Origin of the sequence: Intrasporangium sp., assembly GCF_039812505.1 — a bacterium.
In the GTDB taxonomy this organism is placed as follows: Bacteria; Actinomycetota; Actinomycetes; order Actinomycetales; family Dermatophilaceae; genus Intrasporangium_A.
Genome location: NZ_JBDIAQ010000009.1, coordinates 1 through 51,713 on the forward strand (window position 1 = coordinate 1; position 51,713 = coordinate 51,713).

At 71.4% G+C, this 51,713-nt stretch carries 45 protein-coding genes; 30 read left to right on the plus strand and 15 right to left on the minus strand.

Annotated elements, in window-relative coordinates:
* Positions 1-915 precede the first annotated feature (915 nt).
* The 4 genes from WMI84_RS02555 (at position 916) to WMI84_RS02570 (ending at position 5,046) form a co-directional block, all read left to right on the plus strand.
* Positions 916-1,971 (plus strand): MBL fold metallo-hydrolase, encoded by a 1,056-nt coding sequence (locus tag WMI84_RS02555; RefSeq protein WP_347350436.1) that lies wholly within the window; start codon positions 916-918, stop codon positions 1,969-1,971.
* 137 nt (positions 1,972-2,108) lie between these two features.
* On the plus strand, positions 2,109-3,224 hold the full coding sequence (locus WMI84_RS02560) for an oxidoreductase (protein WP_347350437.1): 1,116 nt from the start codon (positions 2,109-2,111) through the stop codon (positions 3,222-3,224).
* A 266-nt stretch (positions 3,225-3,490) separates the two neighbouring features.
* Positions 3,491-3,808 (plus strand): hypothetical protein, encoded by a 318-nt coding sequence (locus tag WMI84_RS02565; protein ID WP_347350438.1) that lies wholly within the window; start codon positions 3,491-3,493, stop codon positions 3,806-3,808.
* A 95-nt stretch (positions 3,809-3,903) separates the two neighbouring features.
* Complete coding sequence (locus WMI84_RS02570; protein WP_347350439.1) at positions 3,904-5,046, plus strand: hypothetical protein; 1,143 nt, start codon at positions 3,904-3,906, stop codon at positions 5,044-5,046.
* Between the two features lie 118 nt (positions 5,047-5,164).
* Here the strand turns inward: WMI84_RS02570 and WMI84_RS02575 are convergent, their stop codons facing one another.
* The gene (locus tag WMI84_RS02575; protein WP_347350440.1) at positions 5,165-7,066 is read right to left on the minus strand and encodes a CocE/NonD family hydrolase; all 1,902 of its coding nucleotides are present in this window, start codon (positions 7,064-7,066) and stop codon (positions 5,165-5,167) included.
* A gap of 195 nt (positions 7,067-7,261) precedes the next feature.
* Positions 7,262-7,876 (minus strand): FMN-binding negative transcriptional regulator, encoded by a 615-nt coding sequence (locus WMI84_RS02580; RefSeq protein ID WP_347350441.1) that lies wholly within the window; start codon positions 7,874-7,876, stop codon positions 7,262-7,264.
* Positions 7,877-8,085: 209 nt separating this feature from the next.
* On the opposite strand from WMI84_RS02580, the gene WMI84_RS02585 reads away from it, so the two are divergent.
* The gene (locus tag WMI84_RS02585) at positions 8,086-9,156 is read left to right on the plus strand and encodes a restriction endonuclease (protein ID WP_347350442.1); all 1,071 of its coding nucleotides are present in this window, start codon (positions 8,086-8,088) and stop codon (positions 9,154-9,156) included.
* A gap of 257 nt (positions 9,157-9,413) precedes the next feature.
* Here WMI84_RS02585 and fgd read toward each other — a convergent pair whose 3' ends face one another.
* Both fgd and WMI84_RS02595 read right to left on the minus strand, forming a co-directional pair.
* A complete protein-coding gene (gene fgd, locus WMI84_RS02590; protein WP_347350443.1) occupies positions 9,414-10,421 on the minus strand; it encodes a glucose-6-phosphate dehydrogenase (coenzyme-F420) in 1,008 nt (335 codons plus the stop codon).
* Between the two features lie 88 nt (positions 10,422-10,509).
* The gene (locus WMI84_RS02595) at positions 10,510-11,724 is read right to left on the minus strand and encodes an amidohydrolase family protein (RefSeq protein ID WP_347350444.1); all 1,215 of its coding nucleotides are present in this window, start codon (positions 11,722-11,724) and stop codon (positions 10,510-10,512) included.
* A gap of 37 nt (positions 11,725-11,761) precedes the next feature.
* On the opposite strand from WMI84_RS02595, the gene WMI84_RS02600 reads away from it, so the two are divergent.
* Together WMI84_RS02600 and WMI84_RS02605 are read left to right on the plus strand one after the other, a co-directional pair.
* Positions 11,762-12,442 (plus strand): GntR family transcriptional regulator, encoded by a 681-nt coding sequence (locus tag WMI84_RS02600; protein ID WP_347350445.1) that lies wholly within the window; start codon positions 11,762-11,764, stop codon positions 12,440-12,442.
* The gene (locus WMI84_RS02605) at positions 12,433-12,957 is read left to right on the plus strand and encodes a RidA family protein (protein ID WP_347350446.1); all 525 of its coding nucleotides are present in this window, start codon (positions 12,433-12,435) and stop codon (positions 12,955-12,957) included. Before WMI84_RS02600 ends, WMI84_RS02605 begins: the two co-directional genes overlap by 10 nt.
* 133 nt (positions 12,958-13,090) lie before the next feature.
* Here WMI84_RS02605 and WMI84_RS02610 read toward each other — a convergent pair whose 3' ends face one another.
* Complete coding sequence (locus WMI84_RS02610; protein ID WP_347350447.1) at positions 13,091-13,723, minus strand: SRPBCC family protein; 633 nt, start codon at positions 13,721-13,723, stop codon at positions 13,091-13,093.
* 171 nt (positions 13,724-13,894) lie between these two features.
* Between WMI84_RS02610 and WMI84_RS02615 the strand changes: the two genes are divergently transcribed.
* The 15 genes from WMI84_RS02615 (at position 13,895) to WMI84_RS02685 (ending at position 32,228) form a co-directional block, all read left to right on the plus strand.
* Positions 13,895-14,866, plus strand: a complete 972-nt coding sequence (locus tag WMI84_RS02615) for an LLM class flavin-dependent oxidoreductase (protein WP_347350448.1) — start codon at positions 13,895-13,897, stop codon at positions 14,864-14,866.
* A 376-nt stretch (positions 14,867-15,242) separates the two neighbouring features.
* Entirely contained in the window at positions 15,243-16,238 is a 996-nt protein-coding gene (locus tag WMI84_RS02620; RefSeq protein ID WP_347350449.1) for an ABC transporter substrate-binding protein, read from the plus strand.
* An 85-nt stretch (positions 16,239-16,323) separates the two neighbouring features.
* On the plus strand, positions 16,324-17,115 hold the full coding sequence (locus tag WMI84_RS02625; RefSeq protein WP_347350450.1) for an ABC transporter ATP-binding protein: 792 nt from the start codon (positions 16,324-16,326) through the stop codon (positions 17,113-17,115).
* A 62-nt stretch (positions 17,116-17,177) separates the two neighbouring features.
* Positions 17,178-17,990 (plus strand): ABC transporter permease, encoded by an 813-nt coding sequence (locus WMI84_RS02630; protein WP_347350451.1) that lies wholly within the window; start codon positions 17,178-17,180, stop codon positions 17,988-17,990.
* Entirely contained in the window at positions 17,987-18,754 is a 768-nt protein-coding gene (locus tag WMI84_RS02635; RefSeq protein WP_347350452.1) for an ABC transporter permease subunit, read from the plus strand. The genes WMI84_RS02630 and WMI84_RS02635 overlap by 4 nt, the downstream gene beginning before the upstream one ends.
* Entirely contained in the window at positions 18,751-21,114 is a 2,364-nt protein-coding gene (locus tag WMI84_RS02640) for a xanthine dehydrogenase family protein molybdopterin-binding subunit (protein ID WP_347350453.1), read from the plus strand. Before WMI84_RS02635 ends, WMI84_RS02640 begins: the two co-directional genes overlap by 4 nt.
* A complete protein-coding gene (locus WMI84_RS02645) occupies positions 21,111-21,995 on the plus strand; it encodes an FAD binding domain-containing protein (RefSeq protein ID WP_347350454.1) in 885 nt (294 codons plus the stop codon). The genes WMI84_RS02640 and WMI84_RS02645 overlap by 4 nt, the downstream gene beginning before the upstream one ends.
* Positions 21,992-22,531, plus strand: coding sequence for a (2Fe-2S)-binding protein (locus WMI84_RS02650; protein WP_347350455.1), 540 nt, complete (start codon positions 21,992-21,994; stop codon positions 22,529-22,531). The genes WMI84_RS02645 and WMI84_RS02650 overlap by 4 nt, the downstream gene beginning before the upstream one ends.
* Entirely contained in the window at positions 22,528-24,777 is a 2,250-nt protein-coding gene (locus WMI84_RS02655) for a thiamine pyrophosphate-dependent enzyme (protein WP_347350456.1), read from the plus strand. The genes WMI84_RS02650 and WMI84_RS02655 overlap by 4 nt, the downstream gene beginning before the upstream one ends.
* Before the next feature lie 937 nt (positions 24,778-25,714).
* Positions 25,715-26,224 carry a CBS domain-containing protein gene (locus tag WMI84_RS02660; protein WP_347350457.1) on the plus strand — a complete coding sequence of 170 codons (510 nt, stop codon included), beginning with the start codon at positions 25,715-25,717 and terminating at the stop codon, positions 26,222-26,224.
* An 81-nt stretch (positions 26,225-26,305) separates the two neighbouring features.
* On the plus strand, positions 26,306-27,421 hold the full coding sequence (gene pdhA, locus WMI84_RS02665) for a pyruvate dehydrogenase (acetyl-transferring) E1 component subunit alpha (RefSeq protein WP_347350458.1): 1,116 nt from the start codon (positions 26,306-26,308) through the stop codon (positions 27,419-27,421).
* Positions 27,421-28,413, plus strand: a complete 993-nt coding sequence (locus tag WMI84_RS02670) for an alpha-ketoacid dehydrogenase subunit beta (protein ID WP_347350459.1) — start codon at positions 27,421-27,423, stop codon at positions 28,411-28,413. Before pdhA ends, WMI84_RS02670 begins: the two co-directional genes overlap by 1 nt.
* 20 nt (positions 28,414-28,433) lie before the next feature.
* Positions 28,434-29,687 carry a dihydrolipoamide acetyltransferase family protein gene (locus WMI84_RS02675; protein WP_347350460.1) on the plus strand — a complete coding sequence of 418 codons (1,254 nt, stop codon included), beginning with the start codon at positions 28,434-28,436 and terminating at the stop codon, positions 29,685-29,687.
* A gap of 194 nt (positions 29,688-29,881) precedes the next feature.
* Positions 29,882-31,558, plus strand: a complete 1,677-nt coding sequence (locus WMI84_RS02680; protein ID WP_347350461.1) for an alpha/beta hydrolase — start codon at positions 29,882-29,884, stop codon at positions 31,556-31,558.
* Positions 31,559-31,565: 7 nt separating this feature from the next.
* The gene (locus WMI84_RS02685) at positions 31,566-32,228 is read left to right on the plus strand and encodes a hypothetical protein (protein WP_347350462.1); all 663 of its coding nucleotides are present in this window, start codon (positions 31,566-31,568) and stop codon (positions 32,226-32,228) included.
* Positions 32,229-32,291: 63 nt separating this feature from the next.
* Here WMI84_RS02685 and WMI84_RS02690 read toward each other — a convergent pair whose 3' ends face one another.
* Positions 32,292-33,239, minus strand: coding sequence for a DMT family transporter (locus WMI84_RS02690; protein WP_347350463.1), 948 nt, complete (start codon positions 33,237-33,239; stop codon positions 32,292-32,294).
* A gap of 174 nt (positions 33,240-33,413) precedes the next feature.
* On the opposite strand from WMI84_RS02690, the gene WMI84_RS02695 reads away from it, so the two are divergent.
* Positions 33,414-34,703, plus strand: coding sequence for an amidohydrolase (locus WMI84_RS02695; RefSeq protein WP_347350464.1), 1,290 nt, complete (start codon positions 33,414-33,416; stop codon positions 34,701-34,703).
* 1 nt (position 34,704) lies between these two features.
* Complete coding sequence (locus WMI84_RS02700; RefSeq protein ID WP_347350465.1) at positions 34,705-35,334, plus strand: trimeric intracellular cation channel family protein; 630 nt, start codon at positions 34,705-34,707, stop codon at positions 35,332-35,334.
* 61 nt (positions 35,335-35,395) lie between these two features.
* Here the strand turns inward: WMI84_RS02700 and WMI84_RS02705 are convergent, their stop codons facing one another.
* Positions 35,396-36,082, minus strand: coding sequence for a hypothetical protein (locus WMI84_RS02705; RefSeq protein WP_347350466.1), 687 nt, complete (start codon positions 36,080-36,082; stop codon positions 35,396-35,398).
* 850 nt (positions 36,083-36,932) lie between these two features.
* Here WMI84_RS02705 and WMI84_RS02710 point away from each other — a divergent pair.
* Complete coding sequence (locus WMI84_RS02710) at positions 36,933-37,835, plus strand: hypothetical protein (protein ID WP_347350467.1); 903 nt, start codon at positions 36,933-36,935, stop codon at positions 37,833-37,835.
* A gap of 171 nt (positions 37,836-38,006) precedes the next feature.
* On the opposite strand, the gene WMI84_RS02715 is transcribed toward WMI84_RS02710, so the two are convergent.
* The 5 genes from WMI84_RS02715 to fabG all read right to left on the minus strand — a co-directional run bounded on the left by WMI84_RS02715 (position 38,007) and on the right by fabG (position 42,980).
* On the minus strand, positions 38,007-39,353 hold the full coding sequence (locus WMI84_RS02715) for an MFS transporter (RefSeq protein WP_347350468.1): 1,347 nt from the start codon (positions 39,351-39,353) through the stop codon (positions 38,007-38,009).
* Between the two features lie 123 nt (positions 39,354-39,476).
* Positions 39,477-39,941 carry a MaoC/PaaZ C-terminal domain-containing protein gene (locus WMI84_RS02720; RefSeq protein ID WP_347350469.1) on the minus strand — a complete coding sequence of 155 codons (465 nt, stop codon included), beginning with the start codon at positions 39,939-39,941 and terminating at the stop codon, positions 39,477-39,479.
* Positions 39,942-39,950: 9 nt separating this feature from the next.
* On the minus strand, positions 39,951-41,180 hold the full coding sequence (locus tag WMI84_RS02725; protein ID WP_347350470.1) for an acyl-CoA dehydrogenase family protein: 1,230 nt from the start codon (positions 41,178-41,180) through the stop codon (positions 39,951-39,953).
* Entirely contained in the window at positions 41,180-42,211 is a 1,032-nt protein-coding gene (locus WMI84_RS02730; RefSeq protein WP_347350471.1) for a phosphotransferase family protein, read from the minus strand. The genes WMI84_RS02725 and WMI84_RS02730 overlap by 1 nt, the downstream gene beginning before the upstream one ends.
* A gap of 7 nt (positions 42,212-42,218) precedes the next feature.
* Positions 42,219-42,980, minus strand: coding sequence for a 3-oxoacyl-ACP reductase FabG (gene fabG / locus WMI84_RS02735; RefSeq protein WP_347350472.1), 762 nt, complete (start codon positions 42,978-42,980; stop codon positions 42,219-42,221).
* Between the two features lie 231 nt (positions 42,981-43,211).
* On the opposite strand from fabG, the gene WMI84_RS02740 reads away from it, so the two are divergent.
* The 3 genes from WMI84_RS02740 to WMI84_RS02750 all read left to right on the plus strand — a co-directional run bounded on the left by WMI84_RS02740 (position 43,212) and on the right by WMI84_RS02750 (position 46,377).
* On the plus strand, positions 43,212-43,841 hold the full coding sequence (locus WMI84_RS02740) for a TetR/AcrR family transcriptional regulator (RefSeq protein ID WP_347350473.1): 630 nt from the start codon (positions 43,212-43,214) through the stop codon (positions 43,839-43,841).
* A gap of 40 nt (positions 43,842-43,881) precedes the next feature.
* Positions 43,882-44,694 carry a hypothetical protein gene (locus WMI84_RS02745; protein ID WP_347350474.1) on the plus strand — a complete coding sequence of 271 codons (813 nt, stop codon included), beginning with the start codon at positions 43,882-43,884 and terminating at the stop codon, positions 44,692-44,694.
* A gap of 144 nt (positions 44,695-44,838) precedes the next feature.
* Positions 44,839-46,377, plus strand: coding sequence for an ATP-dependent DNA ligase (locus WMI84_RS02750; RefSeq protein WP_347350475.1), 1,539 nt, complete (start codon positions 44,839-44,841; stop codon positions 46,375-46,377).
* 204 nt (positions 46,378-46,581) lie between these two features.
* Here WMI84_RS02750 and WMI84_RS02755 read toward each other — a convergent pair whose 3' ends face one another.
* Positions 46,582-47,847 carry an FAD-dependent oxidoreductase gene (locus WMI84_RS02755; RefSeq protein ID WP_347350476.1) on the minus strand — a complete coding sequence of 422 codons (1,266 nt, stop codon included), beginning with the start codon at positions 47,845-47,847 and terminating at the stop codon, positions 46,582-46,584.
* 140 nt (positions 47,848-47,987) lie between these two features.
* Here WMI84_RS02755 and WMI84_RS02760 point away from each other — a divergent pair, with 140 nt between their 5' ends.
* The gene (locus WMI84_RS02760) at positions 47,988-49,580 is read left to right on the plus strand and encodes a helix-turn-helix domain-containing protein (protein ID WP_347350477.1); all 1,593 of its coding nucleotides are present in this window, start codon (positions 47,988-47,990) and stop codon (positions 49,578-49,580) included.
* 69 nt (positions 49,581-49,649) lie between these two features.
* Here WMI84_RS02760 and WMI84_RS02765 read toward each other — a convergent pair whose 3' ends face one another.
* Positions 49,650-49,838 (minus strand): BldC family transcriptional regulator, encoded by a 189-nt coding sequence (locus WMI84_RS02765; RefSeq protein ID WP_347350478.1) that lies wholly within the window; start codon positions 49,836-49,838, stop codon positions 49,650-49,652.
* 331 nt (positions 49,839-50,169) lie between these two features.
* On the opposite strand from WMI84_RS02765, the gene WMI84_RS02770 reads away from it, so the two are divergent.
* The gene (locus WMI84_RS02770) at positions 50,170-50,361 is read left to right on the plus strand and encodes a DUF3073 domain-containing protein (RefSeq protein ID WP_347350479.1); all 192 of its coding nucleotides are present in this window, start codon (positions 50,170-50,172) and stop codon (positions 50,359-50,361) included.
* Positions 50,362-50,433: 72 nt separating this feature from the next.
* Here WMI84_RS02770 and purM read toward each other — a convergent pair whose 3' ends face one another.
* Positions 50,434-51,558: a phosphoribosylformylglycinamidine cyclo-ligase gene (purM, locus tag WMI84_RS02775; RefSeq protein WP_347350480.1), complete on the minus strand. Its 1,125-nt coding sequence runs from the start codon at positions 51,556-51,558 to the stop codon at positions 50,434-50,436.
* Between the last annotated feature and the right edge of the window lie 155 nt (positions 51,559-51,713).

Genomic DNA, 51,713 nt, shown 5'->3' on the forward strand with positions numbered 1-51,713 from the left:
GGCCCGCCTTCAACAGCCGCATCGTCAGTCACAGGCCCACCAACGGCACAGAAGCCCTGAAACTGCGAAACTCAAGGTCCCGTGAAGACTCAGCAGATCAACTTCCGCGCCACGGATCGCCAGGCTTACGTTCTGCGACGTGTTGCCGCCGCAACAGACACGACTCTGACCGACTTCGTCCTGGACACGGCAAGACGACGTCGCGCACTTCATCAGTGGCGCCCCAGAGCTCGATGACTGGCTGCGCCGATACGCCTGGGAGAACCTACCGGCGAACAACGCGATCGCCTACGTCCCGATCATGGACGATCGTGTGGTTGGCTACTATGCGATCGCATCCAGGAGTGTTGGGCTGACTGCGGTTCCCTCAACGCTCAGGAAGGGAGCCCGACCCGGTCCCAGACAGTCATAGTTCTTGCTCGGGCTGGCTGTCGATCGCTCGATGGCATCGCGCGGCATCGGCGCTGGTCTGCTCCTCGATGCGCTAGAGCGCACAGCTCTTCTCAACGAATCGATTGGGGCCGCCGCGCTCCTCGTGCACGCGCCTGACCCGGTCGCTCGTGACTTCTACCTGCACAACGGAGACTTCCTGCCCTCGCCCCTGGACGAACTTCAGCTGCTCGAAACGGCTTCGGTCCATCTTCCTGGCCTGATCACCCTGAGCGAACCGTCCTGCGACTCACCTGCGTCTCCGAATCGCACACCCGGTGGGGGGCGGCACAACCCACCCCCACCCACGCCGTCAAGGACCATCCCGACCGGGTACAGACCGGGCACAGACCGGCTCTCCGCGTCGAGAACCCCGCACCACCCGTGGTACCTTGCCGCCACCTCGAACCCCACGACCGGCCTACCGAGGCCGGTCGCACGGATCACCCCGCCACCACCTCGACGCAGCAGCGCACAAGGAAGCTCGTGAGCACCACGAACGAGACGAACGCAACCGGCTCGAGCGGCACTGCCCCCGTTCGCGTGATCACGCTCGGCACGGCCGGCGGGCCGGCCTGGTGGCGGGAGCACGGCGGCGCACGGGTCCCTGCGGGCATCAGCACCGCTCTCGTCGTCGGCGAGGACGTCTACCTCGTCGACGCCGGCTACGGCGCGGGCGCGCAGCTGACCCGCGCGGGGCTGGACATGTCGCAGCTGCGGGCGGTGTTCATCACGCACCTGCACTCCGACCACGTGGTGGACCTACCCGGCCTGGTGCTGTTCGGCACCTACGAGATCAGGGACCGCAGGCACACCCCCGTCCCGGTCATCGGACCAGGGGACCGCGGGATGCTGCCGCCGGTCTCGCCGCAGGCGACGGTGCCACCGCGGCCGCTGCACCCGGAGGCACCGACCCCCGGGGTCGCCGGGCTGCTCGAGCACATCGGCCGCGCCTTCGCGACGGACTTCAACGACCGGATCCTGGACGCGCTGCACCCGCCACCCACGGCCAACTTCCAGGCGCGCGAGATCACCCTGCCCGACGGGACCGGCTTCCACCCCAACGAGAACGTCGCGCCGGACATGGAGCCGTTCGAGGTGTACCGGGACGAGGCGGTTCGCGTGACGGCCACGCTCGTCCCCCATCCGCCGCTCGCACCCGCGTTCGCCTTCCGCCTCGACACCGCAGCCGGGTCGGTGACGATCTCCGGTGACACCGCCCCCAGCGACAACCTGGTCCGTCTGGCGCGCGAGACCGACCTGTTGCTGCACGAGGCCATCGACGCGCAGTGGCTCATGGACGTCTACGGCACGACGGACCTCGACGACTCGAGCCGGGCCAACCTCGCCCACCACCGTCGGGCGCACACCACCACGGAGGAAGCGGGCGTGATCGCTCGACGAGCGGGCGCGCGCCGACTCGGGTTGCACCACCTGGTTCCCGGGGACCTGCCCCGAGAGCGCTGGCTCACCCCGGCGCGCCGGTCGTTCCCCGGCGAGGTCCTGGTGCCCGGCGACCTCGACGAGATCACCCTGCCCTGACCCGCCGTCCTGCCCGGGGCCGGCTCGCCGACCCGGGTATCCAGCGACCAGGAGGTGCGGTATGCCGCTGAGCCGGCTCAGCGGCATACCGTCCCGTAGCCCCCGCTGGCGGGCGGGCGGTGGCAGGCTGGAGCGTCATGACAACGATGTCCCGCCTGGCCGGCGTGCTCGCCGCCACGGCCGCCCTCGTCACCGCTGCCGCCCTCGCCGCCGCCCCGGCCACGGCCCGGCCGCTCGCCGCCGCGACCCGCCCGGCTCCGGCGACACGACCGGCCCCCGGTCTGTCGTGGGACCTGCTGGCCACCCCGACCTCGACGGCCAGCCTGCGCGGCCTGTCCGTCGTCAACCCGAGGGTCGTCTGGGCGGGCGGCAGCGAGGGCACCATCCTGCGCTCGGTCGACGGCGGCCGGACCGTCACCTCGGTGGGCCCGCCCGGCACGAGCGACCTGCAGTTCCGCAGCGTCCACGCCACCAGCGCCTGGCACGCCGTCGCCGCCTCGATCGGCGACACCCCGGACGCGATGCGGGTCTACGTGACCGACAACGGCGGCCGTACCTGGCGGATGAGCCAGCAGAACACCCTGCCCACCGCGTTCTACGACTGCATGGCCTTCACCAGCGGGCGGACCGGCTACATCCTGTCCGACCCGGTCGACGGTAAGTTCCTGGTCCTCAAGACCACCAACGGCGGTCACTCGTGGCGGCAGCTGCCCAGCCGCGGGATGCCGCCGGCGCTGGCCGGTGAGGCCGGGTTCGCCGCGAGCGGCACCTGCATCACCGCCAACCGGCGCGGCGACCTGCTCTTCGGCACCGGCGGGGTGGACCCGGGCCGGATCTTCCGCAGCACCGACCGGGGCCGGACCTGGAGCGTGACCGACTCCCCGATCGCCGGGAGCGCCACCGCCGGGGTGTTCTCGCTCTCGTTCGGGCCGGGCCGGCGCGGCGTGGCCGTGGGCGGGGACTTCGCGGCGCCGGACGCCGCGGTGGCCAACGCCGCGTGGACCAGCGACTTGGGCCGCACCTGGCATGCGGCCACCGGCCTGGGCGGCTACCGCTCCGGGTCGGCCTGGCTGGACGGCTGGCCCGGCGGCGTGCTCGCGGTCGGCACCAGCGGGTCGGACGTCAGCTGGGACGGCGGACGGACCTACGCCACCTTCGACACCGGCACCTTCAACGCCGTCGACTGCGTCCCGTGGGCCTGTTATGCGGCCGGCGCCGAGGGTCGTATGGCGCGGCTCGTCGTCGGCCGCTGATCGCGGGCAGCAGCATCTCCCGGTCCGGCAGTGGTCACCGGCGTCGGCCGCGTCCTGGGCTGGCAACGGGTTGGCACCATCCGGGGAGCCCGCGACGCTCCATACGTGACCCATTCGTGTCCACCCGAGGGGCGGTGCTGCTCCCATCCCGTTCGGTGCCGGTTGTACCCGAACCGCGGGTACGCTGCGCGTGTGCGGTCTCCGGGTCGGAAGCGTCCGCAGAGGCGCGAGGTAGCGGTAGGCATCGACCCCGATGTCCTTTCGGCGTGCGCCGCAAGGGCCCGTTACGTCGGCTCCCCCGAGCACAAGACCTTCCCATCCTTCGCCGGGAGGATGCAGGCTCGTTCGGATGCGACGAAGTGCCCGCCCATTTGTCGGATCAGGCTGCGATCAACGACTGGCTCAACGAAGCGATCCGCCGAGGGCAGGTCAGCGCAGCGTTCGACGGCCAGTTCCCCCGCTACGTCTGGACACGACCGAACGGCGAGGACGTCTGGTATGAGGCGCGCCTCACGAACCAGGAGCTGGGGCAGTACAAGGGCTATCCCCTCGACGCCGGCCAGACACCGAAGGGAGTGACCTAGTGCTCCGTTTCGAGTGGGACTGGGATTCCGCACCAGACGTCCGGGCCCCTGAGACCCGGGCTACCTGGGCGAGCCTGCGAATCGACGTCGGCGGCGTGACCGCGACCCTGGTGGAGGACCGATCAGGCCGAAGCCCCGTTCGCCGCCGGATCAACGTGCCGACCTACCCCTTGGCGGAGTCGATCGCCTACGGGTGGTGGCGCCTCACGTCGCCCTCGTCAACCGAGCATGGCGGGTTTCGGCTGGCGGATGCTGCCGACGGGTACCCGTGGCCAGACCTCACGCTGGTCACCGGCCGTGGATACGTCTTGGCCCAACTGCGTCCGGTCGAAAGAGCGGTCGAAAGCATTCGCTTCCTGGCCGGGACCGAGCTGCTCCTGGCTCCCGCACCCGTCGAGCGTGAGCTCCGGCTCTTCGTCGAGAACACGATCCAACAGCTGGAGGACGCAGGCGTCACAGGGACACCCCTACAGGAAGAATGGGCTGCAATAGCGTCGGCAGACGCAGAGGTCGAGGCGTTCTGCAGAACCGCATCGGCACTAGGACTCGACCCCTATGCGCTGGACGAGTCGGAGACCAGCCTGGTGGTCAGCCTCGGATCAGCGAAAGCCGATCCCGACCTGATCGCGGAGCTGGCCGCAAGTACGACATTGCCGGAGGTCGAGGCTGCTCGGGAATGGCTACAAGAGGCCGTCGAGCGGACCGAGTCGGTCGCAGACCCACCAGCGCTGACCCTGCCGTTCGAGCCCCTTCCGGTCGGCCGCTGGGAACGTCCGTGGCGCGTGGGCTATGAGCGCGCCCGCAAGGTGCGCGAGTCACTGCAGCTGAGCCCAGCCGACCGGCTGCCGGTCGAGGAACTCGTCGACATCGACTCGACCAAGTCACCGGCGCCCTCCGGTGTCGCGGGTCTCGCCCAGTCTCGGGGGAATGGGATCGCAGTCGCGACTCCTGGGCGGTTCCTCCCTCAAGCCCAACGGTTCGCCGGTGCCAGGGCGATCGGGCGCCGAACCTTCGACGACAGTCGACACGGCGTGATCCTCACCGCGCGATACGACTACGCCGCAAAGGTGGAGCGCGCGTTCGCCGCGGAGCTGCTCGCGCCAGCAACCGGCATCGACCAGTTCCTGGGCGAGTCGACCAGCGACGAGTCTCTGTTCGCGGCCGCCAAGACGTTCGATGTCTCGATCCAGGTGATCCAACACCAGCTGGACAACCAGCTCGGTCGCCGCGGCCTCTGACGAGGCTCCGAAGCCTCGGACACGCCTCGGAGCTCGAGGCCCGCGCCCGAGCTCGCGGGGTGCCCGCCTTGTCACGGCCCCACTCCATACCCCGGCTGCACTCGGCCGAGGGTCCAGCTCAGTTGCCGGGCCACCTCGTGGCGTCGAGGTCGGCCAACGTGCCGGGCCGCAGGTTCTGCGTGTCTTTGACGGTGATCCGGCCCGGACCGAACCCGGTCAGCACGCCCGCCACCGGCAGGTTGAGCCGTGACCCACTCAGGTGCAGCGTGTAGGTCGTGGCGGCCGTGTCGACCGCGACGACGCCGTTGCGGCTGCCGCTGACCACGACCCCGAGCTGGTGCCCGGCCGGGACGAGCACGTCGTTCGCGGCCAGCTCGACGGTGACCTGCTGCCGGCCGGCGCCGTCGAGACGGGCCCAGCCACGCGCGAGCACCTGCAGGTTGGTGCTGCCGATGCGCCGGGCGACGTCCAGGTAGCAGGCGTCGTCGTCCGGCGACGCAGGCCCCCAGCAGCTCTGTGTGCTCAGCGTCTGCGCCCCGTCGCCGGTGGCGCTGACCCGGTCCATCTGTCCGTAGTCGACCAGCATCACCGACACCTGCCCGACCGGCGAGTCGTGGGTGACGTCCAGGTCGACCGTCGGCGTGCCGGAGACCCGCACCTCCCGCTTGGTCGAGCCGGTCAGGAACAGCAGCCGGTTCGGGTTGTCCCCGAGCTGGACCGCGGCGTTCTCGCCGAGCCGCCAGTCGTTGACGTAGCTGGCCGTCGACCGGTCCTTCAGCCCGAGCGTCATCGTGCCGTCGGCGCGGAAGTTCAGCGGCGCCGTCCATGCCGCCGGCGCGGGCCAGAGGCGGGAGGTCACCCAGTGTTCCGGGGCGGTCTCGACCCGCACGGCCGGCTCGAGCATGATGCCGTTTCGGATGCCCATCAGCTCGTGGTCGAACCACCGGTGCAGGGTGTCGACCCACGCCGCGCGGTCCGAGTCGAACGGGTCGACGTGACCCAAGCGCGTCAGCCACATCTTGCGGGCCACGCCCTGCCGGCCCAGTTCGCGCCACCACTTCGAGGCGTTCATCGTCTTGACGTTGTTGTCCTGCAGGCCGTGCACGATGAACACGCTCGCCTTCACCTTGGAGGCGTCGTAGTAGGTGCCGTCGCGATAGTCGCGCTCGGCCCAGAAGTCCGTGTAGGCGCCGGTCTCGTCGCCGTCGTTGGCGTCCATCCAGCTCAGCCGGGCCGAGCAGTCGGTCGGGACGGTCCGGTTGCGGGCGATGGTCCGGGACAGGCTGCTCGGGTAGTTGAACGACTTCACGGCGCCCTGCCACCGGTTGTAGTCGTACCACGAGCTGATCGCGCTGATCGGCACGATCGTGCGCAGCCCGTCCACCCCGGTCGCGGCCACGCCGTTGGCGAGGGTCCCGTCGTACGACTTGCCGATCATCCCGGTGCGGCCGTTGCTCCAGGTGGCCTGAACGACCCGGCCGGCGGCGTCGTGGGCTATCCCCTTGCCGTCCAGCCACTCGATGACGGCCTTGACCGACTCGACGTCGGAGCGCCCGCCCTCGTCCGAACACCCCGTCGAGCGGCCCGTGCCGGCCATGTCGACCGCCACGAAGGCGTAGCCACGCGGCACGAAGTAGTTGTCGTAGTAGAGCGGGAACTTGACCGGGTTGCCCTGTGCGTCGTACTGCTTGAACTCCGACTCGTTGCCGCGTCCGAGGCTCAGGTAGTACGGGCTGGCGTCCATGATGACCGGGACCCGCGCGGTGCCGTCGAGCTCCCGAGGCCGGATGATGTCCACGGCGACCCGCTCCGGGGCGCCGTCGCCGTCCAGGTCGGGCGTGCTCACCCAGACCGTCTCGCGGATCGCGGAAGCGTAGTCGTAGACCGGCGAAGTCACCCCGCCCACGAGCCGGACGGGCGGGTTCTGGGCCGGCGCCGCGCTGGCGGTACCGACCGTGCCGAGGGCCACCGGCGCGACCAGTGCCGCGCAGCCGGCGAGTGCGACAAGCCTTGTTCTCATGGGTGTCCTTCCTCCCTGTCCGGGACGACGATCTCCCCGGTCCGGAGCGACGGGCGCGCCCAGCCTGACACGGAAGCCGCTCCGGCGCCTGTCGAGAGTGGGTCGGCCACGCAACCACGACCGCCACTGCGCAGATCGCGGTCCGGGGACTGGTCCGTAGCGGTGCTGACCGCCCCGGGCAGACCCCGTGGGGGGTCAGAGCGAGCCGGTGCGCACGCGCTCGGCCAGCGCACCCTCCCCCGCACGCTCGTATGCCGCCGCGACCCCGGCCCGGTCGGCAGCCGGCCGGTTCTGGCTCCACTTCGCCTTCGCATCGACCTGTTCGACCTGCAGCGCCACCCCGACGATCGCCCGCAGCTGTCCGGCGACGTACGTCTCCGGTGCGTCGGTGACCGCCCACGGCTCGGGCCGGGCCTCCTCGTGCCGGTCGGTCAGCTGCGTAACCGCCTCACGCAGCCACGCCACGTCGTCGTGGACGGTGAGCGGGCCACGCAGCTGCACCGCCGAGTAGTTCCACGTCGGCACCACCTTGCCGTGCTCGGCCTTCGACGGGTACCAGGCGGGAGACACGTACGCGTCGAGCCCCTGCACCACGACCAGCCCGGGTGCGCCGGCGGAGATGCGCCTCCAGTGCGGGTTGGCCCGCGCGAAGTGGGCGACGATCCGGTCGCCCAGCCACAGCACCGGCAGCAACGTCGCGTCCGGTGCCCCGTCCGGGCCGACGCTGACCAGGGTGCCGACCGCGACCTCGCGCACGAACGCCCGCGCGGCGTCCTCGTCCGCGACCCGGTTGAAGTGCGGCACGTACATGTTCCCTGACGCTACGCCCGCCACGGCCCAAGGGGTCGGCCACCGCCACACCCCGAACACACGCCCGGGGGATGCCGCTGACCGCCGTCGCGCTGGCATGCCGCCCCGATACGGTGCGTTCGAGTCATCGGTGCCGGTCCGTGTTGCGCTGGCGGAACGGCACCGGTAAGCCGTACCTATAGACACGCGACGACTCCCGAGGAGTAGACGTGACGGCTTGGGTGGTGCGAGCTGGACGGAACGGCGAGGACGAGCATTGGAACCTCGAACAAGGACGGGCCACCATCGGGTGGGCGGAGATCGGAGACCTCACCAACTGCCACAGCCGCGAGGACGTCCGGGCCCTTGTCGAGGCCGCGTTCCCTGGTGACGCGCCGATGCGCCGCGCCAACCACACCGGTCAGCTTTGGGCGTTCCGTGACTCGATCAAGACCGACGACCTGGTCGTGATGCCGCTGAAGACGAGGCCCGGCTATCTGTCCTTCGGCAGATGCGCCGGAACGTATGCCTACGACACGACGGAGCCAAACAAGGCTCGACGGCACCACCTTCCGGTCACTTGGCAGACTGAGCCGATCGCCAAGAGTGGCCTCCATGATGACTTGCTCTACATGTTGAACGCGAGCATGACCGTCTTCAGCCCGTCCCGGAACAACGCTACCGAGAGGCTGAACCAGGTCGCGCAGACCGGCGCCGATCCCGGCGACGCACACGACACTGCCACCGCCAGTGCTCCGCTATCGCCGCAACCATCACCTTCCCTGTCACTGCCCGCTGATGACGTGACCGACCCCGCTACCGTGCCGACGTTGGAGGCCGTCAGGGACCGGATCAGGACCCACCTGGTGCAGCACTTCCGCGAACACGACCTGACCCATCTTGTCGCCCAGGTCCTCGAAGCACTCGGGTTCGTCTGTGAGGTGTCACCGGCCGGACCGGACGGTGGTGTCGACATTCTCGCCGGGCGGGGACCCTTCGGGCTGGACTCCCCCACATTGATCGTGGAGGTCAAGTCCGAGCCAGGCGCGGTCGGCGCCTCAGTCCTACGCGGACTGCACAGCGCGATGACGCAGCACAAGGCGGATCAGGGGCTGCTCGTCGCCTACGGCGGGGTTACCTCGCCGGCGAAAAAGGAGTTCCGGCAGCTACGGACCCAGCTACGCATCTGGGATGCCGAGGAGCTCCTGAACCAGCTGCTCGGGGTCTACGACAGGCTGCCACCCGCCACACGCGCGGCCATCCCCCTCAAGCAGGCGTGGGTGCTCGATGACGATGAATGAGCGACGCGACGGCCGATCTCACTGTGCGGCACGACCTTGGGGGCGGCCTGCGGTCCGTAGTCCTTGAGATGCCCCGGCGGCTCGGTTTCAGCCGGCCCCTGGGATCTCGAGGAATCGCCCGCATGCAGCCGTCGCCTCGGTCTCCAGCCTGTCCTGGTTCTGGGTTCCCGCATGTCGTGACTGCCCAGGCGACGAGACCGGCCTTCGTCGTGTCGAGCCCGTGAAGTGCCGCATGTGGCCGGAGGACCAGCGCAGGCTCAGCCGAGCTCGCGCAGGCCGGGCAGCACGTCCGTGCAGAACTGGTTCAGGAACCTGGCTTGGTCATCGCCGGGGGCGTGGATGACCAGGTGGTTGAAGCCCCAGTCGACGTACTGCTTGATCTGCTCGACGGCCTGGTCGGGGTCGGCGGCGACGATCCACCGCCGAGCGACCTGCTCGTCGGTCAACTGGTCGGCCAGCCGCTCCATCTCAACCGGGTCATGCACACCATGCTTCTGCTCGGCGGTCAGCGACAGTGGCGCCCAGAACCGGCAGTTACGCACCGCCGCCTGCGGGTCCCGGTCGTAGGACAGCTTGATCTCGATCATCCGGTCGATGTCATCGCGGACGCGCCCGGACTTGGCCAGACCCTCGTCGACCGCAGGGAGCAGCCGGTCCTCGTAGAGCTCGCGCCCCTTGCCCGACGTACAAATGAACCCGTCCCCGGCCCGCCCGGCATACCGGGCCACGAGTGGGCCGCCCGCGGCGACGTAGATCGGCACCGCCTGCTCGGGTCGGTCGTAGACCGTCGCGTCATGGGTGCGGTAGTAGTCGCCCTCGAAACTGACCCGCTCCCCGGCCCAGAGCTCGCGCATCAGCCGCACCGCCTCGCGCAGCCGGGCGAACCGCTCCTTGAACTCCGGCCACGGGGATCCGGCCGCACCGACCGCGACCTCGTTGAGTGCCTCTCCGGTGCCGATCCCGAGCACCACTCGCCCTGGGTACAGCGACCCGAGCGTGCCGAACGCCTGGGCGACCACCGCTGGGTTGTAGCGGAACGTCGGGGTCATCACCGACGTGCCGAGCATCACCCGCTCGGTGCGCTCACCGGCGGCAGCCAGCCACGACATCCCGAAGGGAGCGTGCCCGCCCCGGTGGCGCCACGGCTGGAAATGGTCGGAGATGAACACCGAGTCCAACCCCACGGACTCGGCCTGGACGGCATACTCGACCAGCTCTCGCGGCCTGAACTGCTCCGCCGATGCCTTCCAACCGATCTTGATCATCTGAAACCTCCAGTGGGTGAGGGCCGGTCCGGGCGGGCGCCGCTCGGACGAGGGTGTGCGTGGGGGGACGACGCCCCCCGAGACGACGTCAGGACCGGACGAGGCGGTGCTCGAGGCGCTGCCGGGGCGGCGGCGTCTGCTCGCTGCGTCCGAGCACCACCGGCTCGCCGTCGACGAAGACGGCAGCGATCCCGGGCAGGTCACCAAGCCGGAAGCACTCCAGCACGTCGGTCGCCCGCGAGCCGGTGATCGGCCCGAGGACGAGCAGGTCGGCCGGCCAGCCGGGAGCCAGCACCCCGGTCCGCAGCCCGTGGGCCGCCGCTGTGCTGCTCGTGGCCGCCGCGACCGCCAGCACCGGGTCTACCCCGCACACCGACGCCAGGTACAGCACGTTGCGCAGCATCCCGCGCGGGATGACGCCGGTGCCGCCCGGGGTGTCGGTGCCCAGGGTCAGCCGGTGCAGCTCGCTGCGCTCGGTCAACCGGTCCACCGCGACCTGCGTCGCCCGGTAGTTCATCGAGCTGCACACCTCGATGGCGCCCGGCAGGTCGTCGATGGTCTGGCGAATCTCCTCGTCGGGCATGGGGATCGGGCCACCCGAGATGTGGGCGACCACGTCCGGGCGCACCGCCGAGACCAGCTCGTGTCCGGCCACCCGGCTCGAGCCGGAACGGGACACCCCGCCGGAGTGCATCTTGACGGTGATGCCCCGCTCGTGGGCCCAGTCCAGATAGGTCATCGGCTCGCCGCTGTCCAGGTGGCTCCAGTCGTAGAAGATGAACTTCGCCTGGCTCGCACCGGCCGCAGCGAGCCGGTCGAAGTGCGCCTCGCTCATGCCGGACGTGAGCAGGACGGTGCCCGCCGTCATCTTCACACCCGACTGCCTGACCCGCGCCGTCGTGTGCAGCGAGGTCACCGCCAAGCTGGTGACCAGCTCCGGGCTCAGCGCGTCCATCGGCAGCCCCGGCAGGTGCAGCTCGCCTGCGGAGACCATGCTCGTCGTGCCGCCATGCAGGTAGTTGTGCAGCCAGCCGATCGAGTTCTGGGCCGGCGTCCACTCGCCGAACGTCGGGTGGACGTGCCCGTCGACCAGGCCCGGCATGACACTCATCCCTCCGGCGGAGAGCACTCGGTCCGGAGCCGTGGCGTCCTCCCCCACCGCAGCGACGACCCCGTCCTCGATGACGAGCTGGGTGTCGTGCCGTAGGGGCGCTGCCGGGTCACCCGTGACGAGCAGGCCGATGTCGGTGATGAGTGTCGTGACCATGTGGTGTGCTCCGTCGTCGTTGAGGTGTCCTGCCATCGTGGAGGTTTTATACCGTATCCAATACGATGGCGTTGTGACAGTCCAGCGTGCCGAGACCCATCGCTTCCTGCGCCCACAGACCGCGCAGCAGGCCGTCCTTGCCGAGCTGCGTGGCCTCCTCATCCGGGGCGAGCTGCTCCCGGGCGCAGCCATCGCCCAGGAGAGCCTGGCCGAGATGTTCGGCGTCAGCCGGGTCCCCGTCCGGGAGGCGCTGAAGATCCTCGAGGGCGAGGGCCTGGTCGTCTATGCGGCCCACCGCGGATACAGCGTCGCCAAGCTCGAGGTCGCCGACCTGCTCGAGATCTTCGACCTGCGCGAGGTCCTCGAGTCGCACGTCATCCGCGTGGCCGTCCCTCGGCTCGAGGATGCCGACCAGGCCGGGATGCGAGCCGCGATCGTCGCGATGGACCGGGCCGCCGACGCCGCGGACATGGTGGCCGTCGGCGTGCAGAACCGCGCCTTCCACTTCACCCTCTTCGAGGCGAGCGGCCTGGCTCGAGCTGTCGAGATGATTCGCCGGCTCTGGGACACGACCGACCCCTACCGGTCGCTGTACTTCCAGAAGCCGCTGACCCGCCAGTCGGCCAATGCCGAGCACGAGCTGATCCTCGAGGCCTGCGCGGCCCGCGACGTCGAGCGCGTCGTGGCGCTGCACGAGCTGCACCGCAGCCACACCGTCGAGGACCTGCGGGCGATGAACGGCGTGTGGCCGTGACCGCCGGCGGTCGAGACGGTGCCGCCGCCACCCGACGCGAGCAGGCGCGAGCACGGCTGGCCGGCCTCGGCTTCAGCCTGCCGGCACCGCTGGACAGCAAGGGGGCCTACGCGTCGACGCGTGCCGACGGGCACGGCCAGCTCTGGGTGTCGGGCCACACCGGCCGCGGCCCCGAGGGGCTGCGGCTGACCGGCGTGGTCGGCCAGGACGTCACGCTCGAACAGGCGCAGCAGGACGCCCGTCACGCCGCGGTCAACCTGCTCGCGGCGGTCGACGGTTCCCCGCATCTGCGCCACGGGTTGGGCAGCGTCGAGGCAGTGCTGTACCTGCGCGTCTACGTCCGCGCCACGGCCGGGTTCGGGCAGCAGCCGGCAGTCGCCGACGGTGCCAGCACGCTGATCGCCGAGGTCCTCGGCGCGGATCGCGGCGTGCACGCCCGCACCGCGGTCGGGGTCGCCTCCCTGCCGGGTGGCGCGCCGGTGGAGCTCGAGGCGGTGCTCGCACACGCCCCCTGAGGGACGCCGACCTCCGAGGTGCACGCGCCGAGGTGCACAGCACAGCCCGTATGCCGCTCAGCCGGGACCGCGGCGGATAGCACAGCCCAGCCGGGCTGGTCACCATGCCCAGCCGAGCGCTGGGGCACGGTGCTCAGCCGGGCTGAGGCAGGGTGCCGCGTCGCAACGCGCGCACGATGACCGCCCCCAGGACCAAGCCCGCGGCCATCGTGGCGCTCATGGGACCCGCCCAGCGGGCGAGCCGGGGTGCCCACCGGCCCGGCTCGGCGGCATACGGGCTGGGGCGAGACGGCGCAAGCCGAGCGGGAGCCACCTCTCGCTCCCCGCTCATCAGGACGTCCAGCTCCCGGACGAACTGGCCCACGATGCGGCGGTTGACCTGCTTGATCGCGGCCCCACCGAACTGGGCCACCCGGCCCGAGAGGTCCAGATCGGTCACCACGCGCACGTCGCAACCGCCCGGGACCGCGTCACCGACCGTCATCGTGACCAGGGCGTTGGCGCCCCCGGAGCCACTGCGGTCGCGCGCCGCTCCGCGCACGACGAGCCGGCGCGCGGCGTCGTCGCGCTCCACCACCGTCGCGGTGCTGGAAAGACTCAGCCCGACCGGCCCGATCCGCAGCGCCACGCGACCGAGGTAGTCGGCACCGTCGCGGCCCTCGAACGTGGCACCGGGGATGCAGGTGACCACGCGCTCGAGGTCGGACAGGGCCGCGAAGGCGCCGTCGGGGTCGGCCCGTACGGTGAACTCGTTGACCAGCTGCATGCAGACCTCCACGGGCTTGAGTCAGGGGCCGGCCGCTGACCGGGTGATGAGAATTCTTCCCTCAGGGACTTGATTGTATACCTGATCCAAGAGACAGTATGCAGCAACGATGATGTTCAGCCGACCGGCTGGAGACCCTCAGGAGGCCACGTGCTGAGCAAAGGAATCGGTTTGTTCCCCACCGAGCCCGTCGGTGCCATGCGGGACTACGTGCAGCTGTGCGAGTCCCTCGGCTACGACAACGTCTGGTTCGGCGACTCGCAGAACATCTGGCGCGAGTCGGGCGTCGTCATGGGCGCCGCGGCGGTCGGCACCGAGCGCATCGTGTTCGGCACGGGAGTGACCAACGCGGTGACCCGGCACCGGTCGCTGCTCGCTTCGTCGTGGGCGACGCTGTCCGAGTTCACGGGTGGGCGAGCCATCCTCGGGATCGGCACCGGGGACTCGTCCCTGCGCACCATGGGCCTGAAGCCGCTCAAGCTCGCCGAGCTCGAGCAGGCGATCGCCGAGCTGCGGGCCTTGTTCCGAGGTGAGGAGGTGGCCGAGCCGACCAGCGGCGCGCACTACCACCTCAACTACCTGACCGAGCCGGTCGACGTGCCGATCTACATCGCGGCCTCGGCCCCCAAGATCCTGCAGCTGTCCGGGCGCATCGCGGACGGCGTCATCGTCCTGGTCGGGACCGCGCCACACTTCATCGAGGGCGCCCTCGAGCGGATCGAGGCCGGCGCCAAGCAGAGCGGCCGGACCCTCGATGACGTGAAGATCGTGCTGTGGACCCCGACCGCGATCGACGCCGACCCGACCGAGGCTCGCGATCTTGTGCGTGCGCACGTCAGCCGTGTCGTCATCCGCCCCCTGCCGGCCCCGATCGACCCTGAGCTGCAGCAGGTCGTCGACCGCATCCGCGAGTCCTACGACTACTACCACCACATGGACACCGAGGCCTCCCACGCCGACCTCGTCCCGGACGAGCTGGTCGACCTGTTCGCACTGGCCGGCACTGCCGAGGAGTGCACCGAACGGCTGGCCCAGATCCAGGGCCTGGGCATCGACCAAGTCTCGATCGTGCCGTTCGTCCGGCCGGGGCAGAGCAGGGAGGCGACCATTCGCACGTTCGCCGAGATCGCCGACCGGGTCTAGCCGAGGCACCAGGCATGGACCTGCTCCCACCCGCACCGGGCAGCGACCTTCCCGGTGCGCCGCCTGCGCTGCACCGCGCCCTCACTCCCCGTGACGGCAGGGAATCGAACGCCACGACACCCGAGCCGGCGCCGAACGCCGGCTCCCCTGAGCGAGACACCCAGTCCACCCGCGGCACCGGCGACCCAGCCACCTCGGGACGCCCGCGGCGCACCGACGATGTGGGCGGCAGATCGCCCCTTCATTCCTACCTCCCGGCCCTGGGGCTGCTCTGCGCCGCCGCAGCGGTCTGGGTCGGCACCCGGCGCCGGCCCGCAACACCATCGCAGTGACCCCCCATACACCCCAGTCCCTTTCCACGAGAGGCCCCCTCGCGATGAACCTTCGCTCGACACGGATCCCTGTACTGGCCGCCGCGGCTGCCGTTGCCATCACCCTGACCGCCTGTGGCAGTGGGACCGAAGCCACTGACAGCAGCAACGCCGGCGGCACCACCACCAAGAAGCTGACCATCTCGGCCACCGGTGTCGACAGCCTGCCGTTCATGGCAATCCTGCAGGTGGCGATCGACAAGGGCTGGTTCAAGGACAAGGGGCTCGATGTCTCGATGTACTCGGGCGGTGGCGGCGGCAACACGCTGCGGGTCGTCACCAGTGGCGATGCCGACATGGCCATCGCGGGCAACAGCTCGGTGATCCTCGCATCCCAACAGCCCTCCTCCAACCTGCAGATCATCGCCCCGTGGTTCCAGGTCAACGACTTCTCCTGGATCGCGCCCAAGGGCCGGTCGATGACCAATGCCACCCTCGGCTTCTCCTCGGCCGGCTCGTCGACCGAGCTGATCGTCAAGGGCCTCGAGAAGAAACTCGGCGTCAAGAGCCAGGCCGTGGGCGGCATGGGCGACAACTGGACCGCCGCCAAGGCCGGCAAGATTACCGCCGGCTGGGCGATGCACCCCTTCATCACAAGCAAGGAGGCCGAGGGCGCCGAAGTCCTGGTCGACTCGCGTGACGTGCTGGGCGACCTGCCCGCGGACCTCGTCGCCGTCAACGCCGACTACGCGAAGCAGAACCCGCAGAACATCACCGACTTCTTCCTGGTGGCCCAGCAGGCGATGGACTACGTCGTCGACGACACCGATGCGGCAGCCAAGGACATCGCCACGATCATCAAGATGGACCCCGCCACCGTGGCCAAGGGGCTGCGCGACACCCCCGACCTGCGGAAGGCCTACTCCCTCAAGGTCGAGCCGGCCGCCCTCAACAACCTGTCCGAGCTGATGGTCCAGGCGGGGCAGATCAAGCAGAACGTCGACTGGGCGAAGGTCCTCGACCAGCAGTTCCTGCCTGAGTCCGACCGAGCCAGCCTCTGAGGCCGACGTCCCGCCGCGTCACCACCTCATCATCTAGCCCTTCACCCACCAAGCGATCTCCCGCGGGATCCACCGGAGGTACGTCATGACCGAGATCACCCTCGACGACGTCGAGGTCTCCTTCCAAACACCCACCGGCACCGTCCAAGCCGTGAGCGGTGTGACACAACGCGTGCCCACACAGGGATTCGTCTCCCTCGTCGGGCCCAGCGGTTGTGGCAAGTCCACTCTGCTCAACATCATTGCCGGCCTCACCAAGGCAACTGGTGGTCAGGTGCACGTGGGAGGCAAGCTGGTCACCGGACCGGACCGGGGGATCGGCGTGGTCTTCCAAGAGGACTCCACGCTGCCTTGGCGGACCGTGCTCGACAACGTGCGGTTCGCCCTACAGGTCGCCGGAATCCCCAAGTCGGATCAGCTCGAGCGAGCCCGCTGGGCGATCGAACTGGTCGGCCTGAGGGGTTTCGCCGACGTGTATCCGTCGATGCTGTCCGGAGGGATGCGTCAGCGCGTCGCCCTTGCCCGGACCCTCGCGCTCGAGCCCGGAGTCGTGCTCATGGACGAGCCCTTCGCAGCCCTCGACCAGCAGACCCGCATCTTCCTGGGCGCCGAAGTGCGGAGCATCTGGCAGCGCAGCGCCCAGACCGTACTCTTCGTCACGCACGACATCTCCGAGGCCATCCTGCTCTCCGAACAGGTCTGGGTGATGTCTTACCGCCCCGGGCGGATCATCGATGTGATCGACGTCGACCTACCCAAGGAGCGCGACCCGTCGGTGGTGTCCAGTCACGCTTTCAACGAGCTGCACAACCGCATCTGGGGCGCATTGCAGGAAGAGTCGATGCGTGGCTTCCGACAGCAGGAAGGCGCGGCGTGACCACCGCCGTCGCCACGACTGAACGATCTGAGGTACCCGTGACTGTCCAGGAACCCACGACCATGGCCGACCCTCCGAGCAACACCGTCGTGGCACCGAAGGCCTCCCGTCGAAGACTTGGTGACGCAACGTTCAGCGCCATCGCGACGACGGTCCTGATCGTGCTGCTGGCGGCTATCTGCGAGATCGGCCCGCGGCTGGGCTGGTGGCAGGAGGAGATCCTTCCCACAACCTCCTCTATCGTTGCCTCGGCCGCAGACCTGCTGACCCAGCCTCAGTTCTGGGCGGACGCGGCGCGTACCAGCCTCGAGATCGGCCTGTCCATCGTCTTCGGCTCTGCCATCGGCCTGCTGCTCGGTCTCGCCTTCTGGAAGCTTCCGACCGTGGGCCGCATCTTCGAACCTTACCTGGTGTCGTTCTACGCCGTGCCGATGGTGCTGTTCTATCCCCTCGCCATCGTCGTCGTCGGGATCAATGCGAGCTCGGTCGTCATCCTCGCCACGATCATGACGTTGATACCGGTGGCCCTGAACACCACGGTAGGCCTCAACGGGATCCGACCGGTCTACCTCAAGCTCGCCCGATCGCTGCAGTGCAGCCCACGCCAGATGCTCACCTCGATCGCCCTGCCAGCGGCGGCGCCGTTCATCGTCGCCGGGCTGCGCCTCGGGGTCGTCTACGCGCTTATCGGCAGCATAGCAATGGAGTTCGTCACCGCTCAGGCCGGGCTCGGCTATCGGGTCAGGTACCTGTACGAGATCTTCGACAGCCAGACGATGTTCGCCTACATCTTCATCATCCTGGTCGTCTCGATGATCCTGACCGCGCTGCTGGTCGTCGTCGAGAAGCTGCTCGTGAAAGGACGGACCACATGACCGCCCCGACCATCGGTGCTACCCGATCCTTCGGCATACCCGACCGGCACCGCCAGCTCGTCGGATCGGTCGGGGTTGCCATTGCTGCGGTGCTGGTGTGGCAGGTCGTCAGCGGGTTCATCTTTGTAGTACCACCGCCTGCCCGGACCATCGCTGCCCTGTTCACCAACCTCACGGACCCTGAGTATCTCGTGGATGTCAGGGCCACCGCTGTCGCCGTGTCGCTCGCCTTCGTCATCGGCACCGCCCTGGGCGGCATCCTCGGCCTCGTGCTGGGTCTGTGGAAGCCGTTCCGCCTGGCGACCGAGCCGCTGATCATCGCGCTGAACGGCGTGCCGAAGATCGTGCTCTATCCGATCCTGCTGCCGATCTTCCAGCTGAGCGGCTCCAAGGTGGTCATGGGTGTGCTGTTCTGCCTGTTCCCCGTGCTGATCAACGTGACGGCTGGCGTGCGCCACATCCCAGCGGTCTACTGGAAGCTCGGTCGTTCGCTGCGGGCATCAGGGTTGCAGCTGCTCGTGCACATCATCCTTCCTGCCATTCGCAAGCCGCTGCTGACCGGTGTGCGGTTGGCCGTGAGCCTTGCCGTCGTCGGCGTGGTCCTGTCCGAGTTCTTCGCCACCCGCCACGGTCTCGGGCGAGCCGTGCTGCAGAGCTACAGCCACGGTGACTACCCGGAGATGGTCGCCACGATCCTGCTGCTCATCGTCGTCTCGTTCGCGATCTCCATGCTGCTGTGGCGCTGGGAGAAGAAGGTCCAGTGAGCATCTCCGCGATTCCCGGCGAGCAGGTGGGCGGCGACCGTCCCTACGTCGGCACCCCCGTGTCCAGGGTGGAGGACGAGCGCCTGCTGGCCGGGCGCGGTCGGTTCCTCGCAGACCTAGCCGCAGGAGCGCTGGCGGTCGCCTTTCTCCGCTCCACCGAAGCACATGCCGTCATCGAGTCGATCGACACCACGCCTGCCATGAGGATGCCCGGCGTGCTGGGGGTGTTCACCGGCGACGACCTCCAGCTGGCCAACGACCACATCGGCTCGCTGCACACGCCGCACCCCGCTTTCGTGGCCGCCACCGGCTTCCGGATGGTGCAGCAGCGCCTCGCCATCATGCCCGTGGACCGGGTCCACTACGTGGGCCAGCCCGTCGTCGCCGTCCTCGCCTCGGACCGCTACCTCGCCGAGGACGCCCTCGAGACCGTCGAGGTCACCTATCGGCCGCGCCCCCCGCTCCTGGACCCCGAGAGCGCCCTGGCTCCCGACGCCGCCCCCATGCACCCCGGCCTGCCCGACAACGAGGCGGCCGCGATCGAGGTGGACTTCGGCGACGACCTCGACCCGGCCACGGTCGCCGTCGTCACCGAGGGCACCTACCGGATCGGCCGCCACGGGGCGGTGCCCCTCGAGGGTCGGGGAGTCCTCGCGCGCATCGACGGCGACCGGGTCTCCGTCTGGACCTCCACCCAGATCCCGCACCTGGTCCGGCAGGGGATCTGTGACGCGACCGGATGGTCGGTCGACGACGTACGGGTCAGCGTCCCCGACGTGGGCGGCGGGTTCGGCACCAAGGCCAACGTCTATGCCGAGGAGATCATCGTCCCGGTGCTGGCCCGCCGGACCGGGCACGACCTCGTGTGGGTCGAGGACCGACAGGAGCACCTGACCGGCTCGGCCCAAGGGCGTGACCAAGTACACCGGACCCGCCTCAGCGTGGCTGCCGACGGTCGCATCCTACGCTGGGAGGACGACTTCCTGATGGACATCGGCGCCGGCGGACTGTGGGTTGCCGGCGTGGTGGCCAACACGGCCATCCACCTGCTCGGCCCCTACCGCATCCCGCGCGCCCGACTGCACGGACGAGCCGCCTTCACCAACAAGACGATCACCGCCCAGTACCGGGGCGCCGGTCGCCCCGAGGCCTGCTTCGCCCTCGAGCGCAGCCTCGACGAGGCGGCCAGACAGCTGGGCCTGACCCCGATCCAGATCCGCGAGCGCAACCTGCTCACCCGGGCCGACCTGCCCTACTCCCAGCCACTCCCGCAACGGGACGGGGTGCCCATCGTCTACGACGGCGGCGACTACCTGGCCTGTCTGCAGGCTGCCGTCGAGCTGCTCCCACCGGAGAGCACCGCGGCGCACGCGGCCCGCCACCCGGAGCTGAGCATCGGCCACGGCGTCGGGTGCTACATCGAGGCGACCGGCCGTGGGAGCTACGAGTCGGCCCGGGTCCGGCTGACCCCCTCCGGTGGGTTCGAGGTCGCCACCGGCGCCGCATCGGCCGGTCAGGCGCACGAGACGGTCTTTGCGCAGGTGACCGCCGACGTGCTCGGCGCGCCGCTCGACCGGATCACCGTGCGTCGCACCGACACCGACCTGGTCCGGCACGGCTTCGGCAGCTTCGCCAGCCGGTCCGCGGTCCTGGCCGGGTCGGCAGTGCGGCGCGCTGCCGACGAGTTCATGTCCCAGGCGACCGACCGGGCCGCCCGACTGCTCGGGGTACCGGCCGAGCTGGTCAAGAGCACCGTCACCGGGTTCGCCACGGCCGTCGGCGCCTCGCTGCGGGACGTCACCTGGACCGACCTCGCTGCTGCCTGCCGGCCCGGTGGCGCCCAGGAGCAGCTCGGCCCGCTCGATGTCGTCGAGTACTTCCACCCCCGGACGGTGACGTGGACCATGGGCGCGCACGCCGCTGTCGTCGGCGTGCACCGCGGCACGGGAGCCGTCTCGGTGCTCGACTACGCCGTGGCCCACGAGGGCGGCGTGGAGATCAACCCCCTCGTCGTCGAGGGCCAGATAATCGGCGGTGTCGCCCAGGGCATCGGCGGCGCGCTGCTCGAGGAGTACCGCTTCTCGCCGGAGGGCCAGCCGACCTGCACGACCCTGGCCGAGTACCTGCTGCCGGGCACGTGCGACGTGCCGGACGTGAGGATCAGGCATCTGGCCGTGCCGACCACGAACAACCCGCTCGGGGTACGGGGCGCCGGGGAGAGCGGCACCATCGCCGTGTCCGCAGCGGTGGCCGGGGCCGTCGACGACGCCCTGGCGGGACGGGTCCACGTGAGCCGGACCCCGATCAGCACGGCACTGCTGCGTGCCGCCCTCGACACCGAAGGGGGGACGGACCAGTGAAGCCGGCGCCGTTCGCCTACCTGCGCGCCCGTTCCGTGGCGCACGCCCTGGGCCTGCTCGCCCCCACATCCGAGGAGGGTGACAGCAAGGTGCTGGCCGGCGGCCAGAGCCTGGTCACCCTGATGAACCTGCGGTTGGCCCGACCGGACCGACTGGTCGACATCGGTGGCCTCACCGAGCTGGAGCGCACCTTCGAGGACACCGATGCGGTCGTGCTAGGGGCCCTCGTGCGCCACCGGATGCTGGAGACCGACCCGACCCTTCGGCGCCGGATCCCGCTCGTGGCGGCGGCCGTCGGCCACATCGGGCACGTCGCGATCCGCAACCGCGGGACGCTGGGCGGCTCGCTGTCGCACGCCGACCCGGCTGCCGAGCTCCCCCTGGTCATGACCGTGCACGACGCCGTCATCCACGTCGAGTCCGCCCGGGCCGGGCGCCGGGCCATCCGGGCCGAGGAGTTCTTCGAGTCCGTCTTCACCACGACGATGGAGCCGGACGAGCTGCTGACCTGGGTCACCGTGCCCAGTGCCCGACCGGGGCAGGGTTGGGGCTTTGTCGAGTTCGCCCCGCGGATCGGCGACTACGCCCAGGCCGGCGCGGCCTGCCTCGTCACCGTCCGGCCCGACGGGACGGTGACAACCGTGCGCGCCGGCCTCATGGCGGCAGCCGACCGCCCCCTCATGGTCAGTCGACCCGACGACGTGGTGAGCGGCATACCGACCGAGCAGACGTGGACGCGGCTGGCGGCCCAGTGGACGAGCGGGCTGGAGCCGATGACCGACGACCCGGAGCACACGCGCGCCCTGTGCCGGGTCGCCCTGGCCCAGGCCCTCGGCGCCGCCTACCGACGGGGCCGCACCAACGAGCAGGAGGCAGCATGACCCTCGAGGCCACCGACCGGGCCGTGCCCCAACGGGTCTCACTGTCCACCACGGTCAATGGACGCCCGGTCACCGTGGAGATCCCGCCGCGGCTGACGCTCGCCGACCTGCTGCGCGAGCGGCTACATCTGACCGGCACCCACCTGGGCTGCGAGCACGGGGTGTGCGGTGCCTGCACCGTGCTCGTCGACGGGCGCAGCGTCCGGTCCTGTCTGCTGTTCGCCGTCCAGGTCGAGGGGTGCGAGGTCGTGACGGTCGAGGGGCTCGGCGACAACCCGACGACCAGTCGCCTCAAGAGCGCGATGTCCCGGCACCACGGCCTGCAGTGCGGCTTCTGCACGCCCGGGATGCTCGTGACGGCAACCGAGCTGATCGAGGGACAGCCGCCGGGCGCGCTGCTCGACGAGGGGCACGTCCGGGAGACCCTCTCGGGCAACCTCTGCCGGTGCACCGGCTACCAGGGCATCGTCCGGGCGGTCCTCGACGCCGCAGCCGAGTCGTCGCCCGAATGCTGCACCCGAGGGGGGTGCCGGTGAGCGGGTCCACGCTCGAGCAGGTCGACACCCACTTTCTCGAGGCGATCGCCGCCCTGGGCGTCGACGCACACCCGCCGGAGGGTACCCGGCCCGGGCTGCTGGGCGATGGACTCGCCCCGGCACGGGCACTGGAGCTCTTCGACGCCCAGCTGGGCAGCCGCCACCTCGACCTGGTGGCCCGCACACTACGGGCCCGTGGGGAGGGCTTCTACACGATCGGATCGTCCGGCCACGAGGGCAATGCCGCCGTCGCCGCGGCGCTCCGGCCGACCGACCCGGCCCTGCTGCACTACCGCTCGGGCGGCTTCTACCTCGAGCGGGCCCGCCAGGTGCCCGGCAGCGACGGGATCCGGGACGTGCTGCTCGGCCTGGTGGCGGCCACCGACGACCCGATCTCCGGTGGGCGACACAAGGTGTTCGGCCGTCAGGACCTGGCCGTCATCCCGCAGACCTCGACCATCGCCTCACACCTCCCGCGGGCCCTCGGCGTGGCCTTCTCGCTCTCCCGCGCCCAGAAGCTCGGTGTGCAGCCGGCTTGGCCCGCGGACTCGGTCGTCGTGTGCAGCTTCGGCGACGCCTCAGCCAACCACTCCACGGCAACCGGGGCGATCAACTCGGCGATCCAGGCCGCCTACCGGGGCCTGCCCCTGCCGCTGCTTCTCGTGTGCGAGGACAACGGCTTGGGCATCAGCGTCCCCACGCCACGTGGCTGGATCGCGAAGGCCTACGGCGACCGCGCCGGACTGCGCTACGTCACCGCGGACGGCAGTGACCTGACCGACATCGTCCCGGTCGCGCAGGAGGCGGCCGACTGGGTGCGCCGGACTCGCCGACCGGCGTTCCTGCACCTGCGCACGGTCCGGCTCATGGGACATGCCGGGACCGACCTGGAGTCCGCCTACCGCCCCGCCGACCAGATCACCGCCGACCTGGACCGGGACCCCCTGCTCGGCACCGCCCGGCTGCTCACCGCCTCGGGTGTCCTGCGCCCCGCCGAGATCCTGGACCGGTATGAGGCCAAGCGGGCCCAGGTGCGTACCGCCGCGGAGCAGGTGGCCGGCCTGCCCCGGCTGGCCTCGCGCGAGGCGGTGGTCTGGGCCGTCGCCAGTGACCGCCCGGCCGTCGTGCGAGAGCTGGCGGCGCGATGCGCACCGGACCCGGCGCGACACCAGGCGTGCGGCGGGTCGCTCCCGGAGGACCGTGGGCCGCTGACCCTCGCCCAGTCGATCAACCGGGCGCTGGCCGACCTGATGGCGCTCGAGCCGGGGGCCATCGTGTTCGGGGAGGATGTCGGCGCCAAGGGCGGCGTCTACGGAGTCACCCGCGGCCTCCAGCGCCGTCTCGGACCGGCCCGGGTCTTCGACACCCTCCTCGACGAGCAGACCATCCTCGGCCTGGCCCTCGGCGCCGGGGTCACCGGCCTGCTGCCGATCCCGGAGATCCAGTACCTCGCCTACCTGCACAACGCCGAGGACCAACTCCGCGGGGAGGCGGCCACCCTGTCCTTCTTCTCGGCCGGCCGCTACCGCAACCCCATGGTCGTGCGGATCGCAGGCTATGCCTACCAGCGCGGCTTCGGGGGCCACTTCCACAACGACAACGCGATCGGGGTGCTGCGCGACATCCCCGGTCTGGTCATCGCCTCCCCCGCTCACCCGGCGGACGCCCCTGCCATGCTGCGCACCTGCGCCGCCGCTGCCCGGGCGGACGGCCGGGTGTGCGCCTTCCTCGAGCCGATCGCGCTCTACCACACCAAGGACCTGCACGAGCATGGCGACGGGGGTTGGCTGGCGCGGTATGCCGCTCCCCGCGCCTGGACGCTGGGGCACGTCCCGCTCGGGCGCGCCCGCACCCACGGTGACGGCACCGACCTGACGATCGTCACGTTCGGGAACGGGCTGTACCTGAGCCTTCGCGCGGCGGCCGCCCTCGCCCGGTCGGGGATCGGCGCGCGCGTGGTGGACCTGCGGTGGCTGGCACCGCTCCCGGTGCAGGACATCGTCCGGGAGGCCCAGGCCACCGGCCGGGTGCTGGTCGTCGACGAGACCCGCCGCACCGGTGGAGTCTCCGAAGGCATCATCACCGCCCTGGTCGATACCGGCTTCGCCGGCCGGATCAAGCGAGTCGCCAGCGCGGACAGTTTCATCCCACTGGGCGATGCCGCCTGGCACGTTCTGGTCAGTGAGGGCGAGATCGAGAAGGCGGCCCGGGAGCTGGTCGGCGACATCGAGCAGCGGCGGAGCTGACGCCCCGCTCTCAACGGCCGCGAGGTGGGCAACCGGCATCACCCGACATGGGCATGCCGACAGCGCAGCTCCTCGCGGCGATCGAGCGCAGGTGCGCCGCGGACCTCGGCAACCCGCAACGCCCCGGCCCAGGTGTGGAAGTAGGCCAAGGGCCCGTCGTCGCTGAGGCCCTGGGCCCCGAAGACCTCGATGGCCGACCGACCAGGCGCTCGGCCACAAGGCAGGCAGACCGAGGCTCACCCGTCGACCCGCGACCGTCGTCACCACGGTCGAGCACCCTTTGGCCGCACCGTCTTGCGATCGCGAGGAAATCGGTATGTGCATTGAGCGCGGTCACCTCCTCGATGCTCAGCCCGGACCCGGCGGCGACGCCGGAGAGCTCGTCGCACTGTTCAGGCCGCCACGAGGTGAGTGTCTCCCGAGTGTGCGCCGCGGCGTCGCGCTCGCGTGCCGTCGAGATCCCGACGGCACGGAAGGGCCCCGAGTAGCCAACAGAGGCTCGCAGCGGGCGGTTCCGGAGCATTGCGCCGCGGGCCTGACCCAGTTCCCGGCGCGAGTCTCCTGCGATCGTCAGGTGGCGGCGCTCGCTCGCCTGCCTTATGTCCGTTCTCCATCCTCGCGCATCTGCGGCCCGTCTCGGTGCGTGCGTCCGCGCACGGATCGGGGGTCACGCGGACTCGCCCAGCAGCCCCTCGCGCAGGCCGCGTTCCGGCTTCCAGCCCGGTCTGGGCGCGCAGACCGGCCGTAGGCGCGCGCTCGCCGCATCCCGAGGCGCCCGTATGTCGCTGAGCCAGGTGCGCCGCATACGGCTCGGGTGGCGCGCAGCCAGTCCACGAACGGTCCCGATGCGCCCTCAGCGGTGGCTCCCGACACCCCGGAGCGGACCTGACGGGGGCAATGGAGGCACGACGGCAGCCGAGGGCGTAGATTGCCGCACATGGAGCGCCCCGCGAAGTCCTCCGCAGCAGAGTCCGTCGCCCCGACGGCGGGCCAGATCATGTCGACACCGGTGATCACCGTGTCACCAGGCGACTCGGTCGGCGACGTAGCCGACCTGTTGCACACCAAGGGCATCAGCGGCGCGCCGGTCGTCGACGAGGTGGGGGTGCTGCTCGGTCTGGTCAGCGAGTACGACCTGCTGGCCCGCAGCGGCTCCACCGCCCAGGACGTGATGACCAAGAGCGTCATCAGCGTCACGACCGACACCCTGGTCAACGACGTGCGCCACCTGCTCATCGACCAGCGGATCCGGCGGCTGCCCGTCACCGAGCACGGCCGTCTCGTCGGGATCGTCAGCCGCGGGGACATCGTCGCGCTGCTGGCCACCGAGTGGGTGTGCCAGTCCTGCGGCGAGGCCGTCCGCGGCGACCACCGACCCGAGAGCTGCCCGCGCTGCCATGCCCCGGGCGACCGCTTCGTCCTCCAGGAGCAGTCCCCCGGATTCTGAGACCAACAGCTCGGCGGGGCAACACCCCGCCCCACACCGGCAGGAACGGAGAAGGCGATGGCCGCCACCACGGATCAGCCCATGACCGACCCGCAGGAAGCACAGGCCGCACCCGGCCGCGGCCCGACCGGGGCGCAGAGCTCGCTCGAGGGCGAGTCCGCCGAGACGCTGCGCGGCTACTACCGGCAGATGGTGCTGATCCGCTCGTTCGAGATGCGGTCCGCCGAGATGTACCAGCGGGCCAAGATCGGCGGCTACTGCCACCTCAACCTCGGCGAGGAGGCCACCGTGGTTGGCCTGATGGCCGGGATCGAGCCGCGCGACTACCTCTTCACCACCTACCGGGAGCACGGGTACGCGCTGGCCCGGGGGATGGCACCCGGACCGGTCATGGCCGAGCTGTTCGGCAAGGTGACCGGGGTCTCCGGGGGCCGGGGCGGCTCCATGCACCTGTTCGACCCGAAGGCGCGGCTGCTCGGCGGCTACGGCATCGTCGGCGGCCAGATCCCGCCCGCGACCGGTGCGGCCCTCGCGGTCACCTACCGCGACGAGCCCGGGTCCGAGGCGGAGGCGGTCATGTGCCTGCTCGGCGACGGCACGACCAACATCGGCGCCTTCCACGAGTGCCTCAACCTGGCCGGGCTGTGGCGCCTGCCGATCGTCTACGTCGTCATCAACAACCGCCTCGGCATGGGTACGCCGGTCGACAAGGCGTCCGCCGAGCCCGACCTCTACAAGCGGGGGTGCTCCTACCGGATGCCGGGAGTGCGCATCGACGGCGACGACGTCGTCACGGTGCGCGACGCGACCCGCGCGGCGATGGAGCAGGCCCGGGCGGAGCGCCAGCCGAGCATCATCGAGGCGATGAGCTACCGCCTGCGTGGCCACTCGGTCGTCGACCCGGCGAAGTACCGGTCCAAGGAGGAGGCGGCGCAGGTGCGCGAGATGGACCCCATCCCGGCCTTCCGGGACCGGCTCGTGGCCGCCGGGGTGCTCGATGACGAGCAGGCCGACGCCATCGAGGCGGAGGAGGCCAAGCGGGTCGCCGACGCGGTGGCCTTCGCCGACGAGAGTCCCGACCCGCAGGTGGCCAACCTGTTCGACTACGTCTACGCGACGCCGGTGGCCAACGCGCCGACCCGGCTGCCGGCCGATCCCGTGGTCACGGTCCCCGCGTCGGAGCAGGGGGTGCGGTGATGGGCGAGCTCAGCTACCGCGAGGCGTTGCGCCAGACCCTGCGCACCGAGCTGCAGCGCGACGACTCGGTCGTGCTGCTCGGTGAGGAGATCGGGGTCTTCGAGGGCTCCTACAAGATCACCGCCGGGCTGCTCACCGAGTTCGGCCCCACCCGGGTACGCGACACCCCCATCGCCGAGGAGGGCTTCGTCGGCGCGGGGATCGGGATGGCCATGCTCGGCATGCGACCGGTGATCGAGATCATGACTATCAACTTCACCCTGCTGGCCATCGACCAGATCGTCAACCACGCCGCCAAGATCCGCTCGATGTTCGGCGGACAGGCCTCGGTCCCGCTGGTGATCCGCACCCCCGGCGGCGGCGGGCAGCAGCTGGCCGCCACCCACTCGCAGAACCTCGAGGTCTGGTACGCCCACGTGCCCGGCCTGAAGGTGGTCGCCCCCTCGACGCCGGCCGACGCCAAGGCCCTGCTCACCGCGTCGATCCGCGACGACGACCCCGTGCTGTTCCTGGAGAACCTCGCGCTCTACAACACCAAGGGCGAGGTGCCCGACGGCGAGCAGGTCGGCGAGATCGGCACCGCCGCCGTGGTCAAGGAGGGCACCGACCTGACCGTCGTCAGCTACTCGCGGGCGGCCCTCGTCGCGCTGGAGGTGGCCCGCCGGTTCGAGGAGGAGGGCGTCTCGATCGAGGTCGTCGACCTGCGCAGCCTGCGTCCGCTCGACCGCGAGACGGTCTGCGCGTCGGTCCGCAAGACCAGCCGGGCGGTCGTGCTCGAGGACGACTGGCTCTCCTACGGCATCGGCGCGGAGATCGCGGCCACCATCCAGGAGGGCGCCTTCGACTACCTCGACGCACCCGTGCGCCGGGTGGCGCAGGCCGAGGTGCCACTGCCGTACGCGAAGCCCTTGGAGAACGCGGCGATGCCCGACGCCGCAGACCTGACCAAGGTCATCAACGAGGTGCTCGACGCCACCCGGTTCGCCCGCTAGGAACTCGTCAGGAGCCTGTCATGCCAGAGGTTGCCATGCCCCGCCTGTCCGACACCATGACCGAGGGAGTCCTCGCCCGTTGGCTGATGAACGAGGGCGACGAGGTCCACGTCGGTGACATCCTCGCCGAGATCGAGACCGACAAGGCGACGATGGACCTCGAGGCGTACGAGGCCGGGCCGCTGACCAGGATCCTGGTCCAGGCCGGCACGACCGTGCCGATCGGCCAGACGCTCGCCATCATCGGCGAGGCCGGTGCCGCGGGCGCCGCCGCTGCGCCGCCCGCGCCGGCCGCCGCACCGGCCCCCCAGGCCCCGGCCACCGCACAGCCGGTGCCGGCCGAGACGTCCGCACCGGCTGCGCCCGCCGCCGCATCGACGGGCCGGGTGCGGGCCACCCCGCTCGTGCGAGCCCTCGCCCGCGAGCAGGGCATCGACCTGACGACCGTCACCGGCTCCGGGCCGGGCGGCCGCATCGTGCGGGCCGACCTGCAGGCGGTCGCGTCGCAGCCACCCGCGGCCGCGGCACCGACGAGCCCGGCCGCCGCACCCGGTGTGGCGGCGCCCGCGCCCGCCCCCGAACCGGTCGCGGGCGACGAGAAGACCCCGCTCAGCAGGATGCGGCGGATCACCGCCGACCGGCTGACCCAGAGCGAGGCGGCGCCGCACTTCTACCTGACCGTCGTCGTCGACGTCGCCAACCTGCTCGACTTCCGCCGTCAGCTGAACGCGCAGCTCGAGTCCGACGGGGTGCGGGTCAGCGTCAACGACCTGTTGGTCAAGGCCTGCGCGGTCGTGCTGCGCGCCCACCCGGAGGTCAACACCTTCTGGGGCGGGGACCACCTGCTGACCCGGGCGAACGTCAACATCGGGATCGCCGTCGCCATCGACCAGGGCCTGATCGTGCCCGTGGTCCGTGACGCCGACCGCAAGACGCTGCGCGAGATCAGCGCCGAGGCCCGGGCCCTGGGCGAGCGAGCGCGCGCGGGACGGCTGACCCCCGACGAGTTCAGCGGCGGCACCTTCACGATCAGCAACCTCGGGATGTTCGGGATCAGCGAGTTCACCGCCGTCATCAACCCGCCCGAGGCGGCGATCCTCGCCGTCGGAGCCGCGGTGGAGACGCCGGTCGTCAAGGACGGCGAGATCGGCGTGACGACCACGATGCGCATGACGCTGACCGTCGACCATCGCGTCCTCGACGGCGCGGTCGCAGCGGCGTTCCTGCGCGACGTGGTCCGGGTGCTCGAGGAACCCCTGCGGATCGTGACCTGAGCCCACCGCTACCGCGCCCGGCCAGTTCGATGCGGTATCTGCCCGTCCGGAGCACTACACTGCCGCCGGGACGGGCCGTCATCGCGTCACGCCGTGACGGCCCTCTCCCATGTTCATGCGCGTCCGCGCCCGCCGACCGGCGGGCGGCGGCGCTTGAGTAGTGGCACTTGAGTGGCGGCACCTGAGGGGTGGGCATGTTTGCACGGTGGTGGGCGAGACGACCGGGGTACGCGTTACCCGGAGCATGGACCGCCCTGGTCTTCGCGTGCCTGTCGTTCACGCCGTCGCTGCTGCCGCGACCGGCGTTCTTCCAGGGCTTCGTCGCTGGGGTCAGCGCGGCCATCGGGTATGGGCTCGGGGTCCTCGGGGCGTGGGTCTGGCGGGAGTTCGCCGACCGCGGGGTCCGCCGGACCAGGCCGGCGTCGTGGCGCTGGTTCGGGGTGCTGGCCTGCGTTGCGCTGGTGCTCGCCCTCATCCTCGGGGTGTGGTGGCAGCGGGCGGCCGCGACGCTCGTCGGGCTGACCCCCGAGGCGCCGCTCGCCACGGTGCTCGTGCTGCCCGTCGCGGCCGTCTTCTTCGTCGTGCTGGTCGGTGCCGGACGACTGGTCGCCGCCGGGTACCGGTTGCTGGCCCGCTGGCTGGGCCGGGTCATGGGCGCCCGCGCGGCGCGGGCGCTGGGCGGGGTCACCGTCGTGGTGCTCGCGGTGCTGCTGCTCGACGGGGTGCTGGGCAACGCGGTCATGGGCGGGGTCAACTCGATGTTCTCGGTGCGGGACGCCTCGACCCAGGAGGGAGTCGTGCAACCGACGACCCCCGACCGGTCGGGCGGGCCCGGGTCACTGGTGCCCTGGGACAGCCTGGGGATGCAGGGACGCAGCTTCGTCGCGCGCGGCCCGAACGCCGCCCGGATCGCGCAGGCCACCGGCGCCTCGGCGGAGAACCCGATCCGCATCTACACCGGGCTCGACTCGGCCCCCGACGCCGAGGCTCGGGCCGCGCTCGCGGTGCGCGACCTCGAACGCGCCGGTGGGTTCGAGCGGGCCAACCTGCTCGTGGTCACCACGACCGGCACCGGCTGGGTCGAGCCCAGCTCGGCCAACGCCTTCGAGTACCTGACCGGCGGAGACTCGGCGACGGTGGCGATGCAGTACTCCTTCCTGCCGTCGGCGATCTCCTTCCTGGTCGACCAGCAGCGGGCCCGCGACGCCGGCCGGGCCCTGTTCGACGCGGTCTACGAGAAGTGGTCGAACCTGCCGGCCGACCACCGGCCCCGCCTCTACGTGTTCGGCGAGAGCCTGGGCTCCTTCGGCGGCGAGACCGCCTTCAGCGGGGAGTACGACATGGCCAACCGGGTCAGCGGCGCGCTGTTCACCGGACCGCCGAACTTCAACCCGCTCTACCGCAGCTTCGTCGACCACCGCGACGCCGGCTCACCCGAGATCGAGCCGGTCTACCGCGAGGGGCGGATCGTGCGGTTCACCAACGTCCCGAGCCGGCCGACCCCGCCCGTCGGCAAGCCCTGGGACCGGGCCCATGTGCTGTACCTGCAGCACGCGTCCGACCCGATCACCTGGTGGAGCCCGAGCCTCATCCTGAACCGTCCGGACTGGCTCGAGGAGCCGCGCGGGCGAGACGTGCTGCCGTCCACCCGGTGGATCCCCTTCGTGACCTTCTGGCAGCTGACCGCCGACATGCCACTCAGCATGGAGCCCGGCCCCGGGCACGGACACAACTTCTCCGGCGAGCACGTCGACGCCTGGGCGACGATCCTCAAGGTTCCCGGCTGGACCCCTGAGAAGGCGGCTGCGCTCAAGCAGACCATCCGCGCCAACCTCAGCGCGGGCTACACCGCGACGGTGCTGGACAAGTGAGGTCGGCATGGCGGCAACCGAGGCTCCGCAGACCCCGCCCGACGTGGGCGGCAGGAGCGGCGTAGACCCGCGCGAGCTGATGGCGGTCGTGCTCCTGTCGGTCACCGCCGTCTTCACGGCCTGGGCCGGCTTCCAGTCGAGCTCCTGGAGTGGGGCCACCTCGATCGCGTTCAACCAGTCGTCCTCGGCGCGAGCCGAATCGGCCCACCAGGAGGCGACCGCCGACAAGCGACAGGCGCTTCAGGTCTCGCTGTTCGTCCAGTGGTTCCAGGCCCACAGCCTCGGGAACGCGAGGATGGAGGACTTCATCGAGCGCCGCTTCCCGGCTCCGCTGGACGCAGCCTTCGACGCGTGGATCGCCACCCGGCCCGACACGAACGCGGACGCGCCGCCCACGCCGTTCGCGATGCCGCAGTACGTCCTGCCCGAGGTGGCTGCCGCCGAGCAGGCGTCCCAACGCGCCGACCGGCTCTTCGCCGACGGCCTGAACGCCAGCAGCCGGGCCGACAACTACACCCTGCTGACGGTGCTGTACGCCTCGGTGCTGTTCTTCGCCGGCATGTCCGCGAAGGTCCGCTCGCGCTGGGCCCAGTGGTCCTTGGTGTGGGTCGGCAGCGCGATCTTCCTGCTCGCGACCGGCTTCATCCTCACCCTTCCCAAGCTCTGGTGACCCTTCCCGCCTGCCCTGTCCGGTCGAGGGGGCGTCGCGCCCGGTCGAGCGGGCAGTTCGGCCTCAACGCCGCACCGGGATCGCGTCCTCGGCCCGGTCGCTGACGGCCACCGCCGGCCGCTCGCCGGCCCGCTCGTGCAACGCGAGGCCCACCACCGACGCCAGGACCACCGCGAACCCGACCCACTGGCTGCCGTCCAGCGACCCACCCAGCACGCTCACCCCGACCAGGGCGGCGGTCATCGGGAACGCGAGCTCGGCCAGGGTGGCCCGCGAGGCCGGCGTGGTCCGCAGCCCGCGGTAGTAGAGCAGCAGCGCGAGCAACCCGGGCACCAGCGCGAGCACCACGATGCTCCCGGCCGCACCGACGCCGATCCGCAGCGGGGTGTCGCCCACCAGGGCGATCACCGCGAGCGCCACCAGACCGACCGCGAAGCGCAGCGTCGTGACCTGCGTGAAGGCCAGCTCCGCGCTCGCGGCCCGCCCGAGGACGGTGCCCGCCGCCCACAGCGCCGCCGCGCCGAGAGCCAGCCCAGCGGCATACAGGTTGGTCACGCCGACGGCGAACGGGTCGGGGAAGCTGAGCAGCCACGCCCCCACGAGCGCCGGCAGCGCGAACCACGCGAAGGAGCGACGCAGCCGCTCCCCCAGCAGCAGTGCGGCCAGCAGCAGCGCGATCAGGGGCTGCAGCTTCTGCAGCACCTGCGGGGTGATCGGGTCGCCCAGGCGGAAGGCCGAGGTGAACAGCGTCGTCGCCAGCGCCGACGAACCCGCCCCGATGACCAGGACGCTGACCCGGGTACGCCAGCTTGCGCGCAGCACCGCCCGGATCGCACCCACGAGCCACGGCGACACCAGCGCGACGAGCACGACGTGCTCCCAGAAGACGACGGCAACCGACGGGAACTGCTTCGCGAGGGGGTCTCGCCAGATCGCCGAGAGGCCCCACATGCTGGCGGCCAGGGCGATCAGCCAGGTGCGGTCGGTCCGGATGGTGCGCGCTTCGGCCATGACGGCCACCCTAGGCCGGGGCCCACGGTATGCCGCTGAGCGGGTCGCCTCCGGCCGTGGCCCGGGTGCCCGGCGCGCCCCTCGGGGCTGCCGGTGCGGCCCAACTAGGCTCCTGACGTCAGGCCGGCACCCGGGCTGGGCCAGGGCGCTGCATCCGGCACGGAGGAGGTAATGGTGACGACATCGACGATGGTGCTGGGCCGTCTCGACGAGGTCCGGGCCTGGCAGGAGGAGCTCTACCGGGACCTGCACGCCCACCCGGAGCTCTCGCACCAGGAGCAGCGGACCGCCGAGGCGGTCGCGAGCCGGCTGTCCGCGGCGGGCTGCGAGGTCCACACCGGAGTGGGCGGCACCGGGGTCGTCGGCATCCTGCGCAACGGCACGGGCCCGAGGGTCCTGCTCCGCGCCGACATGGACGCCCTCCCGGTGCGCGAGGCCACCGATCTGCCGTACGCCAGCACGGCGACGGCGACCGACTCGGCGGGGGTCGACCTGCCGGTCATGCATGCCTGCGGTCACGACCTGCACGTCACCTGCCTGCTCGGTGCGCTCGACCTGCTGGCGGGAGCGAGGCAGGCGTGGGGTGGCACCGTCGTGGCGGTGTTCCAGCCGGCCGAGGAGCTCGGCGACGGCGCGCGTGGCATGGTGCAGGACGGCCTGACCGACCTCGTCGGCCCGGTGGACGTGGCGCTGTGCCAGCACGTCCTGCCGCAGCCGGCCGGGAGCGTGGCGACCCGGAGCGGGCCGGTCCTGTCCAGCGCGGACAGCATGCGGGTCGTCGTCCACGGCCGCGGCGGACACGGTTCGATGCCGCACGCGACGGTCGACCCGGTCGTCGTGGCGGCGATGATCGTGGTGCGCCTGCAAACCGTGGTCGCTCGCGAGCTGCCCCCGGGCGAGCCGGCGGTGCTCACGGTCGGTAGCCTGCAGGCCGGCACGAAGAGCAACATCATCCCCGAGTCGGCCACGCTGCTGCTGAACGTACGCACCTACAGCGAGCAGACCCGGACCGTGGTCCTGACGGCCATCGAGCGGATCGTGCGGGCCGAGTGTGCTGCCGCGGGAGCGCCGCGGGAGCCGGAGCTCGAGCTGTTCGACCACTTCCCGGTGACGCAGAACGACCCCGAGGTCACCGCGCGGGTCGCGGCCGCCTTCACCGACCACTTCGGCGCGGCGGTCCGGCAGCTGGACCGGCTGACCGCCAGCGAGGACTTCAGCGACCTGCCCCGGGCCTTCGGGGTGCCCTACACCTACTGGGGGATCGGGGGCACCGACCCCGAGCTGTACGACCGGGCCGCCGCAGCCGGGCGGCTGAACCAGGACGTATCGGTGAACCACTCGCCGCTGTTCGCCCCGGTGCTGCAGCCCACCCTCGACACCGGCACCACCGCCCTGGTGGTTGCTGCGCTCGCCTGGCTCGGACGAGAGCAGCCCGGACGAGAGCAGCCCGGACGAGAGCACTGAGGTGGAGCACGAGACCACCCTGCTGCTGGCCCTCGACCTGACGGGCACCTTCGCGTTCGCGGTGAACGGCGCGCTGACCGCCATGCGCGTCGCCGACGTCGACATCGTCGGCGTGCTCACCCTGGGCATGCTCACCGCGCTCGGCGGCGGCATCGTGCGCGACATCCTCATCGACTCCCTGCCGCCGGCGACGTTCAGCGACTGGCGCTACCTGGCGGTCGCCGCGGGCGGCAGCCTGATCGCGTTCGTCACCGGTCAGCGGCTCTACACGATGATGCGGCCGATCATCGTGCTGGATGCGGCCGGGCTGAGCCTGTTCGCCGTGACGGGCGCGAGCAAGGCCCTGGCCCTCGGGCTGGGGCCGGCCCAGGCGGTCATCCTCGGCGCCATCACGGCGGTGGGCGGTGGCACGCTGCGCGACGCGCTCACCCAGCGGGTCCCCAGCGTCCTGCGCAGCGAGCTCTACGCGATCCCCGCACTCGTGGCGGCGACCGTCGTCGTGCTGTCCACGATCGCCGGTGTCTACGGGCTGCCGTGGGCCCTGGTCGCGGCCGCGGTGTGCTTCGCGATCCGGATGGTCGGGGTGCGCTACCACCTCAACGCCCCGAAGCCGCCGCGCCCCGACCTGTGATCGGCGCCGAACGCTCGCTCGGCGCTCTGCGCTCGTCCTCGCGCCCGCCTGGGTGCGGCTCTCACCCTTCCCCCGCCCGGTCCGGGGACGGCAGCTGTGACCGACGGGCCTCGAGCACGGCGACACAGTTTGCGATGCGCGCCACGACCGTCGCGAGCTGCATCTGACAGGCCCGCAGCTCGCCGTTGAGCGCGCCTCCGCCGACGTCGAGCCAGACGTCGAGGAACCGCTCCAACCGGTCGATGGAAGGCACCGCGACCTCGGGCAGGTCGAGGTCGGGGACGCCGAGCGCGTGGGCCTGCGGCACGAAGCCGCCGACGAACTCGGTGATCTGCTGAAGGTCACGCCGCACCTCCTCGATCCGGTCGAACTTCAGCCGGGAGACGCTTCCGCCGCCGGAGACCAGGTCCCAGCTCGACCAGCCGCACGCCGCGGCCAGCGTGCCCTGCGCGGTGTCGAGCGCCTGCAACGTGCCTCGCCCCGTCCCGATCGCGACGTCGAGGTCGGTCAGCTCGCGGCGCGCCCCGAGCGCTCGTCGTGCCTCGGCGGCCACCGAGGGGGCGCGCGCGATAGGGTTGTCGCCCTGCTCCGCGAGCCCGACGAGCGCTTGCTCGTAGTCGGCCTCGGCGGCGTCGAGCAGGCGGCTCCGGTCGTCGAGACCGGTCAACTCGGCCCGGCAGCGGACCACCTCGGCGTCCGCGGCCGCCAACGCCGCGCGCGGCTGCCACGTCCGCCTCGAGCCGGGCACGGTCGGGCGTGGACTGCCCGCGCAGGCCGGCCAACAGCCAGCCGGACCAGGACGACCGAGCGTCACGTGCCCGCTCGGCAGCGGCCAGCACCTCCACCCGGGTCCGGTGCTGGTCATGCGACAGCGCCGCCGAGTCGTTGCCTTCCACCCAGGCCAGTACCTGCTCGAAGCAGGCCCGCGAGTCGGTCCCGAAGACCTCCGGCGTCTCGCTGGTCGCGCCCGTCACCGCGCGCTCCTGCGCTCGGCCCGGGCATCGCAGGGCTTGCAGCAGCCGGTAGCGCTTCTCGCGTACCCCGGACTCATCGGTCACCTCATCGACCAACTCATCGGTGAACGTGGGGCGCCAGCACCCCGATCGAGATCCGGCCCGCGCAACGGCTCCCGGGCCGCTCCTGACTCACGAGTCGCTCCAGCCTCGCTCCAGCCACACCCGGAACATAGACCACACCAACACCAAAGTCACGGACATTGCGACCTGCCCGGAATCTCGGACCCGGTTCCAGCGCGCGTTGCCGGCGATCCCGGAGTAGTATCCGGTGAGTCACTTTCGCACAACTCTGAGGGGGAGCTGGTTCCACGAAATGAACAGGGCGGAAGATGAACCAAGTGTGGTGCCATTGCGTAACCCTGAATGCGACGAACCGGGCTGCACTCGACCGGTTACAATGCTTCACCACATTCACGCGGGGACCGCACCCGAGGGGCCAATCCGCGCGACGGAACGGTACTGCGAGATTCATTCCGAACCGCACCGCAACGACCCACGGTTCCTCTCGGCTGCGCCATGGTCGCGAGAAGCCGATCCGATCCTGAGCCACTTCGACGCACAGGCTGTCTGGGGGGACCAATCATGATAGGACGCAAGGCAATCGGCATGGCGGCTTCCGTAATCGTCGCTGGCGCAATGGTTCTCGCGGCCCCTCTCGCGTCGGCCAACACGGGCGCGCCGGGCACCCCGAGCACGGACGTACCAGGCGCGTCGAGCACGGACGCACCGGGCGCGTCGTTCGCGGATGACCCCGGGACAGCGAGCACGGAGCGGGCAGGGAACGCGGTTGACCCCTGCGCGCTGCCGAAAGCGCAACGTAAGGGCGGCTGGCTGTGCATAGACCGCGAGGAGTCCGAGAAGGAAATGCGGGCTCAGATCGCACGCGAGAAGTTGCGGGCCGCAACCCTAGGCAGAACAAGCGGATTCGCGGTCACCGGTGACGGCGTGGCCGGGAAGTGCATGATTTCCGGGTGCTGGTATATCCAATCCGGTTACGCCTCAGCGTCATTCAGCGGCAAAGGGTACTACGGCGTGAACAGCACCCAACTCGGCTCGGTCACCTTCAACATCAAAGACAACATGAAAGGCAACCAAACCGAGACGTCTGTCCAGTCTGCGAAGTTCAACACCCGCTCGTCATGGGAGAACCACTGGCAGACCGAGCGCTACTACGTGTCCGGCTCGTGCACCGGCGGCTGTCCAATGAGCCCTCGGTCGGTCGAGTGGCAGAACGACGTGTCGACCTGCGCGGGCTGCACGAACTCGTGGGCACCGATCTACACAGTCGGGAAAACGGCATACGCGACCACGCTGCACCGGCTCGTCTGGCGCGTCTACAACTACACCGGGTATTGGTGGGCGAACATCAAGTCCGTCAAGGCGTGGCGGAACTCAGCCGGTACCCAGTACTGGTACTCAGGCACGTACGACGACCCGGCACTCGTGTCGACCCCGTACGCAGGCGGGTATAGCCAATTCGGCTAAGCCATAACACGGTCGGCCAGTCGGCCAGTCAAGTTCAGCTCAAGTCCGCCCGGACTGATCCCCGTGCATGGAACTCGACGCGCCCTTGGGCTCCGGTCGAGGTTTGGGCCCCCTCGCCTGTGCGGCTGGGTCGGGCCGGGATGCCACCGGGATGGGCCCAGGGTCAGTCCATCAGTCGGCCAGGGCGCGCCCGCGCCACTCCGGCAGCCCGAGCGCGGCAGCCGCCGCGAGGACGAACGCGCCCCCGAACACCCCGAAGACGAGCCCGCTGCCGCCGAGGCCGAGCAGCCAGGGGACTGACAGCGGCGCGAGGATCGAGGCGACCCGTCCGAAGGCCGCCGCCGATCCGGCCCCGCTCCCGCGCAGCGCCGTCGGGTAGACCTCCGGCGTCACCGCGTACAGGGCACCCCACGCGCCGAGGTTGAAGAAGGACAACGCGCACCCGGCGGCGATGATCGCCACCTCGGTGCCGGCCTGTCCGAACGCCGCCGCGGACACCGCCGACCCCAGCAGGAACGAGGCCAGGGTCGCGCGCCGCCCCCACTTCTCGATGAGGACGGCGGCGGCGGCATACCCGGGCAGCTGCGCGAGGGTGATCACGAGGGTGAACTGGAAGGACTTGGTCAGCGAGAAGCCGTCCGCCACGAGCAGGCTCGGGATCCAGATGAAGGCGCCGTAGTACGAGAAGTTCACGAAGAACCAGACCAGCCACAACGCTGCCGTGCGGCCCCGCAGCGGTCGCTCCCACAGCGCCGTCCAGCCCGGCGCGGCCTGCGCCTGCGCCGTGGGCGACGGGACGGGGGCCACGCCGGAGGCTGCCTCGAAGCTGCGCACGGCCGCCTCGGCCTGCTCGGTGCGCCCGCGCGACTCGAGGAAGCGCACGGACTCCGGCAACCGGGCCCGGACCAGAACCGCGTAGAGCGACGGGACGAGCCCGAGGAACAGCGCCCAGCGCCACCCGTCGGCCGAGGCGGGCACCACGAGGTAGCCGATCAGCGCCGCCAGCAGCCAGCCGACCGCCCAGAACGCCTCCAGGATGACGACGACGCGGCCCCGGATCCGCGCCGGGGAGTACTCGCTGACCAGTGTCGAGGCGACCGGCAGCTCCGCCCCGAGACCGAGCCCGACCACGAACCGCAGCACGATCAGCATCGCGACACCGGTCGACAGCCCGGTCGCGCCGGTCGCCGCCCCGTAGACGAGCAGGGTCAGCGCGAAGACGTTGCGGCGACCGATCCGGTCCGCGAGCAGGCCCCCCACCGATGCGCCGATCGCCATGCCCACGAAGCCGATCGACCCGATCCACGACAGCTGCGTGGCACTGAGCCCCCACTGCTTCGCGAGCGCGGCCATGACGAACGCGATGAGCCCGACGTCCATCGCGTCGAGGGCCCAGCCAATGCCCGAGCCGACCAGCAGCCGCCGGTGCTGGGCGTTGAACGGCAGCCGGTCGAGTCGCTCGCTGCGGGTCAGGGCCGTCGGGTCCGAGACCTGCGGGTCGGTCGCAGAGACGCTCACGTTCGCTCCTTATGGTCCACCCGAGCATATTCCGTGCCGTGAGCGGTCTCAAGGGTCACTCGCGCCGAGGGTCACCGCCGAGCGGCGCGGCCGCCCAGCGGCATACCCCTCGTGGTATGCCGCTCAGCCCGTCGGCGCGACAGCCGCGTCCGTGGGTCGACGGGCCACCATCAGGCCGATCCGGCCGTGCTGGACGAGCTCGTCACGCTGGTTGCGCAGCTCGAAGCGCCGGTCGAGGATCCCGGCATCGCCGCGGCTGGTCGGTCGGGTGCCGACGATCTCGACCGAGCAACGGACGGTGTCACCGATCAGGATGGGCCCGGTGAAGCGCCAGTCGTCGATCCCGAGCAGCGCGATCGAGCTGTCCTCGAAGACCCCGAGGCGCGAGGCGAGCCCCATCGCGACCGAGATGCCCAGCATGCCGTGGGCGATCCGCTCGCCGAACCTGCTCGTGCGCATCGACTCGGCGTCGGTGTGCGGCGGGTTGGTGTCCCAGCTCCACCCGGCGAACAGCACGACGTCGGTCTCGGTGATGGTGCGGCCCTGGGTCGTGAAGACCTGGCCGACCGCGAAGTCCTCGAAGAACATCCGGCGAGCCTACGGGAGCCGGGCGCCGGCGTGGCGGCGCAGCTCGGCCCGGGCCAGGGCGTCCTTGTGCACCTCGTCGGGGCCGTCGGCGAAGCGGAGGGTCCGGATGCCGGCGAACGCCGCCGCCAGCTCGGTGTCCTGGGACAGTCCGGCCGCGCCGTGTGCCTGGATCGCCTTGTCGAGCACCCACTCGACCGTCCTGGGCGTGGCGATCTTGATCGCCTGGATCTCGGTGTGCGCGCCCTTGTTGCCGACCGTGTCCATCAGCCACGCCGTCTTGAGCACCAGCAGGCGCAGCTGCTCGACCCGGACGCGCGCCTCGGCGATCCAGTCGCGCACCATGCCCTGCTCCGACAGCGGCCGGCCGAAGGCCACCCGTCCCGAGACGCGCCGGCACATCGCCTCGATGGCCAGCTCGGCGACGCCGATCGCGCGCATGCAGTGGTGGATCCGGCCCGGGCCGAGCCGCGCCTGGGCGATCGCGAAGCCGCTGCCCTCCTCGGCGATCAGGTTGCTCGCCGGGACCCGCACGTCGGTGAGGGCGATCTCCGCGTGGCCGCCGTGGTCGTGGTCGTCGTAGCCGAAGACCTCCATCCCGCGGACGACCTCGACGCCCGCCGCGTCGCGCGGCACCAGGATCATCGACTGCTGCCGGTGCCGCGGCGCGGTCGGGTCGGTCTTGCCCATCACGATCAGGACCCGGCAGTCCGGGTTCATCGCCCCGGTGGTCCACCACTTGCGACCGTTGACGACGTAGTGGTCGCCGTCGCGGCGGATGCTCGTGGCGATGTTCGTCGCGTCGCTGCTGGCGACCCCGGGCTCGGTCATCGCGAAGCCGGAGCGGATCTCGCCGCGCAGCAAGGGATCGAGCCACTGCCGTTGCTGCGGCTCGGTGCCGAACTCGTTCAGCACCTCCATGTTGCCGGTGTCCGGGGCCGCGCAGTTGAGGGCCGCCGGGGCCAGACGCAGGCACCGGCCGGTGATCTCGGCGAGCGGCGCGTACTGCAGGTTGGTCAGGCCGGCCCCCCGCTGGCCGGGCAGGAACGCGTTCCACAGCCCGCGGGACCGCGCCTCGTCGCGCAGCTGCGCCAGCACCGGCACCGTGCTCCACGCCCACCGGTCGGCGAGCGCGCCGACCTGCTCGTCGAAGGTGCCGGCGGCTGGGAGGACCCGCTCGTCCATGAAGGCGAGCAGGCGCTCGCTCAGCTCGCGGGTCCGGTCGTCGGGGGCGAAGTCCATCAGTCCTCCTGGTCCGGGCGCAGGCAGCGCAGGCCCTGCGCGACGAGCGGCTCGACGGCCGCGCCGATCGAGTCGAATCCGGCACCGACGGTCTGGCCGTGCGTGTACCGGTAGTGGATCCCCTCCAGGATCACGGCGAGCTTGAACCAGGCCAGCCCGAGGTGGAAGCCGAGGTGGGCCAGGTCGCGGCCCCGGCCGGTCGCGTACCGGTCCAGCGCCTCGTCGGGAGTGAGGAACCCGGGCGCGAGCGAGGCGTCGGAGACGGCGTTGCTCTCGACCAGGGCCGGCATGGTCAGGTAGGCGTGCAGCAGGGCGACGTCGGTGAGCGGGTCGCCGAGCGTGGCCATCTCCCAGTCGAGGACGGCGCGCACCCGGTCGGCGTCGTCGACCAGCAGGTTGTCGAGCCGGTAGTCGCCGTGCACGATGCCCGCCGGCCCCTCGACCGGCTCGGCGGCGGCGAGCCGGGCGTGCAGCTCGTCGATCCCGGGCACGTCCCGGCTGCGCGAGGCGTCGAGCTGCTGCTGCCACCGCCGCACCTGCCGAGCCAGGAAGCCCTGCGGGCGGCCGAAGTCGCCGAGCCCGACGGCCTCGGGGTCCACCTCGTGCAGCCCGACCAGGGTGTCCACCATTCGCTCGCTGATGCCCCGGACCCGTTGCGCGCCAAGGACGCCCAGCTCGGACGCGAGCCGGTACGGGATCCCGGTGACGTGCTCCATCACGTAGAACGGGGCTCCGATGACCTCGGGGTCGGGGCACGCGGCATACATCCGCGGCACGGGCACGGCCGTGTCGCGCAGGGCCGACATGACCCGGTGCTCCCGGCCCATGTCGTGCGCCGTCGCCAGCACGTGCCCGAGCGGTGGCCGCCGCACGATGACCGAGCGCCGCCCGTCGGTGACGGCATACGTGAGGTTCGACTTCCCGCCCGCGACGAGGCTGGCCTGCAGCGGGCCGGCCAGCAGCCCGGGTGCCGCCCGCGCCAGGAAACGCCCCAGCGGCGCGAGCGGGAGGCCCGGTGGGTCCTGGCTCATGCGCCGCTCAGCCCTTCGGCCCCCCGGCGACGTAGATGACCTGGCCTGAGACGAAGCCGGCCTCCTCGCTGGTCAGGAACGCGGCGACCGCCGCGATGTCCTCGGGCTGCCCGACCCGCTGGACCGGGATCTCCTTGGCGCTGTAGGCGATGAAGTCCTCGAAGGACACGCCGAGGCGCTCCGCGGTGGCCCTGGTCATGTCGGTCTGGATGAAGCCAGGGGCGATCGCGTTGGCGGTCACGCCGAACTTGCCGAGCTCGATGGCGAGGGTCTTCGTGAAGCCCTGCATACCGGCCTTGGCGGCCGAGTAGTTGACCTGGCCGCGGTTGCCGAGCGCCGAGGTGGAGGAGAGGTTGACGATGCGGCCCCACTTCGCCTTGGTCATGTACGCCTGGGCGGCCCGGGTCATCAGGAACGAGCCGCGCAGGTGGACCCCGAGGACGGCGTCCCAGTCGCCGACGGTCATCTTGAAGATGAGGTTGTCACGGGTGATGCCCGCGTTGTTGACCAGGATCGTGGGGTCGCCGAGCTCGCTGGCGACCCGCTCGACCGCGGTCTGCACGGCCGCCTCGTCGGCGACGTCGACGCCCACGGCGACCGCCCGGCCGCCGATGCTGGTGATCGCCTCGACCGTTGTCGCGCAGGCGGGCTCGTCGAGGTCGAGGACCGCCACGGCATGCCCCTCCCCGGCCAGCCGCCTGGCGACGGCCGCACCGATGCCGCGAGCGGCGCCGGTGACGATGGCGGTGCGGGGGGTCTGTGCGTTCACTGCTGCTCCTCGGTGTCGGTGACTTGGGTATGCCGCTCGCTCGCGTCCGGCTCGCCGGCCCGGTGCCCGCCCGTCGAGCGGTGCGTCGGGGTGCCGGGTCTCGCGTGGCGGCACGGCCGTCGCACCGGCGTGGACCATTGCCCAGGACATGAGCGCTTGCTTACCATGACGAGTCGGCACGTGGTTCGTCAAGTCGGTGTGGGCCACGTCATCCCCGGGAAGGAGAGCGCGGTGCAGCAGTCCAGTGCGGTGCAGCAGCGCAGTGCGGCGCAGCGCCCCGGTGCAGCCGAGCCGACACCTGCGCAGCAGCGGATCCTCGACGCGGCGGCGCGGTGCTTCGGCGAGCGCGGCTTCCACGGCACCACGACCCGCGACATCGCCCGGCAGGCCCAGCTGTCCGCCGCCGTGCTCTACGTCCACTACCCGACCAAGGAGGACGTCCTCTACGAGATCTCCCGGGCCGGCCACGTGGCCGCCCTCGAGGTCCTGTGCGCGGCCGCAGCCCGGGGGACGACGGCGACGGAGCGGCTCGGCGGCATGGCCCACGACTTCGCACTGTGGCACGCCCGCAGCCACGCCGTCGCGCGGGTCGTCAACTACGAGCTCGGCGCGCTGACCCCGGAGCACCACGAGCAGATAGCAGTCCTGCGCCGGCAGATGGAGCAGGCCACCCGGGACGTGCTCGAGTCGGGGGTGCTCACCGGGGAGTTCGCCGTCGAGAACCCCGCCCTGACGGCGCTCGCGGTGCTGAGCCTCGCCGTCGACCTCGGCCGCTGGTTCCGGGCCTCCGGCGCGTGGCAGCCCGAGCACGTGGCCGCGCACTACCGCGAGCTCGCCCTGCGGATGGTCCGCTCCCGCTGACCCCCAGCCGACGCGCAGCCTCGAAGGCCAGTATTGCGGCATGGGTGCGTACGCGGCTGCGCTCGCGGGCATGCTCCTCTACGGGGTCGCCTCCGTCGCCCAGGCGTATGCCGCCGGGCGGGCCAGCGGCGCGGCCGTGCTGCGCCACCCCGCCTACGTCGCCGGACTCGGCTGTGACCTGCTCGCCTGGGTCGCCTCGCTCGTGGCGCTCGCGGTACTGCCGCTCTTCGTCGTCCAGTCCCTGCTCGCCGGGTCGCTCGCGGTGACGGTCGTGCTGTCCCGGCTCGTCCTCGGCACCCGGTTCGGCCCGTCGGCCCGGGTCGCGACGGTCGCCGTCGTGGTCGGCCTCGGGTGCGTGTCGTGGTCGGCGGGGACGGAGTCGAGCCGGCCCGTGCCGGAGTGGTTCACCGCTGCCCTGCTGACGCTCCTGGTGGGCGTCGCCCTCGCCGGGGTCGCCCTCTACCCGCACGGCGGCTCAACCCGGCTCGCGACGCTCGCCGCGCTCGCCTTCTCCGGCGCGGCGATGGGCGCGCGCGCGGTCACCTTCGACGAGGCGAGCCGGCCGGCGGTGCTGCGCGACCCCATCGCGTGGACGATCCTGGCCTTCGGTGCCCTCGGCGCGATCCTCTACGCCCGGTCCCTGGAGCGCGGTGAGGTCGGGCCCGCGACGGCCGTGCTATGGGTGGTCGAGGTCGTCATGCCGGGTGTCGTCGGCGTGCTCGCGCTGGGTGACACCGTGCGGCCGGGCACCGCGGGCCTGGCCGTGCTCGGGGTCGGCCTTGCGGTCGCCGGAACCGTCGCCCTCGCACAGCAGCCGGTCCACGGCGGTACCGATCCGGTGCGGTCGGGGTGAGCGGGTGGCGGGAACGACGTGGATCTGCCGCCGGCACCCCGCCGCCGTCCTCTCGCACTTCCTCCGGCCCGCACCACAGGCCTGACACACCACCACCCGTCGCCAGGGGTGAGCCCTGTCGGCGTTCGTTGCCACAATCGGAGGGTGTTGCTCTCCGAGCTCGTCGCGACCTCGCGCGCCGTCACCGCGACCCCGTCACGCACCGCCAAGGTCGAGCAGCTGGCGGCGACCCTGCGCAGGGCGGCGGCCGAGCAGCCGGGCCGCGTCGACACCGTCGTGACCTACCTGTCCGGCTCGCTCCCCCAGCGCCGCACCGGAGTGTCCTGGCGCAGCCTGGTCGGGCTGCCGGCGCCGGCCGAACAGGCCACCCTCACGGTCGCCGACGTCGACGCCGCCGCCGAGCAACTGGCACTGGCCTCCGGATCCGGGTCTGCTGCTGCCCGGACCCGACTCGTGCAGCAGCTGTTCTCCCGGGCGACCGCAGACGAGCAGGCCTGGCTCCGGGCGGTCTTCGTCGGCGAGGCCCGGCAGGGTGCCGCAGACGGCATCATGCTGCAGGCGATCGCGACGGCCGCGGCCGTGCCCGACGGCGCGGTCCGCCGGGCCGTCATGCTCGCCGGTCGCACCGGACCGGTCGCGGTAGCGGCCCTGACGGGCGGCACCGTCGCCCTCGATGCCATCGGGCTGGAGGTCGGCCGGCCGCTGCGGCCCATGCTCGCCGCCGCGGCGCCCGACGTCGCGACCGCCCTCGCCACGCTGGGCCGCGAGGTGGCCCTCGAGGCCAAGCTGGACGGCATCCGGCTGCAGGCCCATCTCGACGACGGTGCCGTGGGCCTTTTCACGCGCACGCTCGAGAACGTCACGAACCGCCTCCCCGAGGTCGTCGACCTGGTCCGCAGGCTGCCGGTGCGACGAGCCGTGCTGGACGGCGAGGTGATCGCGCTCGGCGGCGACGGCCGGCCGCTCCCGTTCCAGGTCACCGGGGCCCGCACCGCCTCGAGCGCCGACCCGGAGCGGATGCGCGCCGAGGTGCCGCTGACGGTCCGCTTCTTCGACCTGCTGCACGTCGACGGCGTCGACCTCGTCGACCGTCCGCTCGAGGAGCGGTGGGCCCGGCTCGCCGCGGCCGCACCGGCCGGGCAGCTCGTGGCCCGCGTCACGACGGACGACCTGGCGAAGGCCCAGGGCTTCTTCGCCGAGGTCGTCGCTGCCGGCCACGAGGGAGTCGTCGTCAAGGACCTGCACCGTCCCTACGCGGCCGGGCGACGGAGCCCGGGGTGGGTCAAGGTCAAGCCCCGGCACACCCTCGACCTGGTGGTCCTGGCCGTCGAGTGGGGCAGCGGCCGGCGTCGGGGCTGGCTCTCCAACATCCACCTCGGCGCCCGGGACGCCGATACCGGCGGGCTGGTCATGCTCGGCAAGACGTTCAAGGGCATGACCGACGAGATGCTGCGGTGGCAGACCGCACGGTTTCGCCGGCTCGCCGTCGGCGACCCCGACGCGAGCCGGGTCGTGCGGCTGCGCCCGGAGCAGGTGGTCGAGGTGGCCTTCGACGGCGTGCAGCGGTCCCCGCGCTATCCGGGGGGTCTGGCGCTGCGGTTCGCCCGGGTGCTGCGCTACCGCGACGACAAGCCGGTCGACCAGGTCGACACGATACAGAGCCTGCGTCAGCTCCTGTCCTGATCCTCGGCTGTGCCGTCGCTCGTGACGACGGCCCCCGGCCGCGGCCGCCGCCGTGCCGCGGGCGTTGTGCGTGGTTGTGGTCGCCAGGGCAACCACAACCACGCACAGACCCGAGTCGCGGGACCCGGCTGTGCCCTCAGCGGGACGGCAAAGGGCCCGGGGCACCCAACGGTCCCCGGGCCCTCGAGCCAGGCTTGAGCCAGGTCAGCGCAGCGGGTTGAACGGGCGCAGCGCCTCCGGCACGGTGCCGGTGACCATCTGCTCGGCGAGCAGGCGGCCGGTGGCCGGGCCGAGCGTGATGCCCCACATGCCGTGCCCGCCGGCCACGAACACCCGCGGCGAGCGGGTCATGCCGATCAGGGCCAGGCCGTCGGTGGTGCACGGCCGGGAGCCGACCCACTCGTCCTGGCGGTGGTCCAGGTCGGCGCCGGTCAGCAGCGGCCGGGCCGCCTCCACGATCGCCTTGATCCGGCGCCCGTCGAGCGGAGCCTCGGGCTTGCGGAACTCCATCATCCCGGCGACGCGCAGCCGACCCTCGAGCGGGGTGCAGGCCACCCGCGCAGCGGGGAAGTAGACCGGGCCGTTGGGCACGTGCTCGATCGCGACGCTGAACGAGTAGCCGCGGCCGGCCTGCACGACGCGCTTGACGCCGAACTCGCGGGCGAGCTTGCCGAGCCAGGCACCGGTGGCGACGACCGCGGCGTCGAACTCCTCGACGCTGCCCTCGGCGGTCTTGACGACCACACCGTGGCCGGTGTCGCGGATGTCGCTGACGGTGGCCCCGGACAGGATCTTGCCGCCACGGTGCGCTACGGATGCGGCGAGCGCGTGGACGAACTCGCCGGGGTTGATGTACCGCTGGTCGTGCAGGACGATCGCGGCGCCGATCGCGTCGGAGAGGGCCGGCTCGATGGCGCGGGCCTCGTCACCGGTCAGGACGCTGTACTCCATCGGCTGGCCGGCCGCGTGGATGTGCTCGATCTCCTCGAGGAGCGTCTCGCGCTCCTGCGCGGTGCGGTATGCCGCGGTGAACGACTTCGCCTCGTGGGTGTGCGCCTCGACGCCCCCGGCCTCGAGCAGGTCGAAGCTCTCGAGCGACATGCTGTTGATCGGCACGAGCTGGGTCATGGCGCGCTTCCAGGCCTTCATCGTGCTCTTGCGCGTGAAGCCGGCCACGAACTTGAGGAAGTTCGGGTCCGCGCTCGGCGGCACGTAGACCGGGGAGTTCGGGCTCAGCAGCGCCCGCAGGCCGGACTTCAGGACGGCCGGCTCGGGAAGCGGCGTGGCGATGCCCGGGGTGAGCCAGCCGGCGTTGCCCCAGGACGAGCCGGCCGCGACACCCTCACGGTCGATGACGGTGACCTCGACGTCGTGCTCCTGAAGGAACCACGCGGTGGCGAGGCCGACCATCCCGGCACCGACGACGACGACACGGTGGGGGGCTGGCAGACCTGACGGGGTGATGGCCATTTGCAACACTGCTCTCTGACGGATGACTTGGGGGATGACTCCATCGTCCCGCTTCCCGGCCGCAACCCCATGGTGCCACGACACCAAAGTGCTCTCGGATCGTCGTTCGCTCACGACAATGCATACGTCACAATGCCGGTATGTCGCCCAGCTCACCCCAGTCCGCGCGCGGCCTGTCCGTGGCCGACCTCGTGGGAACGCTCGGCGGCGGCCTGCTGCGGGTCGTCGTCGACTCGCCGCGCCGCCTCGTCGAGGACATCACCGTGGCCGAGCCGGCCCAGCAGGTCTTCGGCCAGGCGGGCGACCTCGTGCTCGGCATCGGCGCAGACCGCGCGCAGGCCGCGGCCGACCTGGTTACCCGGGCCGGTGCCGGCGGTGCCGCCGCGGTGGTGCTCCGGCACACCACCGCGCGCAGCCGGGAGGTCCGCTCGGCGGCCAAGCGCCACCACGTCGGCCTGGTGGAGCTGTCCGACCAGGCCTCCTGGGCACACGTCGTGTGGCTGCTGCGCGGCGTGCTCGACCGGGCCGCCGGGCCCGGTGGCGAGGTGACCGGGACCGGCCCGATCCACGACGAGCTGTTCTCGCTGGCCGATGCGTGCGCGACGCTGCTCGACGCGCCGGTGACGATCGAGGACCCCCAGTCGCGGGTGCTGGCCTACTCCTCGCGCCAGGACGTGGCCGACCCCATCCGGGTCTCGACGATCGTCGGACGCAAGGTCCCCGACGCTGTGCTGACCAGCCTGCGGGGTCGCGGTGTGTTCCGTCGGCTGGCCCGCTCGGCCGACCCGTTCTTCGTCCCGGCCGCGCCGGACGGCTCGCTGCGCCCACGTCTGGTAATCCCGGTCCGGGCCGGCACCGAGTGGCTCGGCTCCATCTGGGCCGTCGTCGACGAGCCCCCGCCTACCGACGTGCTCAGGTCTCTGACCCAGACCGCCTCCGTCGTCGCGTTGCACCTGCTGCGGTTGCGCTCGGAGGCAGACGTGGCTCGCCGCCTCAGCGCCGACCGGCTCCGGGCCGTGCTGTCCGGCGACGTGGCCGGCGCCGACCAGTGGCTGCCCCCGGGGCCGTGGCGCGTGGTCGCCCTGGACGCCCGGCGGGAGGGCGACGACACCGGCGTCCCCCTGGACCTCTGGGAGTCGGCCTTCCGGCGCGCCTCGTGGCGTCAGCCGCTGGCGGCGGCCATCGACGATACGGCCGTCGCCCTCGTGCGCGACCCGGAAGGGTCGGATCAGCACCAGTCGCCGGAGCCGGCCACCTGGTCGTGGCTGGTCGACCTCGCCGAGCGCCTGTCCGGCGACCACCCGACGGCCCGAGCCGGCGCCGGCGGCCTGGTCAGCCGCCCACAGGGCCTGGCCCGGTCTCGCGCCGAGGCGGTGGAGACGCTGCGCGCACTCGGCAGCGGCCGCCTGCCCGGCCCCACGGCCACCGTGGAACAGGCCTGGGCGCCCGTCACGGTCGACCGAGCGGTCAGCGGCATACGGTCTCATGGGTTGCTCGGCCCAGTGGTGACGCTGCGGTCACACGACAACGAGCACGGCACCGACTATGCACGGACTCTCGCGGCATGGCTCGACCACCCCGGTGACCCGCGTTCCGCGGCAGCGCGTCTGCACGTGCACCCCAACACGTTGCGCTACCGACTGAACCGGCTCACCGAGGTCGTCGATATCCATCTGGAGGACCCGGACGTGCGGCTGGCCATACGTCTCCAACTACGTGCCCTGGGGCACTGAGCAGCCAAGCATGGCGCTCAGGCCCTGGACCCGTCTTTGCAGCCCGGCCACCCACCGGGATCCCTGCGGCTACAGGTCTGCCAGTAGCCCTCGTACCTCGGACTCCCTGTACCGGCGATGCCCGCCGAGAGTTCGGATGGACGTCAGCTTGCCCGCCTTCGCCCACCTCGTCACGGTTTTCGGATCGACCCGGAACAGTGCTGCCACCTCGGCGGGCGTCAGCAGCTTGTCCGCTTCCCTTGGTTCTTGTGTCGTCATCTAGTGTTTCCCCCACCTGCCGCATGCGCGGCGACACAAACATGGCCCCCACTCTGGGTCCATGCCTTCAGCCTACGTTGGATAAGGGCCCAGGAGGGGCACATTCCGCGAATAGGACGGATCGTGCCGGCTCAGCCCCCACCTGTGACTCTATGACGGCCGTCGTGCCGCGCCCGGCCGGAGGCACGGGGACAGCGAAACCCGGCGTACTCATGTAGCGTTAGCACCACGAGAACACACACATTCCCGGGGCCGCTACGCGGAGCATCGGAGGGCGGTTGCCCTTCGAGGTGCGATGCCGCCTCGGCACGACGCACGAGGGGGTCACGCCATGGGGCGCGGCCGAGCCAAAGCCAAGCAGACCAAGGTCGCACGGCAGCTCAAGTACTACACACCTGACACGGACTTGAGCGCGCTTGAGCGAGAGCTGCACAAGGCGTCCGAAGTGGACCACGAGGATCCCCCGCGGGTCGACACGGACGACTACGACGACTACGGGAAGTGGGCCTCGGGCGAGCGTTGAGCCCGCCCCACCCTCGTCCAGCACACCTCGTGCGTCGGGCCGGCCCGACGCAGCGGTCGGTCGCACCCACGCTCAGGCGGGGTGGGAGCCGACCAGCCGGACGCCGCCACCGGCGACGCCCTTGGCGCCGCGGACCAGCTCGACGTCCGGGGCAACCGCCGTCGTGCCCCCGGTGGTGACCTCCCCGAGCCGCCAGGCCGGTATGCCGCCGGCTGCGCTCAGCTCGCACACGCGGTCGGCGTGGTCGGTCGGCAGGACGACCACGAAGCCGACGCCCTGGTTCAGCGTCCGCTCCAGGTCGGCCTGCGGCACGCGTCCGAGCGTCTGGACGGTCCGGAACACGGCCGGCGGGCGCCAGGTCGCCCGATCCAGCGTTGCCAACGTGCCGGCCGGCAGGACCCTGGCGAGGTTGGCGGCCAGCCCGCCGCCGGTCACGTGGGACAGGGCGTGGATCTCGAGGCCGGGCGTGCCGAGGAGCCCCAGCAGCGCCTTGGTGTAGAGCCGGGTCGGCTCGAGCAGCTCCTCACCGAGCGTTCGTCCGAACTCGGCGACGTGCCGGTCGAGCCGCCAGCCCGCTGACGCGACGACGTGGCGCACGAGGCTGTAGCCGTTGCTGTGCAGACCGCTGCTGGCCAGGGCGACGACCGCATCGCCCGGCACGACCCGGTGCGGACCGAGGATCGCGTCGTGCTCGACGACGCCCGTGGCGGCGCCGGCCAGGTCGTACTCGTCGGGAGCCAGCAGCCCGGGGTGCTCGGCCGTCTCGCCGCCGACAAGGGCGACCCCGGCCTGCTCACAGGCCCGGGCGATCCCCTCGACGACGGCCGCGACCCGCTCGGGCACGACCTTGCCGGTGGCGATGTAGTCGGTCATGAACAGCGGCTCGGCGCCGCAGACGACGATGTCGTCGACGACCATGCCGACCAGGTCGAAGCCGATCGTGTCGTGCTTGTCGAGGGCCTGGGCGATGGCGACCTTGGTGCCGACGCCGTCGGTGCTCGTCGCCAGGACCGGACGGGTCATCCGGGCGAGCGCACTGGCGTCGAACATGCCGGCGAAACCGCCCAGACCACCGAGCACCTCGGGCCGCGTGGCCCGGCGCACCGCGTCCTTCATCAGCTCGACCGCCCGGTCGCCGGCCTCGACGTCGACTCCGGCGGCGGCATACGTGATCGGCGCGTCGGGCTCGTTGGTCACCGGCCCAGCCTAGCGAGCGCCTGTACCCATCGAGAGTGCACGCCTGCCCGATCGAGCGTGCACCCCTGCCGATCGAGGGTGCACCCCTGCCGATCGAGCAAACGGGGCCTTCGGCCGTCGTGGGGTGGGGTAAGTGTGGTTCGGCGGCGCGGTTG

Excerpts from the sequence above, each read along its gene's own strand:
- WMI84_RS02560 (WP_347350437.1), top strand. The coding sequence starts at position 2,109 with ATGACAACGATGTCCCGCCTGGCCGGCGTGCTCGCCGCCACGGCCGCC.
- WMI84_RS02575 (WP_347350440.1), bottom strand. The coding sequence starts at position 7,066 with ATGAGAACAAGGCTTGTCGCACTCGCCGGCTGCGCGGCACTGGTCGCG.
- WMI84_RS02580 (WP_347350441.1), bottom strand. The coding sequence starts at position 7,876 with ATGTACGTGCCGCACTTCAACCGGGTCGCGGACGAGGACGCCGCGCGG.
- fgd (WP_347350443.1), bottom strand. The coding sequence starts at position 10,421 with ATGATCAAGATCGGTTGGAAGGCATCGGCGGAGCAGTTCAGGCCGCGA.
- WMI84_RS02595 (WP_347350444.1), bottom strand. The coding sequence starts at position 11,724 with ATGGCAGGACACCTCAACGACGACGGAGCACACCACATGGTCACGACA.
- WMI84_RS02610 (WP_347350447.1), bottom strand. The coding sequence starts at position 13,723 with ATGCAGCTGGTCAACGAGTTCACCGTACGGGCCGACCCCGACGGCGCC.
- WMI84_RS02620 (WP_347350449.1), top strand. The coding sequence starts at position 15,243 with ATGAACCTTCGCTCGACACGGATCCCTGTACTGGCCGCCGCGGCTGCC.
- WMI84_RS02625 (WP_347350450.1), top strand. The coding sequence starts at position 16,324 with ATGACCGAGATCACCCTCGACGACGTCGAGGTCTCCTTCCAAACACCC.
- WMI84_RS02630 (WP_347350451.1), top strand. The coding sequence starts at position 17,178 with ATGGCCGACCCTCCGAGCAACACCGTCGTGGCACCGAAGGCCTCCCGT.
- WMI84_RS02635 (WP_347350452.1), top strand. The coding sequence starts at position 17,987 with ATGACCGCCCCGACCATCGGTGCTACCCGATCCTTCGGCATACCCGAC.
- WMI84_RS02650 (WP_347350455.1), top strand. The coding sequence starts at position 21,992 with ATGACCCTCGAGGCCACCGACCGGGCCGTGCCCCAACGGGTCTCACTG.
- WMI84_RS02660 (WP_347350457.1), top strand. The coding sequence starts at position 25,715 with ATGGAGCGCCCCGCGAAGTCCTCCGCAGCAGAGTCCGTCGCCCCGACG.
- pdhA (WP_347350458.1), top strand. The coding sequence starts at position 26,306 with ATGACCGACCCGCAGGAAGCACAGGCCGCACCCGGCCGCGGCCCGACC.
- WMI84_RS02670 (WP_347350459.1), top strand. The coding sequence starts at position 27,421 with ATGGGCGAGCTCAGCTACCGCGAGGCGTTGCGCCAGACCCTGCGCACC.
- WMI84_RS02675 (WP_347350460.1), top strand. The coding sequence starts at position 28,434 with ATGCCAGAGGTTGCCATGCCCCGCCTGTCCGACACCATGACCGAGGGA.
- WMI84_RS02680 (WP_347350461.1), top strand. The coding sequence starts at position 29,882 with ATGTTTGCACGGTGGTGGGCGAGACGACCGGGGTACGCGTTACCCGGA.
- WMI84_RS02685 (WP_347350462.1), top strand. The coding sequence starts at position 31,566 with ATGGCGGCAACCGAGGCTCCGCAGACCCCGCCCGACGTGGGCGGCAGG.
- WMI84_RS02690 (WP_347350463.1), bottom strand. The coding sequence starts at position 33,239 with ATGGCCGAAGCGCGCACCATCCGGACCGACCGCACCTGGCTGATCGCC.
- WMI84_RS02710 (WP_347350467.1), top strand. The coding sequence starts at position 36,933 with ATGATAGGACGCAAGGCAATCGGCATGGCGGCTTCCGTAATCGTCGCT.
- WMI84_RS02720 (WP_347350469.1), bottom strand. The coding sequence starts at position 39,941 with ATGTTCTTCGAGGACTTCGCGGTCGGCCAGGTCTTCACGACCCAGGGC.
- WMI84_RS02725 (WP_347350470.1), bottom strand. The coding sequence starts at position 41,180 with ATGGACTTCGCCCCCGACGACCGGACCCGCGAGCTGAGCGAGCGCCTG.
- WMI84_RS02730 (WP_347350471.1), bottom strand. The coding sequence starts at position 42,211 with ATGAGCCAGGACCCACCGGGCCTCCCGCTCGCGCCGCTGGGGCGTTTC.
- WMI84_RS02745 (WP_347350474.1), top strand. The coding sequence starts at position 43,882 with ATGGGTGCGTACGCGGCTGCGCTCGCGGGCATGCTCCTCTACGGGGTC.
- WMI84_RS02755 (WP_347350476.1), bottom strand. The coding sequence starts at position 47,847 with ATGGCCATCACCCCGTCAGGTCTGCCAGCCCCCCACCGTGTCGTCGTC.
- WMI84_RS02760 (WP_347350477.1), top strand. The coding sequence starts at position 47,988 with ATGTCGCCCAGCTCACCCCAGTCCGCGCGCGGCCTGTCCGTGGCCGAC.
- WMI84_RS02765 (WP_347350478.1), bottom strand. The coding sequence starts at position 49,838 with ATGACGACACAAGAACCAAGGGAAGCGGACAAGCTGCTGACGCCCGCC.
- WMI84_RS02770 (WP_347350479.1), top strand. The coding sequence starts at position 50,170 with ATGGGGCGCGGCCGAGCCAAAGCCAAGCAGACCAAGGTCGCACGGCAG.